The 53,972-nt window shown below is 67.1% G+C and carries 68 protein-coding genes and 1 tRNA gene (2 of these 69 running past the window's edge); 20 read left to right on the top strand and 49 right to left on the bottom strand.

All coding sequences use genetic code 11. From position 1 onward, the window contains the following. A protein-coding gene (locus AACZ75_RS07960; RefSeq protein WP_339872283.1) for a hypothetical protein crosses the window boundary here: on the top strand, positions 1–86 show its end. It extends 292 nt beyond the left edge of the window; the window shows 86 of its 378 coding nt (coding positions 293–378); its start codon lies beyond the left edge, outside the window; it ends in the stop codon at positions 84–86. Here the strand turns inward: AACZ75_RS07960 and msrB are convergent. The 4 genes from msrB to rplM all read right to left on the bottom strand — a co-directional run bounded on the left by msrB (position 74) and on the right by rplM (position 2,906). Further along, complete coding sequence (msrB, locus tag AACZ75_RS07955; RefSeq protein ID WP_339872282.1) at positions 74–574, bottom strand: peptide-methionine (R)-S-oxide reductase MsrB; 501 nt, start codon at positions 572–574, stop codon at positions 74–76. The genes AACZ75_RS07960 and msrB overlap by 13 nt on opposite strands. A 210-nt stretch (positions 575–784) precedes the next feature. Then, on the bottom strand, positions 785–1,717 hold the full coding sequence (gene argC, locus AACZ75_RS07950; RefSeq protein WP_339872281.1) for an N-acetyl-gamma-glutamyl-phosphate reductase: 933 nt from the start codon (positions 1,715–1,717) through the stop codon (positions 785–787). Between the two features lie 209 nt (positions 1,718–1,926). Then, on the bottom strand, positions 1,927–2,427 hold the full coding sequence (gene rpsI / locus AACZ75_RS07945) for a 30S ribosomal protein S9 (protein WP_339872280.1): 501 nt from the start codon (positions 2,425–2,427) through the stop codon (positions 1,927–1,929). Between the two features lie 2 nt (positions 2,428–2,429). Continuing rightward, positions 2,430–2,906, bottom strand: coding sequence for a 50S ribosomal protein L13 (gene rplM / locus AACZ75_RS07940; protein WP_300445423.1), 477 nt, complete (start codon positions 2,904–2,906; stop codon positions 2,430–2,432). Between the two features lie 279 nt (positions 2,907–3,185). Here rplM and AACZ75_RS07935 point away from each other — a divergent pair, with 279 nt between their 5' ends. Then, on the top strand, positions 3,186–4,598 hold the full coding sequence (locus tag AACZ75_RS07935; protein ID WP_339872278.1) for an alkaline phosphatase PhoX: 1,413 nt from the start codon (positions 3,186–3,188) through the stop codon (positions 4,596–4,598). Here AACZ75_RS07935 and AACZ75_RS07930 read toward each other — a convergent pair. Continuing rightward, on the bottom strand, positions 4,567–5,631 hold the full coding sequence (locus tag AACZ75_RS07930; protein WP_339872277.1) for a COX15/CtaA family protein: 1,065 nt from the start codon (positions 5,629–5,631) through the stop codon (positions 4,567–4,569). The two genes, AACZ75_RS07935 and AACZ75_RS07930, sit on opposite strands and share 32 nt — an antisense overlap. Positions 5,632–5,768: 137 nt before the next feature. Between AACZ75_RS07930 and AACZ75_RS07925 the strand changes: the two genes are divergently transcribed. Both AACZ75_RS07925 and AACZ75_RS07920 read left to right on the top strand, forming a co-directional pair. After that, positions 5,769–6,020, top strand: coding sequence for a transglycosylase (locus AACZ75_RS07925; RefSeq protein ID WP_339872276.1), 252 nt, complete (start codon positions 5,769–5,771; stop codon positions 6,018–6,020). Next, complete coding sequence (locus tag AACZ75_RS07920) at positions 6,020–6,226, top strand: DUF2842 domain-containing protein (RefSeq protein WP_339872275.1); 207 nt, start codon at positions 6,020–6,022, stop codon at positions 6,224–6,226. The genes AACZ75_RS07925 and AACZ75_RS07920 overlap by 1 nt, the downstream gene beginning before the upstream one ends. An 86-nt stretch (positions 6,227–6,312) precedes the next feature. Here the strand turns inward: AACZ75_RS07920 and AACZ75_RS07915 are convergent. The 7 genes from AACZ75_RS07915 to AACZ75_RS07885 all read right to left on the bottom strand — a co-directional run bounded on the left by AACZ75_RS07915 (position 6,313) and on the right by AACZ75_RS07885 (position 10,482). Next, a tRNA-Pro gene (locus AACZ75_RS07915) sits at positions 6,313–6,389 on the bottom strand. A 60-nt stretch (positions 6,390–6,449) separates the two neighbouring features. Further along, a complete protein-coding gene (locus tag AACZ75_RS07910) occupies positions 6,450–6,884 on the bottom strand; it encodes a MerR family transcriptional regulator (RefSeq protein ID WP_339872274.1) in 435 nt (144 codons plus the stop codon). Between the two features lie 4 nt (positions 6,885–6,888). Then, positions 6,889–7,197: an integration host factor subunit alpha gene (locus tag AACZ75_RS07905; RefSeq protein ID WP_339872273.1), complete on the bottom strand. Its 309-nt coding sequence runs from the start codon at positions 7,195–7,197 to the stop codon at positions 6,889–6,891. Between the two features lie 77 nt (positions 7,198–7,274). Continuing rightward, positions 7,275–8,252 carry a beta-ketoacyl-ACP synthase III gene (locus AACZ75_RS07900; RefSeq protein ID WP_339872271.1) on the bottom strand — a complete coding sequence of 326 codons (978 nt, stop codon included), beginning with the start codon at positions 8,250–8,252 and terminating at the stop codon, positions 7,275–7,277. Next, on the bottom strand, positions 8,252–9,334 hold the full coding sequence (plsX, locus tag AACZ75_RS07895; protein ID WP_339872270.1) for a phosphate acyltransferase PlsX: 1,083 nt from the start codon (positions 9,332–9,334) through the stop codon (positions 8,252–8,254). The genes AACZ75_RS07900 and plsX overlap by 1 nt, the downstream gene beginning before the upstream one ends. A 96-nt stretch (positions 9,335–9,430) precedes the next feature. Then, positions 9,431–9,955, bottom strand: a complete 525-nt coding sequence (locus AACZ75_RS07890) for a DUF177 domain-containing protein (RefSeq protein WP_339872269.1) — start codon at positions 9,953–9,955, stop codon at positions 9,431–9,433. Further along, a complete protein-coding gene (locus AACZ75_RS07885) occupies positions 9,952–10,482 on the bottom strand; it encodes a ubiquinol-cytochrome C chaperone family protein (RefSeq protein ID WP_339872267.1) in 531 nt (176 codons plus the stop codon). Before AACZ75_RS07885 ends, AACZ75_RS07890 begins: the two co-directional genes overlap by 4 nt. An 89-nt stretch (positions 10,483–10,571) precedes the next feature. On the opposite strand from AACZ75_RS07885, the gene bamE reads away from it, so the two are divergent. Next, positions 10,572–11,063, top strand: coding sequence for an outer membrane protein assembly factor BamE (gene bamE / locus AACZ75_RS07880; protein ID WP_339872265.1), 492 nt, complete (start codon positions 10,572–10,574; stop codon positions 11,061–11,063). A 114-nt stretch (positions 11,064–11,177) separates the two neighbouring features. Here the strand turns inward: bamE and AACZ75_RS07875 are convergent, their stop codons facing one another. The 19 genes from AACZ75_RS07875 to AACZ75_RS07785 form a co-directional block, all read right to left on the bottom strand. Further along, a complete protein-coding gene (locus AACZ75_RS07875; RefSeq protein ID WP_339872263.1) occupies positions 11,178–13,331 on the bottom strand; it encodes a sodium-translocating pyrophosphatase in 2,154 nt (717 codons plus the stop codon). A gap of 177 nt (positions 13,332–13,508) precedes the next feature. Further along, entirely contained in the window at positions 13,509–13,934 is a 426-nt protein-coding gene (locus AACZ75_RS07870) for a hypothetical protein (RefSeq protein ID WP_339872262.1), read from the bottom strand. Positions 13,935–13,974: 40 nt separating this feature from the next. Next, positions 13,975–14,964, bottom strand: coding sequence for a thiamine-phosphate kinase (gene thiL / locus AACZ75_RS07865; protein WP_339872261.1), 990 nt, complete (start codon positions 14,962–14,964; stop codon positions 13,975–13,977). Further along, complete coding sequence (gene nusB / locus AACZ75_RS07860; RefSeq protein ID WP_339872260.1) at positions 14,951–15,475, bottom strand: transcription antitermination factor NusB; 525 nt, start codon at positions 15,473–15,475, stop codon at positions 14,951–14,953. The genes thiL and nusB overlap by 14 nt, the downstream gene beginning before the upstream one ends. After that, the gene (gene ribH, locus AACZ75_RS07855; RefSeq protein ID WP_339872332.1) at positions 15,472–15,933 is read right to left on the bottom strand and encodes a 6,7-dimethyl-8-ribityllumazine synthase; all 462 of its coding nucleotides are present in this window, start codon (positions 15,931–15,933) and stop codon (positions 15,472–15,474) included. The genes nusB and ribH overlap by 4 nt, the downstream gene beginning before the upstream one ends. Continuing rightward, positions 15,930–17,063: a 3,4-dihydroxy-2-butanone-4-phosphate synthase gene (gene ribB / locus AACZ75_RS07850; protein ID WP_339872259.1), complete on the bottom strand. Its 1,134-nt coding sequence runs from the start codon at positions 17,061–17,063 to the stop codon at positions 15,930–15,932. Before ribB ends, ribH begins: the two co-directional genes overlap by 4 nt. Beyond that, on the bottom strand, positions 17,063–17,653 hold the full coding sequence (locus AACZ75_RS07845) for a riboflavin synthase (protein ID WP_339872258.1): 591 nt from the start codon (positions 17,651–17,653) through the stop codon (positions 17,063–17,065). The genes ribB and AACZ75_RS07845 overlap by 1 nt, the downstream gene beginning before the upstream one ends. Beyond that, positions 17,654–18,280, bottom strand: coding sequence for a RibD family protein (locus tag AACZ75_RS07840; RefSeq protein WP_339872257.1), 627 nt, complete (start codon positions 18,278–18,280; stop codon positions 17,654–17,656). It lies immediately after the preceding gene. Continuing rightward, positions 18,280–18,747, bottom strand: coding sequence for a transcriptional regulator NrdR (gene nrdR / locus AACZ75_RS07835; protein ID WP_339872256.1), 468 nt, complete (start codon positions 18,745–18,747; stop codon positions 18,280–18,282). The genes AACZ75_RS07840 and nrdR overlap by 1 nt, the downstream gene beginning before the upstream one ends. 6 nt (positions 18,748–18,753) lie before the next feature. Beyond that, positions 18,754–20,040: a serine hydroxymethyltransferase gene (gene glyA, locus AACZ75_RS07830; RefSeq protein ID WP_339872255.1), complete on the bottom strand. Its 1,287-nt coding sequence runs from the start codon at positions 20,038–20,040 to the stop codon at positions 18,754–18,756. Positions 20,041–20,111: 71 nt separating this feature from the next. After that, complete coding sequence (locus tag AACZ75_RS07825) at positions 20,112–20,294, bottom strand: hypothetical protein (RefSeq protein ID WP_339872254.1); 183 nt, start codon at positions 20,292–20,294, stop codon at positions 20,112–20,114. After that, positions 20,294–21,520: a 5-aminolevulinate synthase gene (hemA, locus tag AACZ75_RS07820; protein ID WP_339872253.1), complete on the bottom strand. Its 1,227-nt coding sequence runs from the start codon at positions 21,518–21,520 to the stop codon at positions 20,294–20,296. The genes AACZ75_RS07825 and hemA overlap by 1 nt, the downstream gene beginning before the upstream one ends. Before the next feature lie 205 nt (positions 21,521–21,725). Then, a complete protein-coding gene (mmsB, locus tag AACZ75_RS07815) occupies positions 21,726–22,775 on the bottom strand; it encodes a 3-hydroxyisobutyrate dehydrogenase (RefSeq protein ID WP_339872252.1) in 1,050 nt (349 codons plus the stop codon). Next, positions 22,708–23,469, bottom strand: coding sequence for a methyltransferase (locus AACZ75_RS07810; protein ID WP_339872251.1), 762 nt, complete (start codon positions 23,467–23,469; stop codon positions 22,708–22,710). Before AACZ75_RS07810 ends, mmsB begins: the two co-directional genes overlap by 68 nt. A gap of 60 nt (positions 23,470–23,529) precedes the next feature. Continuing rightward, positions 23,530–24,324, bottom strand: coding sequence for a hypothetical protein (locus tag AACZ75_RS07805; RefSeq protein ID WP_339872250.1), 795 nt, complete (start codon positions 24,322–24,324; stop codon positions 23,530–23,532). 63 nt (positions 24,325–24,387) lie between these two features. Beyond that, complete coding sequence (locus tag AACZ75_RS07800; RefSeq protein WP_339872248.1) at positions 24,388–25,437, bottom strand: enoyl-CoA hydratase/isomerase family protein; 1,050 nt, start codon at positions 25,435–25,437, stop codon at positions 24,388–24,390. 10 nt (positions 25,438–25,447) lie between these two features. Further along, entirely contained in the window at positions 25,448–25,855 is a 408-nt protein-coding gene (locus tag AACZ75_RS07795) for a type II toxin-antitoxin system VapC family toxin (RefSeq protein ID WP_339872247.1), read from the bottom strand. Beyond that, positions 25,839–26,102, bottom strand: a complete 264-nt coding sequence (locus tag AACZ75_RS07790) for a type II toxin-antitoxin system Phd/YefM family antitoxin (protein WP_339872246.1) — start codon at positions 26,100–26,102, stop codon at positions 25,839–25,841. The genes AACZ75_RS07795 and AACZ75_RS07790 overlap by 17 nt, the downstream gene beginning before the upstream one ends. Before the next feature lie 54 nt (positions 26,103–26,156). Continuing rightward, complete coding sequence (locus AACZ75_RS07785; protein WP_339872245.1) at positions 26,157–27,296, bottom strand: isobutyryl-CoA dehydrogenase; 1,140 nt, start codon at positions 27,294–27,296, stop codon at positions 26,157–26,159. 324 nt (positions 27,297–27,620) lie between these two features. Here AACZ75_RS07785 and AACZ75_RS07780 point away from each other — a divergent pair, with 324 nt between their 5' ends. The 8 genes from AACZ75_RS07780 to AACZ75_RS07745 all read left to right on the top strand — a co-directional run bounded on the left by AACZ75_RS07780 (position 27,621) and on the right by AACZ75_RS07745 (position 32,831). Beyond that, complete coding sequence (locus tag AACZ75_RS07780; RefSeq protein WP_339872244.1) at positions 27,621–28,055, top strand: hypothetical protein; 435 nt, start codon at positions 27,621–27,623, stop codon at positions 28,053–28,055. A gap of 80 nt (positions 28,056–28,135) precedes the next feature. After that, complete coding sequence (locus AACZ75_RS07775; RefSeq protein ID WP_339872243.1) at positions 28,136–28,702, top strand: hypothetical protein; 567 nt, start codon at positions 28,136–28,138, stop codon at positions 28,700–28,702. 335 nt (positions 28,703–29,037) lie between these two features. Continuing rightward, positions 29,038–29,580, top strand: a complete 543-nt coding sequence (locus AACZ75_RS07770; RefSeq protein ID WP_339872241.1) for a hypothetical protein — start codon at positions 29,038–29,040, stop codon at positions 29,578–29,580. A 126-nt stretch (positions 29,581–29,706) separates the two neighbouring features. Next, positions 29,707–30,711 carry a porphobilinogen synthase gene (gene hemB / locus AACZ75_RS07765; RefSeq protein WP_339872240.1) on the top strand — a complete coding sequence of 335 codons (1,005 nt, stop codon included), beginning with the start codon at positions 29,707–29,709 and terminating at the stop codon, positions 30,709–30,711. Positions 30,712–30,758: 47 nt separating this feature from the next. Further along, complete coding sequence (locus tag AACZ75_RS07760; protein WP_339872239.1) at positions 30,759–30,971, top strand: type II toxin-antitoxin system VapB family antitoxin; 213 nt, start codon at positions 30,759–30,761, stop codon at positions 30,969–30,971. Continuing rightward, positions 30,968–31,366 carry a PIN domain nuclease gene (locus tag AACZ75_RS07755; RefSeq protein ID WP_339872238.1) on the top strand — a complete coding sequence of 133 codons (399 nt, stop codon included), beginning with the start codon at positions 30,968–30,970 and terminating at the stop codon, positions 31,364–31,366. Before AACZ75_RS07760 ends, AACZ75_RS07755 begins: the two co-directional genes overlap by 4 nt. Before the next feature lie 52 nt (positions 31,367–31,418). Beyond that, positions 31,419–32,042, top strand: a complete 624-nt coding sequence (locus tag AACZ75_RS07750; protein WP_339872237.1) for a peptidylprolyl isomerase — start codon at positions 31,419–31,421, stop codon at positions 32,040–32,042. A gap of 96 nt (positions 32,043–32,138) precedes the next feature. Further along, entirely contained in the window at positions 32,139–32,831 is a 693-nt protein-coding gene (locus tag AACZ75_RS07745; RefSeq protein ID WP_339872236.1) for a carbonic anhydrase, read from the top strand. Between the two features lie 35 nt (positions 32,832–32,866). Here the strand turns inward: AACZ75_RS07745 and AACZ75_RS07740 are convergent, their stop codons facing one another. Both AACZ75_RS07740 and AACZ75_RS07735 read right to left on the bottom strand, forming a co-directional pair. Beyond that, positions 32,867–33,721 (bottom strand): NAD(P)-dependent oxidoreductase, encoded by an 855-nt coding sequence (locus AACZ75_RS07740; protein WP_339872235.1) that lies wholly within the window; start codon positions 33,719–33,721, stop codon positions 32,867–32,869. Further along, on the bottom strand, positions 33,718–34,218 hold the full coding sequence (locus AACZ75_RS07735; RefSeq protein ID WP_339872234.1) for a flavin reductase family protein: 501 nt from the start codon (positions 34,216–34,218) through the stop codon (positions 33,718–33,720). Before AACZ75_RS07735 ends, AACZ75_RS07740 begins: the two co-directional genes overlap by 4 nt. A gap of 147 nt (positions 34,219–34,365) precedes the next feature. On the opposite strand from AACZ75_RS07735, the gene AACZ75_RS07730 reads away from it, so the two are divergent. Both AACZ75_RS07730 and AACZ75_RS07725 read left to right on the top strand, forming a co-directional pair. Continuing rightward, a complete protein-coding gene (locus AACZ75_RS07730; protein ID WP_339872232.1) occupies positions 34,366–35,268 on the top strand; it encodes a flagellar motor protein MotB in 903 nt (300 codons plus the stop codon). A gap of 126 nt (positions 35,269–35,394) precedes the next feature. Then, entirely contained in the window at positions 35,395–36,168 is a 774-nt protein-coding gene (locus AACZ75_RS07725) for an arginyltransferase (RefSeq protein WP_339872230.1), read from the top strand. Between the two features lie 17 nt (positions 36,169–36,185). Here the strand turns inward: AACZ75_RS07725 and AACZ75_RS07720 are convergent, their stop codons facing one another. From AACZ75_RS07720 to AACZ75_RS07700, 5 genes are all read right to left on the bottom strand, one after another. After that, positions 36,186–37,262: a M48 family metallopeptidase gene (locus AACZ75_RS07720; RefSeq protein ID WP_339872228.1), complete on the bottom strand. Its 1,077-nt coding sequence runs from the start codon at positions 37,260–37,262 to the stop codon at positions 36,186–36,188. A gap of 12 nt (positions 37,263–37,274) precedes the next feature. Next, positions 37,275–37,844 carry a LemA family protein gene (locus AACZ75_RS07715; RefSeq protein ID WP_339872226.1) on the bottom strand — a complete coding sequence of 190 codons (570 nt, stop codon included), beginning with the start codon at positions 37,842–37,844 and terminating at the stop codon, positions 37,275–37,277. 84 nt (positions 37,845–37,928) lie between these two features. Beyond that, on the bottom strand, positions 37,929–40,130 hold the full coding sequence (gene parC / locus AACZ75_RS07710; protein WP_339872225.1) for a DNA topoisomerase IV subunit A: 2,202 nt from the start codon (positions 40,128–40,130) through the stop codon (positions 37,929–37,931). A gap of 46 nt (positions 40,131–40,176) precedes the next feature. After that, a complete protein-coding gene (recO, locus tag AACZ75_RS07705; protein WP_339872224.1) occupies positions 40,177–40,908 on the bottom strand; it encodes a DNA repair protein RecO in 732 nt (243 codons plus the stop codon). Further along, positions 40,908–41,390, bottom strand: a complete 483-nt coding sequence (locus tag AACZ75_RS07700) for a nuclear transport factor 2 family protein (RefSeq protein ID WP_339872223.1) — start codon at positions 41,388–41,390, stop codon at positions 40,908–40,910. Before AACZ75_RS07700 ends, recO begins: the two co-directional genes overlap by 1 nt. A gap of 220 nt (positions 41,391–41,610) precedes the next feature. On the opposite strand from AACZ75_RS07700, the gene AACZ75_RS07695 reads away from it, so the two are divergent. Genes AACZ75_RS07695 through AACZ75_RS07680 form a run of 4 tightly spaced genes read left to right on the top strand, consistent with a single transcriptional unit; the run spans position 41,611 to position 43,408 of the window. Further along, a complete protein-coding gene (locus AACZ75_RS07695; protein ID WP_339872222.1) occupies positions 41,611–41,958 on the top strand; it encodes a metalloregulator ArsR/SmtB family transcription factor in 348 nt (115 codons plus the stop codon). Next, complete coding sequence (locus AACZ75_RS07690) at positions 41,942–42,445, top strand: SRPBCC family protein (RefSeq protein WP_339872220.1); 504 nt, start codon at positions 41,942–41,944, stop codon at positions 42,443–42,445. Before AACZ75_RS07695 ends, AACZ75_RS07690 begins: the two co-directional genes overlap by 17 nt. 24 nt (positions 42,446–42,469) lie before the next feature. Beyond that, the gene (locus AACZ75_RS07685; protein ID WP_339872218.1) at positions 42,470–42,937 is read left to right on the top strand and encodes an SRPBCC domain-containing protein; all 468 of its coding nucleotides are present in this window, start codon (positions 42,470–42,472) and stop codon (positions 42,935–42,937) included. A 30-nt stretch (positions 42,938–42,967) separates the two neighbouring features. Next, positions 42,968–43,408: a VOC family protein gene (locus AACZ75_RS07680; protein ID WP_339872216.1), complete on the top strand. Its 441-nt coding sequence runs from the start codon at positions 42,968–42,970 to the stop codon at positions 43,406–43,408. A gap of 63 nt (positions 43,409–43,471) precedes the next feature. Here AACZ75_RS07680 and AACZ75_RS07675 read toward each other — a convergent pair whose 3' ends face one another. The 11 genes from AACZ75_RS07675 to folK form a co-directional block, all read right to left on the bottom strand. Next, positions 43,472–44,713: a serine hydrolase domain-containing protein gene (locus AACZ75_RS07675; protein ID WP_339872214.1), complete on the bottom strand. Its 1,242-nt coding sequence runs from the start codon at positions 44,711–44,713 to the stop codon at positions 43,472–43,474. Positions 44,714–44,761: 48 nt separating this feature from the next. Then, positions 44,762–45,430, bottom strand: a complete 669-nt coding sequence (locus tag AACZ75_RS07670) for a DsbA family protein (RefSeq protein WP_339872212.1) — start codon at positions 45,428–45,430, stop codon at positions 44,762–44,764. Next, positions 45,430–46,383: a GTPase Era gene (gene era, locus AACZ75_RS07665; RefSeq protein WP_339872210.1), complete on the bottom strand. Its 954-nt coding sequence runs from the start codon at positions 46,381–46,383 to the stop codon at positions 45,430–45,432. The genes AACZ75_RS07670 and era overlap by 1 nt, the downstream gene beginning before the upstream one ends. Continuing rightward, on the bottom strand, positions 46,380–47,096 hold the full coding sequence (gene rnc, locus AACZ75_RS07660) for a ribonuclease III (RefSeq protein ID WP_339872209.1): 717 nt from the start codon (positions 47,094–47,096) through the stop codon (positions 46,380–46,382). Before rnc ends, era begins: the two co-directional genes overlap by 4 nt. Continuing rightward, a complete protein-coding gene (lepB, locus tag AACZ75_RS07655; RefSeq protein WP_339872331.1) occupies positions 47,096–47,986 on the bottom strand; it encodes a signal peptidase I in 891 nt (296 codons plus the stop codon). The genes rnc and lepB overlap by 1 nt, the downstream gene beginning before the upstream one ends. A gap of 502 nt (positions 47,987–48,488) precedes the next feature. After that, positions 48,489–48,890 carry a holo-ACP synthase gene (acpS, locus tag AACZ75_RS07650; protein ID WP_339872208.1) on the bottom strand — a complete coding sequence of 134 codons (402 nt, stop codon included), beginning with the start codon at positions 48,888–48,890 and terminating at the stop codon, positions 48,489–48,491. Then, positions 48,887–49,627, bottom strand: coding sequence for a pyridoxine 5'-phosphate synthase (locus tag AACZ75_RS07645; RefSeq protein WP_339872207.1), 741 nt, complete (start codon positions 49,625–49,627; stop codon positions 48,887–48,889). Before AACZ75_RS07645 ends, acpS begins: the two co-directional genes overlap by 4 nt. A 4-nt stretch (positions 49,628–49,631) precedes the next feature. Then, the gene (gene pyrE / locus AACZ75_RS07640) at positions 49,632–50,222 is read right to left on the bottom strand and encodes an orotate phosphoribosyltransferase (protein WP_339872206.1); all 591 of its coding nucleotides are present in this window, start codon (positions 50,220–50,222) and stop codon (positions 49,632–49,634) included. Positions 50,223–50,260: 38 nt separating this feature from the next. Further along, entirely contained in the window at positions 50,261–52,417 is a 2,157-nt protein-coding gene (locus AACZ75_RS07635) for a bifunctional (p)ppGpp synthetase/guanosine-3',5'-bis(diphosphate) 3'-pyrophosphohydrolase (protein WP_339872330.1), read from the bottom strand. Positions 52,418–52,545: 128 nt separating this feature from the next. Then, positions 52,546–52,905, bottom strand: coding sequence for a DNA-directed RNA polymerase subunit omega (rpoZ, locus tag AACZ75_RS07630; RefSeq protein ID WP_339872204.1), 360 nt, complete (start codon positions 52,903–52,905; stop codon positions 52,546–52,548). 103 nt (positions 52,906–53,008) lie between these two features. Next, positions 53,009–53,590: a 2-amino-4-hydroxy-6-hydroxymethyldihydropteridine diphosphokinase gene (folK, locus tag AACZ75_RS07625; RefSeq protein WP_339872202.1), complete on the bottom strand. Its 582-nt coding sequence runs from the start codon at positions 53,588–53,590 to the stop codon at positions 53,009–53,011. Here folK and AACZ75_RS07620 point away from each other — a divergent pair. Further along, on the top strand, positions 53,589–53,972 hold the 5' portion of the coding sequence (locus AACZ75_RS07620) for an NYN domain-containing protein (RefSeq protein ID WP_339872200.1). 198 nt of this gene lie beyond the right edge of the window; the window shows 384 of its 582 coding nt (coding positions 1–384); the start codon lies at positions 53,589–53,591; its stop codon lies off the right edge, out of view. The genes folK and AACZ75_RS07620 overlap by 2 nt on opposite strands.

The raw sequence follows: 53,972 nt of genomic DNA, 5'->3' as shown, positions 1-53,972 counted from the left end.
ATGACTACGGCCTGCTGGTGATCATCGCCGCCGTCTGGCTGGGCGTGACCGTGGAATCGGCGCTGAAGGCCCGTCAGGCGGGCTGAAAACGCAGCGCCGCACCGTTGTTGCAATAGCGTTTTCCGGTGGGGCGTGGCCCGTCATTGAAGATGTGGCCCTGATGCCCGAGGCAGCGGGCGCAATGATACTCCGTGCGCGGGATTCCGATGAGGAAGTCGCGCTTGGTGCCGATATTGGCAGCGATCACGTCGTAGAAGCTGGGCCAGCCCGTGCCCGAGTCGTATTTCCAGCGCGAGCGGAACAGCGGCAGGTCACAGCCGCGGCAGACGAAGGTGCCGCGCCGGCGCTCGTCGTTGAGAGGGCTGCTGAAGGGGCGTTCGGTCGCCTCGCGGCGCAGCACATTGAAACTGGCCGGCGGCAGGCGTTCGCGCCACTGGGCCTCGGTCAGACGCCGGAACGGCGAGTCGGCGTATTGCCGCTCGGACGCGTCAGCCACGCCCGGCGAGCAGGCCGACAGGGCCAGCGCGCCGACGCTGGACAGAAGGGTGCGACGGTGAAGCGTGATCTGGGTCATGCCCTCATATACGACGGAAAGCGCCGGGAGGTTTCAAGTCCACCCCTGCTTTCGTCATCCTCCGGCAAGGCGCTTCAGCGCCGCGACCGGGGGACCCAGTGGCGCGCGCGAGCACGAAGCTGTCGCGGACACCCTGGATGGGCAGATCGCCTTCGGCACCGCTGGGTCCCCCGGTCTCGCTGCGCTCGCCGGAGGATGACGAAAGCGAAATCAGTTGAGGCCGACGCCCTCATCCAGGCCCAGCATCAGATTGAGGTTCTGAACGGCTGCGCCCGAGGCCCCCTTGCCCAGATTGTCGAGCAGGGCCACCAGCCGCGCCTGGCCGCCGTCGCGGTCGCCGAACACGTGCAGCCGCATGTCATTGCGGCCATTCAGCCCCTCCGGGTCGATGCCGGTCATGGCCTCGGTCTCGTCCAGGTCGACGACCTCGACGAACCGGCTCCGGGCATAGGCCTCGACCAGGGCCCCGTGCAGCCGCTCGATCGACGGCGTCTCGGGCAGGGCCGACAGGTGCAGCGGCACCTCGACCAGCATGCCCTGGCGATAGTTGCCGACCGCCGGGGCGAACAGCACCGGCCGCTTCAGTCCGGCGTGCCTGGTCATCTCCGGCACATGCTTGTGTTTCAGCGACAGGCCATAGGCGCGAAAGGCGTCGGCCTCGCCAGTTTCGAACGCGGCGATCATCGCCTTGCCGCCACCGGAATAGCCCGACACCGCATTGACCGTGACCGGCCAGTCGGCGGGCACCAGTCCGGCCTGCACCAGCGGCCGCATCAGGCCGATGAAGCCGGTCGGATAGCAGCCGGGGTTGGAGACCCGGGTCGCCGTGGCGATCTTCCCCGCCTGCCCGGCCGTCATCTCGGGAAAGCCATAGGTCCAGGTCGGATCGACCCGGTACGCCGTCGAGGCGTCGATGACCCGCACGGCCGGATTGTCGATCATGGCCACGGCCGCGATCGCCGCCTCGTCCGGCAGGCACAGGATCACCGCATCGGCGCTGTTCAGCGCCTCGCGCCGGGCGTTCACGTCGCGCCGCCGGTCGCCCAGCAGGATCAGCTCCAGATCCGTGCGCGCCTCCAGCCGCCGCAGCACATCCAGCCCCGTCGTGCCCGCTTCCCCGTCAACAAAAACCGTATGGGTCATTTCATCTCCACCCCTCTCCCGTTGGGAGAGGGCTTGAGCGCACGGCGGCGAAGACGCCATCCCTGCGCGAAAGGGTGAGGGGCTGCCGTGCGAAATGTCCACACAGTAACCCCTCACCCCAACCCCTCTCCCGCCGGGAGAGGGGCCTGAACAGAAAAAGGGCGCTCCGGTTTCCCGGAACGCCCCCAATCCATAACCGATGAAACGGTTTAGCGCTTCGAGAACTGGAAGGATTTGCGAGCCTTGGCCCGGCCGTACTTCTTGCGCTCGACGACGCGGCTGTCGCGGGTCAGGAAGCCGTGCGGCTTCAGGACCTTGCGCAGTTCCGGTTCGAAATGCGTCAGGGCGTGCGACAGGCCGTGGCGGATGGCGCCGGCCTGGCCGGACAGGCCCGAACCCTCGACGGTGCAGACCACGTCATACTGGGTCTCGCGGTCGGCGACGGTCAGCGGCTGGGCGATCATCATGCGCAGGATTTCGCGGGCGAAATACTGCATCTGGTCCTTGCCGTTGATGGTGATCTTGCCGGTGCCGCGCTGCACCCAGACGCGGGCGATGGCGTTCTTGCGCTTGCCGGTCGAATAGGCGCGACCCTGGGCGTCCAGCTTCTGGACATAGACGGGGGCGTCGTTCGAGCCGTCCGAGGTGCCGAGGCCCTGCAGGGCGTCGAAACCGGTTGCGGCCGTCGCTTCGTTGGTGACGTCGGTCATTCTCAGACGCTCCGGGTGTTCTTGGAGTTCATCGACTTGAAGTCGACGGTCTCGGGCGATTGGGCTTCGTGCGTGTGGCTCGGACCGGAGAACAGACGCAGGTGGGTCATCTGGGCGCGGGCCAGGGGGCTTTCCTTGGGCAGCATGCGCTCGACGGCCTTCTCGAGCACGCGCTCGGGGAAGCGGCCGTTCAGGACCTTCTCGGGGGTGGTCGACTTGATGCCGCCCGGGTGACCGGTGTGACGATAGTAGATCTTGTCGGTCAGCTTCTTGCCGGTGAACACCACCTTGTCGGCGTTGACGACGATGACATGGTCACCGCTGTCGACGTGGGGGGTGAAGTCCGGGCGGTGCTTGCCGCGCAGACGCATGGCGATGAATGTTGCGAGACGACCGACCACGACGCCTTCGGCGTCGATGACAATCCATTTCTTCACAACGTCGGCCGGCTTCAAGGCAGCCGTAGTGCTCTTCAGCATGACGTGGGGTTCCTGGGAGACGAACGGTGTGGCCCGGACCGAAGGTGGAACGAGCGGAAGGCGCGCTGATAGAGGATGGATCGGTTCCGGTCAATGCAGTTTGCGTCCCGGCTCTGGTCGAAGTGTGTTGTTATTAAAGGGAAAACGGCAAGCGGTATTAAAATACCGCATAAATCCGGACCCTTTTGCCGGTTTGCGGCGCGGAACGGCGTCACAGAACCCTGATGACGGGACCGCAGGGTGGAGTCATAAGCCGCCTCCAGTTGTCCGGAGATCTCCATGCGTCTGCACCGTCGCGGCCTGCTCACCACCGGGGCCGCCGCCCTCGCCTTCACCGGCCTGGCGCAACAGGCGCGCGCCGCCATCCAGGCGGTCACCGAAACCTACGTCAACGAGGTCGAAGGCTACGGTCCGCTGATCGCCGACCCCAACAGGCTGCTCGATCTGCCGGAGGGCTTTGCCTACCGCGTCATCTCCCAGGGCGGTGAAACGATGGACGACGGCCTGCTTGTGCCGGGCCAGTTCGACGGCATGGGCTGTTTCGCCCTCGAGGGCAGCCGCATCGCCCTGGTGCGCAATCATGAGCTCAAGCCCACCTCGGCCCTGCATCGCAACTGGGGCCCCGGCGGCTATAACCAGGAACGGATCGGCGGGCTCGACGTCGCGCGGGCCTATGACACCTACAGGGACGGCCGTCCCCTGCCCGGCGGCACCACGACCGTCATCTATGACATGGCCACCGGTGTGACCGTCAGCCAGCATCTCAGTCTGGCCGGAACCGTCGCCAACTGCGCCGGCGGCATCACGCCCTGGGGCTCGTGGCTGACGTGCGAGGAGACCGAGATCCGGCCCGACACCGCCAATGTGATGAAGTCGCACGGCTATGTCTTCGAGGTTCCGGCCACGGCCACCGGCCTGGTCGACCCCGTGCCGCTCAAGGCCATGGGGCGTTTCGACCACGAAGCCGTCTGCGTCGATCCCCGCACCGGCATTGTCTATCAGACCGAGGACAAGGTTGACGGCCTGTTCTACCGCTTCATCCCGACCACCCGCGGCAAGCTGGCCGACGGCGGACGGCTGCAGGCCCTGGCCTTCCGCGATGCCCGCGGCGCGGACTCCTCCAACCGTGAGTCCCGACTCTGGTCGGTGGGCGACTGGCGCGAGGTGGTGTGGATCGACATGGAGGACGTCGACAGCCCCGACAACGACCTGCGCCAGCGCGGCCACGCCGCCGGGGCGACGCTGGTCTCGCGCGGCGAGGGTCTGCACTGGGGCGATGGCGAGATGTACCTGACCGCCACCTCGGGTGGCCCGATCCAGCGCGGCCAGATCCTGCGCTATGTGCCCTCGCGCTTCGAAGGGACGCTGGGCGAGCGCCTGCGTCCCGGGCGGATCCAGCTGTTCGTCGAATCCACCGACGAGAAGACGATGAATATGTGCGACAATCTGACGGTCGCGCCCTGGGGTCATCTGATTGTCTGTGAGGACAACTATTCCGAGACGCTGCGCAACCACCTGAAGGGGGTCACGCCGGAGGGCAAGCTCTATACGCTGGGACGCAACGCCTTCCTCGGCAATGCCGAATTCTGCGGGGCGGTGTTCTCGCCGGACGGCAGCACCCTGTTCGTCAACATCCAGTACCCGGGCATCACCCTGGCGATCACAGGACCCTGGGCCGCCATCCGGACGTGAAGATCCGGGCCTGCGACCGTCGCACCAGCCACAGGTTGACGGTCGCGGCGAACAGCACGACCACGGCCCCGGCCTGGTGCAGCGCCCCCAGCCACAGCGGCACCCCGTGCATCAGGGTGGCGATGCCCAGCGCCGCCTGCAGCCACAGGGTGCCGGCCACGACATAGGCGGAGGCACCCAGGCCGTCGACCAGTCGCCCGCGCCACACCAGCACCGCATAGGCGGTTCCGGCGATCAGCAGGCCATAGGCCCCGATGCGGTGATTGAACTGGGTCAGGGCCTGGTCATGCAGGAAGGCCAGGGCCCCTTTCGACCAGTCGACCGGGGCCAGGATCGCGCCGTTCATCAGCGGCCAGTCGGTATAGACGAAGCCGGCCTTGCCCCCGGCGACCAGCCCGCCCAGCAGGCACTGAACGAAGATCGCCGCCAGCAGCAGGGCCGCCGCGCGGCTCCAGCCGACCGGCGCGCGCGAGGCGTGAAAGCCGGCGTGCGCCTCCAGCCCTGTCCAGACGAGACCCACGAACAGCAGCAGGGCCAGGCCCAGATGGACGGTCAGCCGCTCCGGCGCGACATCGACCCGGTCGACCAGGCCGCTGGACACCATCCACCAGCCGATCAGGCCCTGCAGCCCGCCCAGGGCCAGCAGCACGCCGCAGCGCCAGATCAGCCGCTTCGGGATCCACCCCAGCACCAGGAAGATGGCGAAGGGCACGGCAAAGGCGACCCCGATCAGGCGTCCCAGTAATCTGTGCGACCATTCCCACCAGAAGATGCCCTGGAACTCGGCCAGGCTCATGCCGGCATTGACCTGGCTGTACTGGGGGATGGCCTTGTAGCGGGCGAAGGCCTCGGCCCAGTCGGCGGCGCTCAGCGGCGGGATCGCTCCGAGCAGCGGTTTCCACTCGGTGATCGACAGGCCGGATCCACTCAGCCGGGTCACGCCCCCGACCACGACCATGGCCAGTACCAGGGCCGCGCACGCAAGCAGCCAGATCGCCACCGCCCGGTTCCGGTCACTGTCAAAACGCTTCATTCGACGCCCGCTGTTCCGCCCGATACAATGTCCGGCGCGCCATCCAGTGCGCCGGGACACGGGCGGTATGCCCGCCTCTCGTGGCCAGATCGAGTCGCAATCGACAGACGTGTCGTCGCAAGCAGGAGTGCCCCCGGGTGGAATACGCCGATATCATCGTCGCGGTCGTCGGGGCGTTTGCCCTGGCCTGGATCGCCGACCAGCTGACCGGCCGGCGCGGCCTGTTCGCCACCCTGCTGGTGTCCGGCGTCGGGGCCCTGTGCGGCTGGTTCCTGGCGGTGCGGGTCTTCGCCGTCGCCGGCATGGACGACTGGATCTGGGTTGTCGCGGCCATGGCCGCCTCGGCCGTGTCCCTGTTCGGCTTCTTCCTGTTCCGGAACAAGCGCTGATGCCGCCGCGCCTGCGCCGCTTCGTCGCCGCCGTCGGCGTGCTGGCCTTTCTGGTCTTCTATGTCTGGGCCGCAATCGGCATCGGCGAGCGGCTGCCCGACGCCTGGTGGATCGACCTGCTGTTCTACGGCGTCGCCGGCACCGCCTGGGGCCTGCCCCTGATTCCGCTGCTGCGCTGGGCCGAACAGGGCGGCCGCCGGAAATAGGGCGTAGGACCCGGCAACAGGGCGCGCAATTGCAAAGGGGCCGCCCGAAAGCGACCCCTTCAACCAACCGTCTTCATTGAGGAAGATGGTCGGAGCGACAGGATTCGAACCTGCGACCCCTTGACCCCCAGTCAAGTGCGCTACCAGGCTGCGCCACGCTCCGGGAGGCGGCTCTATAGCCGGGGGCCGGCCGGCCCGCAAACCCAAAAGCGGGGTTTTGTGCTCAAGCGCCCAGAACGGCCTCAAGTCGCAGGCGTGCGCCCTCGATTTCGGCCAGCACCGTCTGCAGCCGCACCGGATTGGCTCCGGTCAGCGACGGGGCGGGGTTCCGGCTCGCGCCGCCGTCACCGGATTCCATCGCGGGGGGGCTGTAGCGGACGTCCGCTTCGGGATCGCCATAGGCGGCCAGTTTCTGGACCCCCTGCTCGCGATACAGTCGCTGGACCCCCTTGATGGTCAGACCCTCGTCGTGCAGCAGTCGACGCACGGCCTTCAGCAGCACAATGTCCTGGGGCCGGTAGAACCGCCGGCCGCCGGCCCGCTTCAGCGGACTGACGAAGCTGAATTTGGTTTCCCAGAAGCGCAGCACATGCTGCGGCGTGCCGATATCCTCGGCGGCTTCGGAGATGGTGCGAAAGGCGTTGGGGCCCTTGGCCATGGGATCAGGCCTTGACGACCGCGTCGTGGACCCGGCCCTTCATGATCTGCGAGGCGCGGAAGCTGATGACCCGACGCGGGTTGATCGCCGCCGGTTCGCCGGTCTTGGGATTGCGGCCCATCCGGGCCCGTTTCTCGCGCACCTGGAAGACGCCGAAGCCCGACAGCTTCACCGTTTCGCCGCGTTCCAGCGACTCGACGATCAGTTCCAGGGTGCGCTCCACCAGGGTTGAACACTCCTGACGCGACAGGCCGACCTCATCGTGCACGGCATCACAAAGATCCGCGCGGGTCAGGGTATGGTGATCGCTCATGGCTGGTTCCCCCATCCAAACAGTCCCTCGCCTCATCAAAGAGCAAGCGGGATCAAATGGAAAGGGGCAAATGCACGTTACAGGCGAAGCGCGCACGCCCCCCAGGTCAGTCCGCCGCCCATGGCCTCCATCAACACCAGGTCACCGCGCTTGATGCGGCCGTCCCGAATCGCCGCGTCGAGCGCCAGCGGGATCGAGGCGGCCGAGGTATTGGCATGGGTGGCCACGGTCGAGATGACCTTGTTCTCGTCCAGACCCAGGCGGTCACCGACGCCCTTGATGATGCGCTGGTTGGCCTGGTGCGGCACGAACCAGTCGACATCGGCGATCTCGATGTTCGCGGCCTTCGCCGCGGCGGTGATGGCCTCGGCGATATTGACCACGGCATGACGGAACACCTGGTTGCCGGACATGCGCAGATGACCGACCGCGCCGGTCGTGGCCGGGCCGCCGTCGACATACAGAAGGTCGGACTTGCTGCCGTCGCAGCGCAGGGCGAAGCCCAGCAGGCCCTGGTCGGCCTTGGTCCCCTGCCCGTCGCGCGGCTCGACCACCACGGCCCCGGCCCCGTCGCCGAACAGCACGCAGGTGGTCCGGTCGGTCCAGTCCATCAGCCGGGTCATCTCCTCGGCCCCGATGACCAGGGCGCATCTGGCCAGGCCGCGGGCGACGAAGCCGTCGGCCACGCTCAGCGCATAGACAAAGCCCGAACAGACGGCCTGGACGTCAAAGGCCGGGCAGACCCCCACCCCCAGCTTGCGCTGCACGATCGCGGCCGTGGCCGGAAAGGTCATGTCCGGGGTCGTGGTGGCGACGATGATCAGGTCGACGTCGGCCGCGCTGCGCCCGGCGTCGGCCAGGGCCCGGCGGGCGGCCTCGACCGCCAGATCGCTGGTCGGCTGATCCTCGCGCGCCTTGTGGCGCTGGCGAATGCCGGTGCGTTCGATGATCCACTCATCGGACGTGTCGACGAATTTCGACAGATCGGCATTGGTGACGATGGTTTCGGGCAGATAGGAGCCGACGCCGGTGACGGCGCTGCGGGTGACGCTCACTACAGACTCTCCCCGGCGGGAACGCTGTCCGACGCCGTTGCAGGTGGATGTTCAAGCACGGTGACCAGTCGCTGCAGGCTGGTGCCCACCTTGGTCATATAGTCGCTGCGGGCCAGGTCGACGGCGATCCGGATGGCATTGCCGTAGCCCTTGGCGTCGGCCCCGCCGTGGCTCTTCACGACAATGCCGTTCAGACCCAGCAGCGGCCCGCCGTTGATGGCGCTGGGATCGATCTTCTGCCGCATCTGCTGCAGGGCCGGGAGGGCGATCAACGCGCCCAGCTTGGCCTGCAGGCTGGAGGTCAGGGCCTCCTTCATCAGGGTCGAGATGAACCGGGCCACGCCCTCGGCCGTCTTCAGCGCGATATTGCCGGTGAAGCCGTCGGTGACGATCACGTCGACCGTGCCCCTGGCGATGTCCGTGCCCTCGACGAAGCCGCGATAGTCGAGGTCCAGACCGCCGTCGCGCAGGATGGCGTGGGCCTCGCGCACGTCGTCGTGGCCCTTCATGTCCTCTGACCCGACATTGAGCAGACCGATGGTCGGCCGGGCGACGCCGTGCACGGCGGCATGGAAGGCTTCGCCCATGATCGCGAACTCGACCAGCTGTTCGGCGTCGCACTGGATGTTGGCCCCGACGTCCAGCACGGCGGTCACACCCCGCAGGGTCGGCCAGCTGGCGACGATGGCCGGTCGTTCCAGTCCCGGTGCCGCCATGCGCAGCAGCAGTTTGGCAATGGCCATCAGGGCCCCGGTATTGCCGGCCGAGACCACCGCCCCGGCCTCGCCCGTCTTGACCGCCTCGATGGCGTTCCACAGGCTCGAGCCCTTGCCGCGCCGCATGGCCTGGGCCGGCTTCTCGTCCATCGCCACCACCTTGTCGGTATGGCGGATCTCGCAGACCTCGGCCGTCAGGTGACAGCGCTTCATCTCCGCCGCGATCAGCGCCGAGTCGCCATGCACCAGAAAGCGCACGCCCTCACCGCCATGGCGCTGGCGGTAGTCACGGATGCCGGCGACCACGACGACGGGACCGAAGTCCCCGCCCATGGCGTCGAGCGAGATCAGAACAGGAGATGCCAAGGGGATTTCGACTCCGTCGCGCCGAGTGGGGTGGCACCGGCAAGGGCGGCTGACGATAGCGCCGCTCCGGGGGGATGCAACCGGCTCGCCGTCGCGTCAACCTTGCTCGGGCGGAGCCTTGGGGTGAAGGGCCTTCAGCACGGCGAACGGCGACACCTCGGCGGGCTCTTCCGGCTGGACGAACTCGGCCCCCGGCTTGCGCGGAAACGGGTCCAGGCACAGGGCCAGCTGCTCGACCGCATACTGGCCGAGGTCGATGCGGCCGTCCTCGATCAGGTCGGGAGAATCATCCTCGACGGTGATGACGATCTCGTCGGTCTCGGGCTCAACGGCCTCGCTCAGCCTGATCGAGAAGGGCGAGTCGACCTCGACCGGCAGGGGCTCCAGCGTCAGTCCGCAGGTCTGGACCGCGCTGGCCCTGACCCGGCCGGACAGGTGCCAGCCCTCAGCAACCGGCTTCAGGGTCATCTCGGCCACGAACGTGTCCAGCGCAGCCAGATCGAGGGCCCTGGCGATGCGCTTGCGGGCGGCGGCATCCGGCTCCAGGGTGCGGGTTACCCCGCCCGGGATCTGGTTCAGCCGCACCGGATCGCTGAACGGCAGGTCGGGCAGTCCACTCATGCTGAAATCTCCGCCCATTCAGGCTGCCGGACGAGCGTATCGAAATCCTGACCGGCCAGGATCGCGCGGCTGGCGATGACATAGCGGGCCAGGGCCCCGGCCGGGCCGGTGGCGGTGTCGTCGCCATAGACATTCCGGGCCAGTCCGACGGTCAGCGCAGCCTCGTCGCCGGCCCGCAGCGGGGGCTCATAGACCGTCATTCGCCCGTAGAGCGACTCACCCAGCTTGCGCATCTTCTTGCCGACGGACACGTCGCCGACGCCCAGTTCGCGCAGGGCGTTGTCGAGGGCCGAGACATAGGTGTCGAACAGGATCTGGGCCGCCTCCCCGCCCCGGTCGCCGTCATCGCGCAGGCGCAGCACCAGAAGCAGCACGTGCAGGGTGTAGAGCTCAAACCGCGCGTCGATCCGGTCGTCCACGCCCAGTCGGGTGTAGAAGTCCGGACGGCGGGCCTGGGTCACCGCCCGGGCATACAGGGCATCGCCGTCGAGGGCGGCCGGTCGGGATCGGAGCAATTTCTTGAGCATGATAATACGGCCCCTTTTCTGCCGCGCCGTTGAACTAGGACGCGGGTCCGGTTAGGTCAAAGACCTTGTTCTGTCACAGGCCCCTGCACATGCCCCGTTTGACGCCGCTTTCCACCGCTCGCCTTCTGGCCATCGTCTCGATGGCGGCCCTGGCCACGGCCTGCGCCCCGACCGTCGGAGTCAACGGATTCCAGCACGTCGACGCCAAGCCCACCGATATCGTCGCGGGCACGGACACCAAGGAAACCGTGATCGCCCGTCTGGGCAGCCCGTCAACGACCTCGACCTTCGAAGGCGACAGCATCTGGTACTACATCAGCCAGACCACCGAAAAATACACCTATAACCTGCCGCAGGTCACCCAGCGCAGCGTCACCGAAATCACCTTCAACGACGCCGAGCGCGTCGCTTCGGTCCGGACCCTGGGTCTGGAGGACGGCCAGGACCTGGACATGCAGCGGCGCGAGACCCCGACCCGCGGTCGTGAGCTGACGATCATGGAACAGCTGCTCGGCAACGTCGGTCGTGGCCAGCTGCCCCGCACCGAGGATGAGGGTCCGGGCCAGCGCCGCCCCGACTAGGCCTTCCGCCCTCCACACAGACAGACGCCCCGGAGATCGCTCTCCGGGGCGTCTTTCGTTTCCCGACCGGACGGTCCGGGTCTGCGTCCCGGGCCAGGCCCGGGACGCAGACGATCAGACGATCTTGCCGCTCGCCAGCACCGCCAGCAGCAGCAGGGCGACGATGTTGGTGATCTTGATCATCGGGTTCACCGCCGGGCCGGAGGTGTCCTTGTAGGGATCCCCGACCGTATCGCCGGTGACCGCGGCCTTGTGGGCTTCGGAGCCCTTGCCGTGGACGACGCCGTTCTTGTCGGTGAAGCCCTCTTCGATGACCTTCTTGGCATTGTCCCAGGCGCCGCCGCCCGAGGTCATGGAGACCGCGACGAAGAAGCCGGTGACGATGACGCCCATCAGCATGGCCCCGAGCGCGGCGAAGGCGGTGGCCTTGTCCGAGATCGACAGCACGGCGACGAACAGCACGATCGGCGACAGCACCGGCAGCAGGCTGGGCACGATCATCTCCTTGATCGCGGCCCTGGTCAGGATGTCGACGGCCCGTCCGTACTCCGGCTTGACCTCATAGGTCATGATGCCGGGGTTCTCGCGGAACTGACGCCGCACCTCGGCCACGACAGCCTCGGCGGCGCGACCCACGGCCATCATCGACATGCCGCCGAACAGGAAGGGCAGCAGCCCCCCGAACAGTAGACCGACGACGACATAGGGGTTGGTCAGGGCGAAATCGATCTCGCCCATGTTGGCGAAGAACGGATAGTCCGCCGCATTGGCCGCGAAATACTGCAGGTCGGACGTATAGGCGGCAAACAGCACCAGCGCGCCGAGGCCCGCCGAACCGATCGCATAGCCCTTGGTCACGGCCTTGGTGGTGTTGCCGACCGCGTCGAGCGCATCGGTGACATGACGGACGTCGGCCGGCAGGCCTGCCATTTCAGCAATACCGCCGGCGTTGTCGGTGACCGGACCGAAGGCGTCCAGGGCGACGATCATCCCCGCCACACCCAGCATGGTGGTGGTGGCGATGGCGATGCCGAACAGACCCGCCAGCTGGAAGCTGACGATGATGCCGACGATGATGGTCAGGGCCGGCAGGGCGGTCGACTCGAGCGAGACGGCCAGGCCCTGGATCACATTGGTGCCGTGACCGGAGACCGAGGCGTTGGCCACCGACCGCACCGGGCGAAAATTCGACCCGGTATAGTATTCGGTGATGACCACGATGGCCGCGGTCACGCCCAGACCGACCATGCCGGACCAGAACAGGCTCATCGCCGTGATGTCCAAGCCGCTGGAGGTGGTGACGACCGCATTTTCGGGCAGGAGCTGGTTGATCACCAGCCAGACGGCGCCGACCGACAGCACGCCGGTGACGATCAGGCCCTGGTACAGGGCCCCCATGATGTTCTGGCTCTTGCCCAGACGGACGAAGAAGCTGCCGACGATCGAGGTCAGGATGCAGATGCCGCAGATGGCCAGCGGCAACAGCATCATCACGTCGACATAGGGCTGGTCGCGGAAGAAGATCGCCGCCAGCACCATGGTGGCGACCGTGGTCACCGCATAGGTCTCGAACAGGTCGGCGGCCATGCCGGCGCAGTCGCCGACATTGTCGCCGACGTTGTCGGCGATGGTCGCGGCGTTGCGGGGATCGTCCTCGGGAATACCGGCCTCGACCTTGCCGACCATGTCACCGCCGACGTCCGCACCCTTGGTGAAGATGCCGCCGCCGAGACGGGCGAAGATCGAGATCAGCGAGGCACCGAAGCCCAGGGCGACGAGGCCGTCGATAACCTCACGGCTGGTGCTCTCGAAGCCCGCGCCGATGGTCAGGTAGGCGTAGTAGCCGGCCACGCCGACCAGGGCACCGCCCGCGACGAACATGCCGGTGATGGCCCCCGAGCGGAAGGCCAGGTCCAGACCCTTTGACAGACTCTCGGACGCGGCCTGGGCCGTGCGCACATTGGCCCGGACCGAGATCAGCATGCCCGCGAAGCCGGCCAGGCCGGACAGGACGGCCCCGATCACGAAGCCGACGGCGGCATAGATGCCGATCAGGAGATAGGCGGCGACCAGGATCACCACCCCGACCATGGCGATGGTCGTATATTGCCGCCGGAGGTAGGCGGAGGCCCCCTCCTGGATGGCGGCGGCGATCTCCTGCATTTTCGCGTTGCCGGCGCTGGCCTTCATCAGCGAGGCGGTCTGGACCGCACCGAAGAGCACGCCGAGCGCTCCCGCTGCGATGACCAGCCATAGGTATGACGTCATGGCGTTTCGTTTCCCTGTGCAAACATGGCGCCCGGACCCTTGGCGCGGTGGGGCGTTTTCGCCTCTCTCCGCCTTCCGGTCCCCCCGTGCGCAACGGACGCGAAGATGCGTCCATGGGGAATTGCGGCGGAAAGTTGCCAAATGCGCCGGTCCGACGCAACAACGGTTTTTACGGGATCAGCCGGGCAGGACCTGGGTGCGGCGCCGGGGGACCTGGCTGAACACCTCGACGCGGGAAACGGCACCGCGTCCGACCAGGGTTGTCGCCGACCGCATCAGGCTCGCGGACAGGGCGGCGGCATCGACCACATTCCAGTCGTCCGCGACCGTGAAGGGAGTCCGGTAGGCCGCCCGGGTCAGGGCATCCCGGATGTAGGGCTCCTTTACCCGCATCCGCTCCGCCGTCTGTCCGCGCCCGAGATGCAGCCGCAGCGACACGAAGATATAGTTGCGAATGCGTCCGCCGGCGATGACCGGCAGGCCCACGCCGGCAATGGCCAGCGGCGCGGCGTCCAGTGGTGATTCGCTGGACGAGGCCAGGGCGGCGGTCGGCGCGGTGGCGGCCACGGCAACGGTTCCGGCAATGAGATCACGACGACGCATGGGCGAACCATGACGGTCATCCCTTAGGATTCCGTTGCGCTCAGCCGTGGGTCCAGCCCGGCCGGCCAATCGCGACGATGTCGCCGGCGCTGCGCACGGTCACCCCGGTCCCCGCGACCACCCGGCCGATGGTCGTCAGGCGCAGGTGCTGGCGCTCGGCGGCGCGACGCAGTTCGGCCTCGTCGCCGGCGCGGGCCGTGAAGGCAATCTCGTAGTCGTCGCCGCCGGTGGCCAGCCGGACCCGGGCGTCCTGGGGGTCGACCCGCCCGTCCAGCCAGGCCTGGGCGGGTCCCGAGACCGGCAGGGCCGCGAGGTCGATGTCCAGGGCCACCCCGCTGGCGGCGGCCAGATGACCGAGGTCGGCGATCAGTCCGTCGGAGACGTCGATGGCGGCGGTCGCCAGGTCGCGGATCTGCTCGGCAAAGGCCAGCCGCGGCATCGGTGTGCGATAGTGATCGACCAGGGCCATGACCCGCTCGGGCTCCAGCGAAAGCCTTTCCTGTGCGGCCTGCAGCCCCAGATAGCCGTCGCCGATCACCCCCGTGACCAGAACGACATCGTCGGGGCGGGCTCCGTCGCGGCCGACGGCGCGGCCCTTCGGCACCCAGCCCAGCATCGTCAGGGAGAAGCTCGCCGGGCCCGGCGTGGTGACGGTGTCGCCACCGAGCAGGGCCACGCCGAATTCGGTCTGGTCCCGCTTCAGTCCGGCCGCGAAGGCCTCGCGCTCGGGCCAGCCGCAGCGGTCGGACCAGAAACAGCCCAGCATATAGCCAAACGGCTCGGCCCCCTTGGCCGCCAGATCAGACAGGTTCACCCGCAGCAGCTTCCGCGCCACCGTGTCCATCGGGTCTTCCGGCAGGAAATGAACGCCCTCGACGATCGAGTCCTTGGTCAGGACCAGATCATACCCCGTGCGTGACGGGACGACGGCGACATCGTCCAGCAGGCCCCGGCCCCATTCGGGATGGGCCAGCGGCGCGAGCAGCCGCCGGATGGTCTCGAACTCTCCGGCGACATCAACCGAGGGCATCACGCGCCACGCCGTCGAGCGCCGCGTTCACGAATTTCGCCTCGGCGTCATCGAAGAAGGCCTTGGCCAGCTCGACGTACTCGTCGATGACGATTTCACGCGGTATGTCGCGTTGTTCCCGCAACTCCCAGGCCCCGGCCCGCAGCAGGGCCCGCAGGGTCGAATCGAGCCGTTCCATGCGCCAGTTGGACGCCAGCCGGGCCTTGATCGCCGCGTCGATGTCGCGCTGACCGCCGATCACCCCGCGCACGATCTGCTGGAAATAGTCCTCGTCGGCCTCGGCCAGGACCTCGCCCTCGATGTCGGCGTCGAAGCGATGGGACAGGAATTCGGTGATCACCGTATCCACCCCCTCCCCGGCCAGTTCCATCTGGTACAGGGCCTGGACGGCGGCGAGCCGGGAGACCGTGCGGGCGCGACGCTGGCGCGAGGTCAGATGGGGCTCGGCGCGCTGCTTCTGCGCTTCGGCGAGCTGGGCGATAACGGCCTGGATGCTGTTGGGTTCGGTCACGTTCCCAGTCCTACCCGCAGCCGCTTCTTCAACGCAATGAGATCCAGACAGGCGCGGGCCGCGCCGCCGCCCTTGTCGCCCTCGCTGAGCCGGGCCCGGGCCCAGGCCTGGGCCTCGTCCTCGACGGTCAGGATGCCGTTGCCGATCAGCAGTCCCTTGACGCCCAGCTGGCGCAGCCCCGCCGCCGACTGGTCGGAAACGATCTCGAAATGATAGGTCTCGCCGCGGATCACGCAGCCGAGGGCGACATAGCCGTCATAGCGCGGGGCGGTCGGGAAGCGACCGGCCTCTTCGGCCATCGCGATGGCCGTCGGGATCTCCAGGGCACCGGGAACGGTGACGACATCGCACCGGGCCCCTCGCGCGGCGATGGCGTCCCTGGCCCCTTCGAGCAGGGCGTCGGCCAGATCATCATAATAGCGCGCCTCGACGATCAGCACGCGGTCAGGTTCGTTCAGGATTGGTCTTCTCCGTCCATGTCACGCCAGCCGACGATCCGCAGGCCATAGCCTTCCAGCGCTGTCGGTGACGGTCGGGTCGAGCTCATCACGATCATGTCGCGCACGCCGAGGTCCAGCAGGATCTGCGCGCCGACGCCATAGTTGCGGAGCGCGCGGTCGACGGCCCTGGGCTTCTCGACCCCGGACAGCCGCTCGGCGAGGCCGTGGAGCTCAGGGTCCCGCAGGAAGACGGTGACCCCGGCCCCGTCGTGGCCGCTGATCGCCTTGAGGGCCAGCGGCACATAGTCCTGCCGCGCCTCGACATGGCCGAGCAGGTCGGCGGCGAAATCGACCTGGTGCATGCGCACCAGCGTGGGCTTGCCGGGCTCGATCTTGCCGTGGACCAGGGCGACGTGCTCGATCCCCTCGATGGCGTTGCGATACAGCATCAGGCGGAAGGGGCCGCCATGGACGCTCTCGAAAGGCGTGTCCATGACCCGCTCGACCAGCCGCTCGGTGCGGCGGCGATAGGCGATCAGGTCGGCGATGGTGCCGATCTTCAGTCCGTGCAGCTGGGCGAAGGCCACCAGATCGGGCATCCGCGCCATGGTGCCGTCCTCGTTCATGATCTCGCAGATCACGCCGGCCGGGGTCAGGCCGGCCATGCGCGAGATGTCGACGGCGGCCTCGGTGTGGCCGGTGCGGACCAGAACCCCGCCGTCGCGCGCGACCAGCGGGAAGACGTGACCGGGCGAGACGATGTCATCGGCCCCCTTGGCCGGATCGGCGGCGACCTGCACCGTGCGGGCGCGGTCGGCGGCCGAGATGCCGGTTGTCACCCCGTCCCTGGCCTCGATCGAGACGGTGAAGGCCGTGCCCATGCTCTCGCGGTTGTCGGCGGCCATCGGCGGCAGCCGCAGCTGGCGGGCGCGTTCGCCGGTGATGGCCAGGCAGATCAGGCCGCGCGCATGACGGGCCATGAAATTGATCTGGTCCGGGGTGGCGAACTGGGCCGGGATGATGACGTCGCCCTCGTTCTCCCGGTCCTCGGCGTCGACCAGGATATAGGGTTTGCCGTTGCGGGCATCCTCGAGGATGTCCTCGATGGGGCTGATCGGGCTGTCGTTCATATTGGCCGCCAATTGCATCAGGCCGTCTCCTGCCATCGCGCGAGGTATCGCGCCAGCATGTCGATTTCGAGATTGACCGGATCACCGGCCTTCAAGGCTCCCAGGGTCGTCGCTTCCCAGGTGTGCGGGATGATGTTCAGGCCGAATTCCCGGTCCTCGACCGTGTTGACCGTCAGCGACACGCCGTCGACGGTGATCGAGCCCTTGGCGGCGATATAGCGATGCAGCGGAGCCGGAGCCTCAACCGTCAGCCGGTGCGATCCGCCCTCGGGCGTCACCGCCGTCACCGTGCCCAGGCCGTCGACATGGCCCGAGACGATATGCCCGCCCAGCTCGTCGCCCAGTTTGGCGGCCCGTTCCAGATTGACCCGCGTTCCGGCCACCCAGTCGCCCAGGGTCGTCTTCGACAGGGTTTCGCCCGAGACCTCGACCGCGAACCAGCCGGGGCCGGTCTCGACCACGGTCAGGCAGCAGCCGGCGTGGCTGACCGAGGCCCCCAGATCCAGCGTCGCCGTGTCCCAGGCGGTCTCGATCTCATAGCGCCGGTCGCGCGCCGTCTGGCTGACCGCGCGTACCCTGCCGATGTCGGTGACGATGCCGGTGAACATTCAGAGCCTCTCGTAACGTTCCCACAGGTCGTCACCGCAGGGCTCGACCGCAAGGCGCCGGAAGCGTGGGGCGTCGGAAAGCCGGGCCAGGGCCAGGCCGGCGACACAGGCGCGACCGTCCCCGCCGAGCAGGATCGGGGCCCGGAACCACTCCAGCGTATCGACCAGTCCGGCGGCGATGAAGGATGCCGCCACCCGGCCCCCGCCCTCGATCATCAGGGTCCGGACCCCGCGCCGCTTCAGGGTCGCCAGCACGGCGGCCGGGCTCGGGCGACCGTCGGCGGCCTCGACCTGTTCGATTTCGGCCGCCCCGATCGGGGACGGCGCGGCGGCGGTCAGGATCAGGGTATTGGCCCCGGCGATCCGGGCCGTGGCCGGGGTGCGCAACCGGCTGTCCAGCACCACGCGCAGCGGCTGGTCGACCGGACGTCCCGGCAGGCGCACGGTCAGTTCGGGATCATCGGCCAGCACGGTTTCGATCCCGACCAGCACCGCGTCGTGCGAGGCCCGCAGCCGGTGTCCGGCGGTTCGCGCGGCCTCGCCGGTGATCCATCTGGACTCGCCCGACGCCGTGGCGATGCGACCGTCCAGTGACGTCGCCAATTTCAGGGTAACGCGCGGCCGCATCAGCTGCGACCGGGCTCGTCCAGCCCTTCGTCGCCGAGGAATTTGGCGAAATCGCCGGTGTGGCGGAAGTCCTTGTAGACCGAGGCGTAGCGGACATAGGCCACCTCATCGACGCCCTTCAGCGCCTTCATGATGAAGTCGCCGACGGTGCTGGACGGGATCTCGGTCTCGCCCAGGCTCTCCAGCTGGCGCACGATGCGGCTGACCAGCTGTTCGATCTGTTCCGGCTGCACCGGCCGCTTGCGCAGGGCGATACCCAGCGACCGCTCCAGCTTGTCGCGGTCGAACGGCGTGCGACGGCCGTTGCGCTTCAGGATCATCAGTTCGCGCAGCTGGACCCGCTCGAAGGTGGTGAAACGCCCGTTGCAGCTGGGGCAGGACCGACGCCGCCGGATGGCCGCGCCGTCGTCCGACGGGCGGCTGTCCTTCACCTGGGTGTCCTGATGGCCGCAGAAGGGGCATTTCATCGCGGTCTATCCATAGATCGGGAAGCGACGGGTCAGGGCGCGGACCTCGTCGGCGACGCGGGCCTGGACCGTGGCGTCCGCCTCGTCCGTGCCCTGCATCGAGTCGATCACATCGGCGATCCAGTGGCCGACCTGCTGGAACTCGGCGACGCCGAAGCCGCGCGTGGTCCCGGCCGGCGTCCCCAGGCGCACGCCCGAGGTCACGGTGAAGGGGGCGGTGTCGAACGGCACGCCGTTCTTGTTGCAGGTCATCAGGGCCTGCTCCAGCGCCGCCTCGGTGGCCTTGCCGGTCACGCCCTTGGGCCGCAGGTCGACCAGCATCAGATGGCTGTCGGTGCCGCCGGACACGATGGCCAGGCCGCGCGACTCCAGCACCGCGGCCAGGGCCCGGGCATTGTCGACGACCTGCTGCGCATAGAGTTTGAACTCGGGCTTCAGCGCCTCGCCGAAGGCCACGGCCTTGGCGGCGATCACATGTTCCAGAGGTCCGCCCTGCAGGCCCGGGAAGACGGCCGAATTGATCTTCTTGGCGATGTCGCCGTCATTGGTCAGCACCATGCCGCCGCGCGGGCCACGCAGGGTCTTGTGGGTGGTGGTGGTGGTGACGTGGGCATGGGCGACGGGGTCGGGGTAGGCCCCGCCGGCGATCAGCCCGGCATAGTGGGCCATGTCGACCATCAGCCAGGCCCCGACGCTGTCGGCGATCTCGCGGAAGCGTTTGAAATCGATGTGGCGGCTGTAGGCCGAGGCCCCGGCCACGATCAGCTTGGGCTTCTCGGCCTCGGCCATGGCCTGGACGTGATCGTAATCAATCAGATGGTCGTCTTCATTGACCTTGTAGGTGACCGGCCGGAACCATTTACCGGACTGGTTGGCGGGGCTGCCGTGGGTCAGGTGGCCGCCGCAGGCCAGGTCCATGCCCAGGAAGGTATCGCCGGGCTGCAGCAGGGCCATGAACACCGCCTGGTTGGCCTGGGCCCCGGAGTGCGGCTGGACGTTGGCGAAGCCGGCCCCGAACAGTTCCTTGGCCCGCGACCGCGCCAGGTCCTCGGTCACATCGACATATTCGCAGCCGCCGTAGTAGCGGCGGCCCGGATAGCCCTCGGCATATTTGTTGGTCAGGACCGAACCCTGCGCCTCGAGCACCGCCTTCGAGACGATGTTTTCCGAGGCGATCAGCTCGATCTGCTCCTGCTGACGACCCAGTTCCCCGGCGATACCGCGGGCGATTTCGGGGTCGGCCTCGGCCAGGCCGCGCGAGAAATAGGCGTCATGGACGAAGGGTACGGTCACGGCAGGGCTCACGGCTGGATCAGGAAGCGACATATCTAGGCCGTGGCGCGTCCGGCCACAACATCTGGTGGTCAGCCGGTCTCCAGGGCCCGCTTGAGCTTGGCGATGGCGAGGCGTTCGACGGCCTTGGGTTCGGCCGCCGGACCGACGGCGCAGACCTCGCGTCCGGTCGCCACATGGATGGCCGAGACCTTCAGATACAGGCCGTTGCGGACCTTCTCGAGGATGATCCCGCCAACCCCGGGGTCACGCATCAGGCGACGGCAGGGAGGCGCGCCACATTGCAGTGGGTCCACAGCTGGTCCATCGCCCGGACCAGATCATCCATCATCGCATCGGTGTGATTGGGCGACGGGGTGAAGCGCAGCCGCTCGGTCCCCTTGGGCACGGTCGGATAGTTGATCGGCTGGACATAGACGCCGTGCTCTTCCAGCAGCATGTCCGAGATCAGCTTGCAGTGTACCGGATCGCCGACATGCACCGGCACGATATGGCTCTCTGACGGCAGCACAGGGATGCCGGCGGCGGCGAAGCGCGACTTCAGCGTGGCGGCGCGTTCCTGGTGGGCGACCCGCAGCTCGGGGCTGGCCTTCAGGTGGCGCACCGAGGCCAGGGCTCCGGCGGTCAGGGCCGGCGGCAGGCTGGTGGTGAAGATGAAACCGGCGGCCCAGCTGCGCACGGCGTCGATGATCATGGCGTCCGCGGCGATATAGCCGCCCATCACGCCGATGGCCTTGCCCAGGGTGCATTCGACGATGTCGATTCCGTCCAGCAGGCCGTCGCGTTCGGCCACGCCGGCCCCGGTCGGGCCGTACAGGCCGACCGCATGGACCTCGTCCAGATAGGTCATGGCCCCGTACTTCCGGGCCAGGGCGATGGTCCCGGCCAGGTCGGCGATGTCGCCGTCCATCGAATAGACACTCTCGAACGCAATCAGCTTGGGCGCATCGGCGGGGGCGTCGCGCAGCAGGCGTTCGAGGTGGACGAGGTCGTTATGGGCATAGATGTGCCGCTCGCAGCCGCCATTGCGAATGCCGGCGATCATCGAGGCGTGGTTCAGTGAGTCGGAGAAGATGATCAGGCCCGGCAGGATGCGCTGCAGGGTCGTCAGGGTCGCCTCATTGGCCACATAGCCCGAGGTGAACAGCAGGGCCGCGTCCTTCTGGTGCCAGGCGGCCAGCTCGGCCTCCAGGTCGACGGCCGAGCGGGTGGTGCCCGAGATGTTGCGGGTGCCCCCGGCCCCGGCCCCGACCGCATTGATCTCGGCCTGCATCGCCTCCAGCACCGCCGGATGCTGGCCCATGCCCAGATAGTCGTTGGAGCACCAGATGACGACGTCCTGCTCGGAGCCGTCCTCACGCCGGCGCGTCGCCCGCGGGAACTGGCCCCGCACGCGCTTCAGGTCGGCGAAGACGCGGTAGCGTCCCTCGCTCTTGACCTGTTCCACGGCGGTTTCGAATGCAGCCCTGTAGTCGTACAAAGTAACAGCTCTTCTCAGCTCCGGGCGGTGCGCGACCGTCCTGAAAGACGGGCGCGTATTGCGCCGATTGGCTTCGTCTGTCCACGCAAACGCAAGGACAAATCGCCGCAAACCGTTAATTGATAACGGTTCTCAACTCTGGATCCGCAGCGATTCCGCAGACGGGTTTGTTGCGCGCGCGGCGATCAAACCGCCTTGATCTGGATCATTTCGGCAGATCATCCAGCTGACCACGCAGCATCTGCAGGATGGCCGAAAAGTCCCGGCCGCCGTAGCCCAGACCGTCGAACAGCTGGAACAGGGCCTCGGACTGGGCCCCCAACGGCGTCGACGCCCCGGACCGGGCCGCCGCGTCCTGGGCCAGCTTCAGGTCCTTCAGCATCATGGCGGTTGCGAAGCCGCCGTCATAGTTGCGGTTGGACGGCGCGGTCGGCACCGGACCGGGCCACGGATAATAGCTGCTGACGCTCCACGACTGGCCCGAGGATTTCGAGGCGATGTCGAAGAATTTGACCGGGTCCAGACCCAGTTTCTCGGCCAGGGCCACGGCCTCGCAGGTGCCGATCATGGTGATGCCCAGGATCATGTTGTTGCAGATCTTGGCCGCCTGCCCCGCCCCGTGGTCGCCGGCGCGCATCGTCACCCGGCTCATCGGTTCCAGCGCCGGCTCGACCCGGGCGAAATCAGCCTCGTCACAGCCGACCATGAAGGCCAGGGTCCCGGCGTCGGCGGCGACCGTCCCGCCCGACACCGGGGCGTCGGCGAAGGCATAGCCGGCGGCCTTGGCCAGACCGGCGACCTTGCGCGCCGTATCGACGTCGATGGTCGAACAGTCCAGCAGCAGGGCCGTCTTCGGGGCCGTACCGATGATCTGTTCCGAATAGACCGACAGCACATGCGGTCCGGCCGGCAGCATGGTGATGACGATGTCGGCCCCGGCCACGGCCGCAGCGACCGAGTCGACGGCGACACAGCCCGCGGCCACGGCCCGTTCCAGCGCGGCCGGCGAGAGATCAAAGGCCTGGACGGTGTGTCCCGCCTTCGCCTGGTTGGCGGCCATGCCGCCGCCCATGTTGCCGAGTCCGATGAAGGCGATCTTGCGGGTCATGGCGAGGGTCTCCCTGTGCGATTTCGCGGCAGGGTTAGCGCCTCCTGACCCGCTTCGCCAGCGGAGCCGACGGTTTCGTTCAGCCCGGCTTGCGGAAGCGCAGCATGAACTGGCTGGTGCGTCCCCGGATCCCGGGCTGGAACACATTGGCGGTCAGCGGATCGTCGGGATTGATCAGGGCGTCATCCTCGCCGTCCAGCACGAACCCGGCCGCCTCGACCTCGGCCCGGACTGTGGCCGGGTCGATGCGGTGCAGCCGGTCGGCCACGCCGAGGTCCGACCCGGCGGCGGCCACATGGTCGATGACGACGTAGAGGCCGCCCGGCTTCAGGGCTGCGAAGGCAGCCGCATTGACCCTGGCCGCGGAGCCGGCCGGCACCGCGTTCAGGTGCAGGTCGTGGTAGTTCTGGGCGGTGAAGATCAGGTCCAGCCCCTCGGGCCAGGCGGGGGTGGCCAGGGGCGAGTCGATGGCCGTGACATTGGGCAGTTCCGCGATGTCGACCAGGGCCTGGCCATAGACGGCGGCGAAGGCCACGAACTCGGCCGGCTGCCAGCCGGTGACGTGGCCCTCCGGACCGACCGCGGCCGAGAAGGTCCGGGTGAAATAGCCGCCGCCGATAATCATGTCGCCGATCGACTGGCCGGGGGCGACCTTGGCGAAGGCCAGGGTTTCAGCCGTGTGGCGCGCGGCGTCCCGGGCCCGGTCGGCGTCGGTCCGGACGGGATCGGCCAGCGCCGCGGCATAGACGGCGTCGGCTGGGGACTGGGCGGCGACCGGCGCAACGACCGCCGCGCTCAGGGTCAGGGCCGCCGCGGCGGCGAGGAACAGGGAACGGCGCATCGCAAACCTCCATCACGCCCGCATGACGCGGTGACAGATTAACGCGAACGGCGTTCGGAGTCAGTCCGGTTTGCGGAAGCGATAGACGAACTGGTCGGTGCGGCCGCGGATCGCCTCGTCGAAGACGTTCAGGCTGTGGTCGTCGGCCGGATTGGCGACCGCCCGGCTCTCGCCCTCGAAGACGAAGCCGGCGGCCTCGATTTCACGCCGCAGGAAATCGCCCTCGATCCGGTGCAGGGTCGAGACCTGGCTGTTGCCGGTGCCGGGCGCGCCCTGGTGGTCGATGACCACGAACTGGCCGCCGGGCTTGAGCGCCGCATAGACGGCCCGGTTCATCCGGGCCACGTCGACGCCGAAGCCGGGGATGTGGAAGTCGTGATATTCCTGGCTCATGAACACCACGTCCAGCGGCTGGTCGAAGGCCAGGGTGTCGAGGTCGCCGTTGACGCGGCTGACATTGCCGTAGCCGGCCACCAGGGCGTCGGCCGCCCCGTTCTCGCGCACGGCGGTGCGGTTGGGCACGAAGGCATAGACGTGACCGCTCGGCCCGACGACGCTGGAGAACAGCCGGGTGAAATAGCCGGCCCCGGGGCGGATGTCGGCGATGCGGTCGCCGCGCGCCAGATCGATGAAGGCCAGCATCTCCGCCGGCCGTCGCAGGGCGTCGCGCGCCACTTCATCGGCGGGGCGGCGCGGATCGGCGATCGCGGTCCGGTACCAGACCGTGGTCGGGGCCGGGACGGCGCTGGCGGCCGGGGGGTTGACCACGGTGCGCTCACCGCCGTCGGTGGCGATGATCAGACAGCCGGACAGGGCGACCGAGGCCGCGGCGGCGAGAAGCAGGGTCTTGAACATGGCGATTTCCCGAATAGCGACAGGCGCAGCTACGCCCCGATTGTGTGACGGACGCAAGAGGCCTTACAGCGGCGTCCATTCCTCGCCCGCCGGCAGGGGCGCGAACAGGGCGTCGAGCACATCGTCCGTGACCCCCGCCAGATCGGCCGGAGACCAGTGCGGGGCGTTGTCCTTGTCGACGATGACAGCCCGAACCCCCTCCTGGAAGTCGTGGGTGCGCACGACCCGGCCGCCCAGCCGGTATTCCATCGCCATATTGTCGGCGAATGTCGTCAGGTTCGCCCCGGTACGCAGCTGGCGCAGGGTGACCTTCAACGACTGCGGCGATTTGGTTTTCAGAACGGCCAGCTGGGTCCGGGCCCAGTCGGAACCCTCGGCTTCCAGCGCCGCAAAGATGGCCTCGATCGTGTCGTGGGCAAACAGGCGGTCGATCGCCTCGATATGGGCGGCCAGCGGCGGATCGCCCGCATCGACGGCCAGTTCATCGGCGATGTCGACCGGAAAGCCCGGATCGGCGGCCAGGATGGTGCGAAAGGCGTCGACCTCGTCCGACGGCAGAAAATGGGTATGGATGCCCAGGGGCACCGTGTCCGCCGCCTTCAGGCGCGCCCCGGTCAGGGCCAGCCAGGTTCCGGCGTAGCCCGGCAGGCGCGGCAGGAACCAGCCGCCGCCGACGTCGGGGAACAGGCCGATGCCGGTCTCGGGCATGGCATAGGTGGTGCGTTCGGTGGCGATGCGGACCACGGCCGGTTCGGAAATGCCGACACCGCCGCCCATGACGATGCCGTCGACGATCGCCGTGACCGGTTTGGGGTAGTCGAACAGCAGGGCGTTCAGCCGGTATTCGGCATGGAAGAAAGCCCTGGCCGCCACCGCGTCCCCGGCCCCGCTCTCGGCGATCATGCGGATATCGCCCCCGGCGCAGAAGCCGCGCTCGCCGGCATGGTCGATCAGCACCGACAGCACCGATTCGTCGTCCTGCCAGTCCCGCAGGGCAGCGATCATCAGGTCGCACATCGGATGGTTCAGCGCATGCAGCGCCCTGGGCCGGTTCAGGGTGATACGGCCGACGCCGGATTCGACACGGGTCAGGACTTCGGGTTCTTCGGTCATACTAGGTCGTTTATCCTCGAAGATCGAAAACTTCGATGCCTTCAATGCGAGCAGCGTTGATCAATTGTGCGTCGCGACTGGCCAGGCCGGCATCGAGCTCGAGCGCCAGGGCGAGGTAGGCCGTATCGAAAAGACTGAGAAAATGCGCGTCCGCGGCCAACACCAGCTGCGAGAGTTCATCCTCGCCCAAAGCTGGCGCGATCTCGATTCCATACAGAGCCAAGGCAGCCAAAGAACCCTTCAGATCCAGTCCGCGCCGACTCCGGCGCACAAGCAGGTTCCTCATTTCCCAGGCAAAGATATACGGCGCATGCAATTCGCGGAGGTCGATCTCGCCAAGAAATTGGTCCGCCGACGGGGTCGCCTGCGACTCTATCAGCCATCCTGCGACGGCCGACGCATCAATAACGATCTTCATTGCGGGCGATCACTTTCAGTTCCGCCCAGCTAAGCAGCTCGCCGGCCTCTTGCTGTTCGCGCAGCGCCCGCGACATCTGGAGAAGTTCCGCGCCACTGTGCTTCCGGACACGTTCACCCGCCGCAGCTGTAAGGCGGGCTATAGGGCGGCCGTGCCGGGTGATGATGACAGGCCCCCCGCCCTGCTCGATCTCCTCAAGCAAGGCCGACAGGTTTGTTTTTGCGTCAAGCACGCCAACTGTGCGCATAAATCTATCCCTGACCATTATTGTGGTCAGTTTAGCGCAAAACTAGCCGGAACGCTACTGCCGCAGCATCTCCCGCGCGGTGATCACCCGCATGATCTCATTGGTGCCTTCGAGGATGCGGTGCACCCGCAGGTCGCGCACGATCCGCTCCAGAGGATAGTCCTTTAGATAGCCATAGCCGCCGTGCAGTTGCAGGGCCTCGTCAGCGATCTGGAAACAGGCGTCGGTGGCGAAGCGTTTGGCCATGGCGCACCATTTGGTGGCCTCGGGATGTTTGGTGTCCAGCGCCCAGGCCCCGCGCAGCACCAGCAGCCGCGCCGCCTCCAGCTGGGTCGCCATATCGGCCAGTTTGAACTGGGTATTCTGGAACTCGGCCAACGGCTTGCCGAACTGTTTTCGCGTGGTGACGTAATCCTGGGCCGTCTCCAGCGCCAGCCGGGCCCCGCCGATCGAACAGGCGGCAATGTTCAGCCGGCCGCCGTCCAGCCCCATCATCGCATAGCGGAAGCCGTCACCCTCCTTGCCCAGCAGATTGGCCGCCGGGATGCGGCAGTCGTCGAACTGGACGATCGCGGTGGGCTGGCTGTTCCAGCCCATCTTCTTCTCCTGGGCCCCGAAGCTGAGGCCGGGCGCGTCCTTGTCGACCACGAAGGTCGAGATACCCTTGGGCCCGTCCACCCCGGTGCGGGCCATCACCACATAGACGTCGCTGGTCCCGGCCCCGGAGATGAAAGCCTTGGAACCGTTCAGCACATAGTGGTCGCCATCCCGTTTGGCCGTGGTCCGCAGCGCCGCCGCGTCCGAGCCCGAGCCCGGCTCGGTCAGGCAATAGGAAGCCATAAGATCCATCGTCACCAGTTGCGGCACATAGCGGGCGCGCAACTCGTCCGACCCGATCCGGTCGATCATCCAGGTCGCCATATTGTGGATCGAGATGAAGGCCGCGGTCGACACGTCGCCGCGCGACAGCTCCTCGAAGATCACGGCCGCCTCGACGCGGCCCAGGGCCATGCCGCCGTGCTCCTCGCCGGTATAGATGCCGCAGAAGCCCATCTCGGCCGCCAGCTTCATCACATCGACCGGGAAATGCTTGCGCTCGTCCCAGTCGGCCGAATGCGGAGCCAGCTCGGCCTCGGCGAACTGCCGGGCGGCGTCCTGGATGGCGCGCTGGTCGTCGGTAAGGGCGAAGTCCATGGGGGAATCCTTGTCGTTTGGGCCGCTTTACCCGCTTACCGCGCCGGACGGGAGGGGGCGGAGGCTCGCGGTGCCGCAAATGATATTGACTCTAAAATATTCGCGCGTAAGGATTTCCCGCATGAGGCGAGGCATGCTTCGCGCTAGGCGGGATTTGGTGTGATGCTTAGGTCGCGATCCCGACGGTGTCTTTTAACCGTGAGTATCGGTTGCCTCGTCGCCATGACGGGGTGCGCCAGGCCGTTCCCGGAACGCCTGAACTGGTATGGCCACCACCCTGCCCTCTATTCGTTGGCTCTCGGTGCGGCGGCCCAAGAGGCTCTGGTGCGTTCAATGAGCGGGCTCGGCTATTACGAATATATGGGCGACGCGGCCTATACATTGTCGACCACCGGCACCTGTAACCGGGAGACGCTGGATACATATCTGGTGAAGAAGGAGCGCGGCTGCTTCCTGCTGGGTGGGCCCCCACTGCCCGATTGTCTGAATGTCGATGCCTGCGCCAGCTTTCGTTACGACGTCGACCTGTTTTCCGATCCGGCCCTCAGGGACGTCGTGACGGCGGCCCTGCAACGTCCGTGCGACTATCTGACCCCGCCGGCTCAGGTGAAGCATTGGGACGCGACCGCCAATTTCGGCATGGCCGCGATCTCGAACTGGCGGATTCTTCAATGCGACGGCAAGCAGGTCTTCTCGACGTCTATTGAATTCAACGACGCTGACGCTGTTGTACGGGTCAGATTTGCAAGGGGGGCGTGATGCCGGACGAACAGGCGAAGCGGGCTTCGCGTCAGACGGGATAGGGCCTCATGCCAAGATCGCGATCCCGACGGTGTTTTTTGGCCCTGAGTATCGGTTGCCTCGCCGCCATGACGGGGTGCGCCAAGCCTTTCCCGGAACGCCTGAACTGGTATGGCCACCACCCTGCCCTCTACACGATGGCGTTTCGGGCCGCGGCTGAAGAAGCCCTGGTCCGGTCGATGACAGGGAGGGGCTACTACGACCACATGGGTGACGCCGCCTATACGCTGTCGACGACCGGGATCTGCAACCGGGCGACGCTGGACACCTATCTCGTTCGCAAGGAACGCGGATGTCACCTTATGGGTGGTAGCCCAGCACCTGATTGTCTGAATTCCCGAGCCTGTGCCAGTTTTCGCTATGACGTTGACCTGTTTTCCAATCCAGAGTTCAGACAGATTGTGACTGCTGCACTGCAACGTCCATGCGATTACTTAACACCGCCAAACCAGGTGACGTACCGGGACGCAACGGCCCGCTTCGGTATGAGTGCCAGTGCCAACTGGCGCATTCTTCAGTGTGACGGGAAGCAGGTCTCCGCCAAGTCCATCCAGTTTGACGACTCTGAAGCCGTTCTTCGAATCAATTTTGAAAGGGGTGCGTGATGCCGGACGAATACGTGGTCACTGTAAATACCTTCAACGGGTCATTCACGGGACATGTCAATGTAACTATATCTGGGCCTAATGGGTATTCTTATACATTCGGAAACAATATTAATGGCGGCGAATGGGGTGTTCGGGTGGAGACTAATCTAGGTCGAACGGATATTCATAGTACACACTACTCTATTACCTATGGGCAGGCCGTAGCAATGCATGGTTGGGCTGCCAGTCTGATATCAGATCCTAACAATTCTTATGGCTTGCTAGGAAGAAATTGTGTCGATTTCGTGCGGGACATGTTCAGTGCGGGTGGCTTGGGGAACCAGATTTCATCCATGATCCAGTGGCTGGACACGCCCGTAAATCACTATGCCGCCATATCTGATTGGCTCGTAGCTAATGGATTCGGTCCTATGTGGGATGGTGTGGGGAGCTTTGTCGGTGCATTCGGCGAACTCGGTTCACATGTCATCAACGCAGCTACTGCGGCGTGGAATGGCTTTGGGGATATGGTCGGTTCCGCCTACAATTTCATTTCCGACCTGGGCGCTAGCGCCGGCGGGTTCATCGGAGACCTGGCTACCTCTATCTGGGATTTCTTTCGTCTGTTCGGAAAAGACAACAGCGAAGGCGATGGAGATATGGAAACCGAGGGCGCTTCCGCAGTTCTGTACGACGATTTCCTGTTGGATAGTTATAACGTTGAAGGGGGTAGCGCCGTATTCGATGCAATCGAGGTCTCTAATACTTATGGGGATGCGATCTTCCCGACGCCTGACTGGGCCCAGACGGAACCGTCCTGGCTTCCCGCGAACGATGATGTCGTGTTTAGGTTTGTCGACGACACCCATCATCATGCCGATTACATGTTTGGGTGAGTTCATTGGAAGTGGGCTGATCGGTTGGGAACCGGCACAGGTTTCAAAGTCAGAAGCCGTTTTCTTCGAGACTCCCCACACCCTCGGCATCTTCTCTGACACCCGGAAGGGCGCTATGGGGCAGGCATGACCCTGCCCTTTCCCCCTGCCCCCTTCCCGCTGGCCCGGCCGCGCCGTCTGCGCGCGTCTCCGTGGGTGCGGCGGCTGGTGGCCGAGACCGTCCTGACCCCGGCCGATCTGATCTGGCCGCTGATCGTGCATGACGGGACCGAGGACCGGGTGCCGGTCGCCTCCATGCCCGGCGTCTTCCGCCTGTCGCCGAAAGCCGCCGCCGCCGCCGCGGTCGAGGCGCGCGATCTGGGCATTCCGGTTGTGGCCCTGTTTCCCCATGTCGACGCCGCGATCAAGGACGCCGTCGGCACCGGGGCCACCGATCCCGACGGTCTGATCCCCGACTGTATCAAGGCCATCAAGGACGCCGCGCCCGAGATCGGCGTCATGTGTGATGTGGCCCTGGACTGCTACACCGACCACGGCCATGACGGCCTTGTCGCCGACGGCCGCATCCTCAATGACGACACCCTGGAACGTCTGGCCGAACAGGCCTTCCTCCAGGCCCATGCCGGGGCCGATATCGTCGCCCCGTCCGACATGATGGACGGCCGCGTCCAGGCGGTGCGCGAGGCGCTGGAGGCCAACGGTTTCCACGACACCCTGATCCTGGCCTATGCCGCCAAATACGCCTCGGCCTTCTACGGCCCGTATCGCGACGCCGTCGGCTCGGCCAGGGCGCTGACCGGCGACAAGAAGACCTATCAGATGGACTACGCCAACAGCGACGAGGCCCTGCGCGAGGTGGCCATGGACATCGCCGAAGGCGCCGACGCCGTCATGGTCAAGCCCGGCATGCCCTATCTCGATATCGTCCGCCGCGTCAGCGACACCTTCCAGGTCCCGACCTTCGCCTACCAGGTGTCCGGCGAGTACGCGATGATGCAGGCCGCCATCGCCAACGGCTGGCTGGACGAGGACCGCGCCATCCTCGAGACCCTGCACGCCTTCAAACGCGCCGGCTGCGCCGGGGTGCTCAGCTATTTCGCCCCGCAGGCGGCGAGGTTGCTGGGGGCCTAGCCAATCTTGAGCCGTCGCCCGCCGCGTGATATGTGTATGATCGTCGTTTGGAATACACACTCATGCGCACCAATATCGTCATCGACGACCAACTCATGGCCGAGGCCCAGGCGGCGACCGGGCTGAAGACCAAGCGCGAAGCGGTCGAGATGGGCCTTCGCACCCTCATCCGGCTGAAGCGCCAGGCCGAGATCCGCGACTTTCGCGGCAAGCTGCCGTGGGAAGGCGACCTTGAGGCCCTGCGCACCGACGCGGCATGACGCTCGTCGATTCCAGCGTCTGGATCGACTATTTCAACGGCGTCGTGACGCCCGAGACCGACCATCTCGACGCCATTCTGGGAATTGAGCCCGTCGCCACCGGCGATCTGATCGTGACCGAGGTCCTCCAGGGCTTCCGCAGCGACCGGCATTTCAGTCAGGCGCTCGACCTGATGCAATCGCTCGAGCCGCTCGACATCGGCGGCTTTAATGTGCGCGTCCAGGCGGCGCGCAATTTCCGCACCCTGCGCGGGCTTGGGGTGACGGTGCGCAAGACGACCGACTGCCTGATCGCCACCCGCTGCATCCAGTCTGGCCATGCCCTGCTCTACAGCGATCGCGACTTCGACCCCTTCGTCCGCCATCTGGGCCTTCGCCCTGCCCTGCGGCTCTAGCCGTTGGCGGCATCCCTTGTCGGCCCTGACCCTCAGCCATAGACTCACCCCCATGATCAGACGCACCCTTGCCGTCCTCGCCCTGCTCCTGCTGTGGCCCACGCTCGCCGTAGCCCAGGACACTGCTACGCCACCGCCACCCCTGCCCCGGGTGGTGATGGAAACCTCGGCGGGCCGGATCGTCATCGAGGTCAACGACCGTCAGGCCCCGATCACCGGCACCAACTTCCTCAAATACGTCGATGAACACCGGTTCGACGGTACGACCTTCTATCGCGCCGTGCGTTCGGCCCCGGACCTGGGGCTGGTCCAGGGCGGCACCAACAATGACCCGGCACGGACCCTGCCGCCCATCGCCCATGAGCCGACCACGGTGACCGGCCTCAGCCATGTCGACGGGGCGGTGTCGATGGCCCGCTATGACGCCGGCACGGCCACCGGCGACTTCTTCGTCTCTGTCGGACCCTCTCCCTCCTATGACGCGGGCCACCCGTATTCGATCGATGAGCATGGCTTCGCAGTCTTCGGCCGGGTGGTCGAGGGCATGGACGTCGTGCGCGGCATCCTGGTCGCCCCGACCTCGCCGACCGAGGGCGACGGCTTCATGCGCGGCCAGATGCTGGAGCCGCGCATCACCATAGTCTCGGCCCGGCGTGCCCCCTCTCCGGCGGCGTGAGCCGGAGCCGGATTCGTCGCACGCCCGCTTCAAGTCCCGCTTGACTGTCGGCGAACCCTGTTGGACAGACGCCGTTCGATAAACGGGGGGCTTTCGATGAAACTGTTCGGATGGGGCGGCAAGGCTTCGAAACGGGCGATCGCCGCGGCCCCCGCACCGGCGTCGCCCGCAGCCGCGGCAGACGCACCCTCGCCCCCGACACCGGATCAGGCGCTGGCCCTGCTCCGCGAAGGCAACCAGGCCTTCCTGCGCGGCGAGGGCAACCTGGGCCACGTTCGGGTCGAGGATCTGAATCCGCTGCAGGGCGGTCAGCATCCCATCGCCACCGTCGTGGCCTGTGCGGACAGCCGGACGCCGCCGACGATTCTGTTCAACCAGGGCTTTGGTCGCCTGTTTTCGATCCGGGTTGCGGGCAATACCGTCGATCGGCGTGGTCTGTCGTCGATCGTCTATGCGGTCAAACACCTGGCCTGCCCGCTGGTGGTCGTCATGGGCCACACCGGCTGTGGTGCCGTGGCCGCGGCTGAAGCGATTGTGGACGGCACCTCGCCCCTGGACCCCTCCCTGGAGGAGATGATCGTGCCGATCATTCCGGCGGTTCTGGATGCCCGGCGTTCCGGTGCCGCCGATGTCGCGGTCAGGGCCGTTGAGGAGAATGCCCGCCGCGTGGCCGAGAAACTCAAGACAGCGGACGTCGCGATGGCCGGGGCCATCGCCGAGGGACGGCTGAAGGTCGTCGCGGCCGTCAAGCAGATGCAGACCGGCGAGGTCATCTTCCTCGACCTGTGAGCCCGGCCCGCCACCCGGGATGCGGCATTCCGAATTCAGGGTTTCAGGCGGGCCTTCAGGCTGGAGGTGTCCCAGCGGCTGCCCCCCATGGCCTGGACCTCGGCATAGTAGCCGTCGACCAGGGCCGTCAGCTCCAGCGTCGCGCCATTGGACCGCGCCTCGTCCAGCACCAGGCCGAGATCCTTGCGCATCCAGTCGACGGCGAAACCGAACTCGAATTCGCCGAGCGCCGCCGTCTTCCAGCGGTTGTCCATCTGCCAGCTCTGGGCCGCGCCCTTGGAAATGGCGTCATAGACCGCGTCGGTATCCAGTCCGGCGCACCTGGCGAAATGCACCGCCTCGGCCAGACCCTGGACGACGCCGGCGATGGCGATCTGGTTGACCATCTTGGTCAGCTGACCCGCCCCGGACGGCCCCATATGCCTGATCGCCCTGGCATAGGTCCTCAGCGCCGGCTCGACCCGGGCCAGGGCCTCGGCGTCGCCGCCGGCCATCACGCTGAGCTGGCCGTTCTCGGCCCCGGCCTGGCCGCCCGACACCGGGGCGTCGATGAAGAAGCGGCCCACCTCTCCGACCAGTGTCGCCATCTCCCGCGCCACCCTGGCCGAGGTGGTGGTGTGGTCGACGATCACCGCCCCGATGGCCAGATATGGCAGGGCGTCGGTGACCACGTCACGCACGTCGTCGTCGTTGCCGACGCACAGGATGAACAGTTCGGCCCCGTCCGCTGCCGCGGCGACGGTCGGTGCCCATGTGCCGCCGGTCGCGGCGGCCCACGCCTCGGCCTTGGCCGGCGAGCGATTGAAGCCGGTGACCGCATGGCCGGCGGCCAGCAGGTGACGGGCCATCGGGGCCCCCATGACTCCCAGTCCGGCGAAGGCGATCTTCATGCGAGGGGCTCCGACGCGACTCCATAGCGGCCGCGGAAATAGGTCAGGGCGTCGCCGTCCCGGCTCTCGACGGCCCGCACCGCGCCGACGATGACCAGATGATCCCCCATGCGGATCCGGTCGTGGGCGGAGCAGTCCAGCCGCACCAGGGCGTTGCGCAGGCGCGGCGGCTCGGGATTGCTGATGTCGAATTCGTCCGGACTCAGCCGGCAGGTGCCCCAGGCGAAGCGGTCCGACATCTCGCGATCCTCGACCGGCAGGACATGGACGGCGAATCGCTCGGCGGCGGCGAAGACGTCGTGCCGGTCCGAGCTGTCGTCGAGGCACCACAGCACCAGCGGCGGATCCAGCGACACCGAGGTGAAGGAGTTGACGGTGATACCGATCCCGCCGTCATCCGACTGGGTCGTGACGACGCAGACACCGGTGGCGAAACCGCCCAGGGCCTTGCGATATTCGGTCAGGTCAAACGGCGGGGCGTTGGGGGGCTGGGTCACCCCCCACGACTAGGCGAGCCCCCCGCCGCGGGCAAGAGCAGAGCGGTGTTCCGCTCCGGTTCGGTGAAAGGGCGCGAAATGAAAACCGCTTCTTAACGTCGAGGGCCGATTTTACGGCTAACGAACAGCGTTAAGAGCAGCCCGACCATGTCCATGAACGACCGTCCCATCCTGATCAAGAAGGTCAAGAAGGTCGTCGGCGGTGGCCACCACGGCGGGGCCTGGAAGGTCGCCTACGCCGACTTCGTGACGGCGATGATGGCCTTCTTTCTGCTGATGTGGCTGATCAACATGACCGATCCGGAGCAGAAGCGCGGCATCGCCGAATATTTCGCTCCGGCCAGCGTGTCCCAGACCACCTCCGGCTCGGGCGGTATCCTCGGCGGGACCTCTCTCGGCGACGACGGGGCCAAGGGGTCCGGGGCCATGTCGGTCGTGACCCAGCTGGCCCCCGAGGCCCCGCAGGACGCGCCGTCCGAAGCCGGCCAGAGCAGCAACCTCGCCGCCGCCAGTGAAGCCGAGCTGCGCGATGAGATCGCCCGGCGTGAGGCCGCCGATTTCGCCAGCGCCGCCGCCTCGCTGCGCCAGGCCATGCAGTCGATGCCGGAACTGGCCGAGCTGTCGAAACAGCTGATCGTCGATCAGACCCCCGAAGGCCTGCGCATCCAGCTGGTCGACCAGGAAGGGCGCTCGATGTTCGAGCAGAACTCCGCCCGCCCCAATGCCCGGGCCCAGATCCTGCTCCGGGCCATTTCCCGGGTCATCAACCAGCTGCCCAACCGGATTTCGGTGACCGGCCACACCAGCGCCGCGCCCGGCTCCAGCCGGGCCACCCGGCCGGCTGACTGGGCCCTGTCCTCCGAGCGGGCCAATGCCTCGCGCCTGATCCTGCAGACCGCCGGCGTCGATCCCGATCGCGTCTACCAGGTCTCGGGCAAGGCCGGCTCCGACCCGCTTTATCCGGATGACCCCACCCTGGCCGGCAACCGCCGCATCGCCATTGTCCTGCTGCGCGAGGCTCCGGTCCTGCCCTCGGACACCAGTCTGTGACCCGGGCGCGCCCGGGCTTCGGCTGGCGCGAGAACCCGCTTGCGTCCGGCACCGGGCTGTCGCCTGATCGGGCCATGGACGGACAGCGGTCAAAATCTCGTCGGATTCCGGTGCGGACCTAGGACCGTGACCCAGCATATTCCCCAGCGCCAGCTTCGCTTCTTCATGACGGCGACCGCGCCCTGCCCCTATCTGCCGGGCCAGACCGAGCGCAAGGTGTTCGCCAACCTGCCGTTCAGCGACGGGGCCTGGGTCAATGACGAGCTGACCCAGGCGGGGTTCCGCCGCAGCCAGAATATCGCCTACCGTCCGGCCTGCGAAGCCTGTGACGCCTGTGTGTCGGTGCGCCTGCCGGTCGGTGAATTTCGTTTCTCAAGATCCTACCGCAAGATTCTGGCCCGCAACGCTGATTTGTCCCGGGACCTGGTCGAGGCCGAGGCCACGACCGAACAGTTCGACCTGCTGCGTCGCTACCTGCATCGCCGCCATCCGGCGGGGGGCATGACCGACATGGGCTGGCTCGACTATGTCGCGATGATCGAGGACACGGCGGTCCGCACCCACCTGATCGAATATCGCCTGCCCTCGCCGGACGGCGGTCCCGGTGACCTGGTCGGGGTCAGCCTGACCGATCTGCTCGGGGACGGTCTGTCGATGGTCTACAGCTTCTTCGATCCGGACCTGGAGCGGCGCAGCCTCGGCGTCTTCGCCATCCTCGATCATCTGCGCCAGGCGGCCATTGTGCGCCTGCCCTTTGTCTATCTGGGCTACTGGGTGCGCGGCTCGCAGAAGATGGACTACAAGGCCCGTTTCCGGCCGATGGACGCCCTGACCCGTTTCGGCTGGCAGCGGCTGCCCGCCCTGCCCGATCCTCCGGCGGTGGCGGGTGACCCCGCCTGAGGGCGCGCGCGACCGCCTCAGCGGGTCGACGGCACCGACGTTCCGAAGGGAGACGGGGGCGCTGCCCCCGCCGAGCCACCCCACGGCCCCGGCGCGGCCGCCTGCTCCGCCTTCTGATCGGGGGCCTGCCACGGACCGGGATCGCGGCCACCGGTGAATTTCACCAGGGCGGCGACGCGACTGTCGATCGACGGATGGGTGGCGAACAGCCCCTCCAGCCCGCGCCCGTCCGGCTGGTTGTCGAGGAACATCAGCTGCACCTCGTCCGGCGCGCGGACATTGGAGCGCCCCTCGATCTTGCGCAGGGCCCCGATCATGGCGTCGGGATTCTTGGTCAGTTCCACCGACCCGGCGTCGGCCACATATTCCCGGGTCCGCGACAGCATCATGCGGATCACCAGGGCCAGGCCGAAGCCGATCGCGGCGATGGCAATGCCGATCAGCATCAACGGTCCGGCGTTCTTGTTCTCGCGATTGCCCCGCGAAAAGAACAGGCTGCGCACCACCAGTTCGGCGATGACACTGATGATGCCGGCAAAGATCGAGGCGATCACCATGGTGCGCACGTCCTTGTTGATGACATGGGTCATCTCGTGCGCCAGCACCGCCTCCAGCTCGTCGCGGTCCATCGCCTGCATCAGGCCGCGCGTCACGGTGACGCTGTAGCGCCCTTCATGCAGGCCCGAGGCATAGGCGTTCATGCCGTCGGTCTCGATGATCCTGAGCGTCGGCGTCCGCATGCCGCGCGAGATCGCCAGGTTCTCGAGCAAATTATAGAGTTCGGGCTCGTCCCGGCGTTCGACCTTGCGGGCCCCGGTGATCACGTCGATCATCGTCTGGCTGCCGAAATAGGCGATGGCGAACCAGATGGCGGCGACGACGAAGGCCGTCGGCACGGTCCAGCCCAGCATCGCCCCGGCCAGGGCCATGTCGTCGCCCAGGCTGCCGCCCGTGCCCTGGATGATGCCCATCCCCATCAGGATCAGCTGCACCCCGTACAGGATGCCGATCAGCAACAGGGGAAACCCGGCCAGCAGCAGGGCTGACCGGGTGTTATTGGCCCAGATATGGGTCTTGAGTCCGACGGCGGCCAAGGCTCAGGTCTCCTAGAAGGCGACCTTGGGCGGGGCGGCCGACATCGTGGCCCGCTCGCCTTCCCCGACGTCGAAGAACGGCTTGTCCGAACCGAAGCCGACCAGGCCGGCGAACAGGACTGTGGGGAATTGGCGGCGCACCGCGTTGAACTCGCTGACGGCATTGTTGAAGAAGCGCCGCGCCGCGGCGAGCTTGTTCTCGATGTCCGACAGGTCGGCCTGCAGCTGCAGGAAATTGGTGTTGGCCTTGAGGTCCGGATAGGCCTCGGACAGGGCGAACAGCTTGCCCAGCGCCCCGCTCAGCATGTTCTCGGCCTGGACCTTGTCGTCGACCGAATTGGCCGAGGTCGCCGCGTTGCGGGCCTGGATCACGGCGTCGAGTGTGCTCTTCTCGTGGGCGGCAAAGCCTTTGACCGTATCCACCAGATTGGGGATCAGGTCCTGGCGCTGCTTCAGCTGCACATCGATGTCTGCGAACGACTGATTGGCCGACTGGTCCAGCGCCACCAGCCGGTTGTAGGCTCCGACGATGACGAACAGCAGAACGACGACGATGACGCCGACGACGATCAGGGTGGTCATGTAAATGGTCCTCCAGACTTCAACCGGCAGTATCGCGCGTCCGGCGTCGCGCCTCTAATGAAATCCGCGTCACCTTTGCCGTGATCAGCGGAATTTGCGCAGCCCCCGGGGGCCCATCCGGCCGGCCCCGGCGCGCTTGCCCAGCCAGTCCTTCCAGTCGGGCCAGTTGCGGCGTCGTCCGCCGCCGTCGGCCCATTCCGGCCCGGCCTCGGCGCTGAACACGGTCAGGTCCTGCAGGCCGCCCTGTTTGTAGGACTGCAATTTGACGCCCTTGCCGCGGCCCATCTCGGGCAGCTCCGCCAGCGGGAAGATCAGGGCCTTCAGGTTTTCGCCCAGGGTCGCCACATGGTCGCCGGTGACGCGCAGGGCGGCCAGCAGTTCGCCGTTCAGCACCTGTTTGCCGCCGCGCTTCTGGGCCAGCAGGTCGTCCTCGGGGGCGATGAATCCATAGCCGGCCCTGGACGCGACCAGCAGTTTCGCACCCGGCTGGTGTGCCAGGACGGCGATGATCCCGGCGCTCTCGTCGAGGTCGATCATCAGCCGCAGCGGCTCACCGTGCCCGCGCCCCGAGGCCAGCTTGTCGGCCCCGATGGTGAAGATGCGCCCGTCCGAGGCCGCCACCAGCAGCTTGTCCGTGGTGAAGGCCGGTTCGAGGAAGGCCAGGGCGTCGCCCTCCTTGAACTTCAGCTCCGACGGGTCCTCGACCTTGCCCTTGGCCGCCCGGATCCAGCCGCGTTCGGACAGGATGACGGTGATGGCCTCGCGCGGGATGAAGGCCTCGACCGGCGCATAGGCCGAGGCGTCGACGGCCTCGGCGATCGTGGTCCGGCGTGGCGAGACCAGCGCCTTGCGCACCAGCTCCAGCTCCTTGCCGATCGTCTTCCACTGTTTGGCCGCCGACAGTGACAGGGCCTGCAGCGCCGCCAGTTCGTCGGCCAGGGCCTTGTACTCGTTCTCGATCGTCATCTCCTCGATCCGCGCCAGCTGGCGCAGTCGGGTGTCGAGAATGAAATCCGCCTGCAGTTCCGACAGGCCGAAGCGGGCGATCAGCACCGCCTTGGGCTGTTCCTCCTCGCGGACGATGCGGATGACCTCATCGAGGTTGAGAAAGACGATCCGCAGGCCTTCCAGCAGGTGCAGCCGCTTCTCGACCCGGTCGATGCGCCAGTGTGAGCGCCGGATCAGCACGTCCCGTCGGTGATCGAGGAAGGCCTGCAGGCAGGCCTTCAACCCCATGACCCGCGGTGTGCCCGTGGCATCCAGCACATTCATGTTGACCGGGAAGCGGACCTCCAGATCCGAGAGCCTGAACAGGCTCTCCATCAGCACCTCGGGTTCGACCGTTCGGCTCTTGGGCTCCAGCACCAGCCGGATGTCCTCGGCCGACTCGTCGCGCACATCGCCGAGCAGCGGGGCCTTCTTGTTCTCGATCAGATCGGCCAGGGCCTCGATCAGCCGGCTCTTCTGCACCTGATAGGGCATCTCGGTGACGATGATCCGCCACACGCCCCGGCCCAGGTCCTCGGTCTCCCAGCGCGCCCGCAGCCGCACGCCACCGCGCCCGGTCTCATAGGCGTCGAGGATCGAGGCATGGCCTTCGACGGCCACACCGCCGGTCGGGAAGTCCGGCCCCGGCACGATGGTGGCCAGTTCCCCGGTCGTCGCCTCGGGCCGTTCCAGCAGCACCATACAGGCGTCGATCAGTTCGCCGACGTTGTGCGGCGGGATCGAGGTGGCCATGCCGACGGCGATGCCCGACGAGCCATTGGCCAGCAGATTGGGGAAGCCCGCGGGCAGGACGACCGGCTCCTCGTCCTGATCGTCATAGGTGGCCCGGAAATCGACCGCGTCCTGGTCGATGCCGTCCAGCAGCAGGGTCGCCGCCGAGGTCAGCTTGCACTCGGTGTAGCGCATGGCCGCGGCGCTATCCCCGTCGATATTGCCGAAATTGCCCTGGCCGTCGACGAGCGGATAGCGCTGGGCGAAATCCTGGGCCAGGCGCACCAGCGCCTCATAGATCGAGGCGTCGCCGTGCGGGTGATAGCCGCCCATGACCTCACCGACGACCTTGGCGCATTTGCGCGCCGCCGCCTGCGGGTTGAGCCGCATCTGGTGCATGGCGTAGAGGATGCGCCGGTGCACCGGCTTGAAGCCGTCGCGCACGTCCGGCAGGGCGCGGTTAGTGATGGTCGACAGGGCGTAGGCCAGATAGCGCTGCGACAGCGCCTCGCTCATCGGCTCGTCGATAATGCGGCCGCCCTCGGGCGTCGGGGTATGAACGGTCATGGGCCTTCGAATCAGGGATGCGGAGCCGGAAGTCTAGCCCGTTCGCTCACAACCGCCCCAACTCTCCCAGCTTGTCGATCATCCAGACCCGGGCCGACGGGATCGGCCGGTTCTGCGGGTGGAAGACGAACTGCTCGAGAAAATGCCCGGTCAGGGCCAGACCGGCCCCGACATCGCCCTGTCCAAGCCCGGCCTGGGCTCCCAGCATGAAGGGCGGCAGCACCAGCAGCTTGTCGGCATAGGGCGCGCCCGCGTCGCGGCTGACCGCCCGCCCGGTGCGCGGACTGACCCAGACGAGGTCGTCCATCGAGCCGCTGACGGCGCAGCTGGACAGGTCGAGGCCGAAGCCCAGGTCCTCCAGCAGTCCGGCCTCGAAGCGGACGAAGATGGCCGGCCAGACCTCGGGGATGGCGAAGGCCGCCATCAGGGCTTCGAAGGCCAGAAAGGCGCCCGGATGCGGCTCGCGCTCGGGCAGGGCCCCCTGGGCCACGGCGGCGGCGGCGGCCAGGCCGGTCAGGGCCATGGAATCCTCGAAAAGGGCACTGGGCCCCTCACCGACCGGCTCCAGCCGGGCTGACCCCAGATGGTCCGAGGTCCGGGCCCGGTAGTCGGCGATGACCCGGGCCCCGGGCTGCAGGAAGGGCTTCATCTTGCGCGAGGCCCCGCCGGCGACATAGGCGGCGCGACGGCCGTGGGTCTCGGTCAGCAGCTCGGCGACCACCCCGGTGTCCCCGTGGGCCCGGGCCGACAGGACGAAGGCTTCCTCGTTGAAATCCATCAGTCGGGCACGACCGCTTGTCGGCGGATCAGGGCGACTACATCCCGGGCCGCATCGTTCGGCACGACGAAGCTCAGCACATATTGCTCGATCTTCCAGCCGTCGTCGGTCAGGCGAAGCACGCCGGAACCGCGTGTCTCGCCATAGCTGGCATTCTCCAGCCGCTCGTCGAACCAGGCCACACAGCGGCAGGCGATCGGGGCGATGGTCACCACCCGCTCGTTCGGCACATAGGTCCAGCCCTGCCCCCGGGCGAAAAAGGGTTCGGCATAGGCCTGGAAGGCATCCAGCGGCCAGCGCTCGCCGGAGTCGGTGCCGATGAAGCGGGCGTCAGGCGTGAACTGGGCGAAATAATCGGCACCGTCGGCGCGCGACGCGGCCGTGTGCATCCGGTCGATCACGGCGGCCACGGCGGCCTCTTCGGCCGCAGTGGCCGTCTGCGGCGCGGCGGCCAGAATCAGGGTGGCGATCAGGACGAACATGGGTGTGGCTCCCTCGGTTGGCGCGATTTCCGGGCGGTTCGGTCGGTCGAATACAGGATGTGTCTGATGTCGCGCCTTTTGTCCTGCCTGTTGCGGAAATTTGTCCGCGTTGCCGGGGCTGGGTCGTGAGCGATTGTGCAAGGTTCCCTATTTAACCGCACGGTTGACAAGTCTTTTCCAGCGGTTCATTTAACCGATCAGTTTTATGTAAAGCCGTCCCATGCAAACCGATCCGCTCTCGGCAAAATTCGCCGCCCTGGCCGACCCGACCCGCCGGGCGATCCTGGCCCGGCTGTGCGAGGGCGAGGCCAGTGTCAACGATCTGGCGGCACCGTTCGACATGAGCCTGCCGGCGGTATCGAAACACCTGAAGGTGCTGGAGAAGGCCGGGCTGATCAGCCGGGGCCGGGAAGCCCAATGGCGCCCGGCCCGGCTCGAACCGATGGCCCTGAAGGGCGTCGCGGAATGGCTGGAGCACTATCGCCGCTACTGGGACGCCAGCTTCGATCGCCTCGACGCCTATCTCGCGAAAATCCAGAAAGGAGACCCCCGTGGCCCACGAAACTGACAGCAATCCCTGCCACACCGACGGCGTCGCCCATCCGCACGCCCTCGTGCTGCACCGCGTGCTGGACGCAACGCCGGAGCAGATCTGGAAGGCCTGGATGACGCCGGAACTGCTGCAGCAGTGGTTCGTGCCCAGGCCGTGGACCCTGTCCGACATCAAGGTCGACCCCCGTCCCGGCGGCGTGTTCAACTTCGTCATGCACGGCCCGGACGGTGAGCATATTCCCAACAGCGGCATCTTCCTCGAGGTCGTGCCGAACCGCCGCTGGATCACCACCGACGCCCTCACGCCTGACTGGCGGCCGGCCGGCCAGCCGTTCATGGTCGCCACCGTGGAACTGACGCCGATGGACGACGGCCAGACCGAATACGTCGCCACCGCGCGCCACTGGAACGCCGAAACGATGAAGCAGCACGAGGCCATGGGCTTCCACGACGGCTGGGGCACCTGCGCCGACCAGCTGGCCGCGCTGCTGAAGACCGTCTGATCCGACCGTACCGGGAGCCTGAGCATGACCCTCGCAGAAACGACCGGGACCCGACCGACCCTGAGGATGCAGCGGGTGTTCGATGCCCCGCGCGCCCTGGTCTGGGAGGCCTGGACCTCGCCCGAAGCCATGGTTCTGTGGCTGGGGCCGGTCGAGTGGCCCGCCGTCCACGTCACGCAGGACCTCAGGGTCGGCGGGGCCTGGCGCGCCTGCCTGCGCTCGCCCGACAGCGGTCAGGACCTGTGGCAGGGCGGAGTCTACCGCGAGATCGTGCCGCCCGAGCGGCTCGCCTTCACCTTCAAATGGGACGAATCCCATGAGGACGGCCCGCCCGTCGACACCCTGGTCACCGTCGTTTTCAGCGAGACTGACGACGGCCGGACGCAGATGGCCTTCACCCACGAGGGGCTGAAGTCCGAACAGAGCCTGACGGGGCACAAACATGGCTGGACCGGCACGATGGACCGGCTCGAGGCCTTCCTGGCCCGCTAATCCACGACAGAAACCAGAGGAGAGACGACCATGAAGATCGTGACCAGCCTGAGCTTCCGCGGCCAGTGCCGCGAGGCCTTCGAGTTCTACGCCAGGGTCCTGGGTGGAGAGATCACCGCCGCCCTGCCCTATGGCGACGGCCCGCCCGACATGCCGGTGGGGCCGCAGTACAAGGACTGGCTGATGCATTGCTGGCTGCAGATCGGCGATCAGGCGATCATGGGGGCGGACATGGATGTCGACTGGGCCGCCAACATCGACAAGCCCAGGAACGGCTTCGACGTCGCCGTGCATGCCGAAAACATCACCGATGGCCGCCGCTGGTTCGAATCCCTGTCCGAAGGCGGCAAGGTCGGCATGGCCTTCGCCGAGACGTTCTGGTCGCCCGGCTTCGGCAGTTTGACGGACAAGTTCGGCGTGCCGTGGATGGTCAACACTGTGCCCGGAGCTGACTGGAAACCGGCCCAATAAGGGTCTCACCCCTTGTCTGGACGGGCTCTGCGTCCACGTCCGCGCCGTTACAGCCGCTGGGATTCAGCGCGCCAATGTGGTCGGGAACGGGCGGCCCAGGGCCTCGGCCACGGCCTGCTGGCTGATCAGGAACACCTGGTCGCGTTGGTGGTAGTTGTTGGACAGGACGATCACGGTCACATCGGCGTCGGGCTGATAGGTCACCAGGTTGCGGAACCCGGACCAGCTGCCGGTGTGGTAGATCTGGCGGTCCTCGAAAGCGGGCCGCACCTGTCGGCCCAGGCTGTTGGTAAACAGGCCGAAGCCCCAGTCGCGCCGGTCCCTGCCGCGCTCCTTCGGCGTGCTGTCCGGAGCGTGATCGGCGGTCATCTGTGCATAGGACCGGGGGCTGATGACCCGCCCGTGATGCAGCGCCCGCTCCCAGACCAGCATGTCGTCCAGCGTTGAATACAGCGCCCCGGCCGCGAAGACGATGCTGACATTGGCGTTGTTCTGAGCGGTCAGACCGCCGGGAAAATGGGCGTAGCCGGTTACCAGATTCCGCGCCTTGCCGTCGGCGTCCGACCCGGTGTCGTCCATGCCCAGCGGCGTGAAGAAGGTGCGCTGCAGATAGGTTTCCAGCGACACCCCCGACGCTTTCTCGACCACGGTGCCCAGCAGGTTATAGCCGGCGTTGTCGTAGCGGACCTTGGAACCGGGTGGAAACTGCAGCCGATATTGCTTTGAGTCTTCGGTCAATTCCTCGACGGTGGCGGGCGTGACGCGCTGCAGACCCCAGGCCGGGCGGGCCATCAGGTCGGGCACACCCGAGGTGTGGGCCAGCAGGTGGTGCAGGCGGATTGGCTCCCACGCGGCCGGACACGGCTGGATCCATTTGCACAGCGGATCATAAACCGACAGCACCCGCTCGTCCTGCAGCTTCAGGATGGCGGCAGCCGTGAATTGTTTGCTGACCGAGGCGAGACGGAACCGGGACTCCAGGGCCAGCGGCTTGTCGCGCGCGTGGTCGGCCATGCCATAGACCTGACGAAACAGAACCTGATCACCGCGGGCGACCAGCACGGCCCCGCTGAATCCGCGTCCGCCGCGCGAGACCCGGTCAAGGGCCTCCGTCAATTCGGGCAGGGTCTGGACTACCTCGATCGGGGGGCGTGGTGCCGGTCCCCGGGTCTGGTCAACGGCTTCAGGAACGAGGGGCCGGCTTGAGGCAACGCCGGACACGACGGCCGCGCCGAGCACGGCCAAGGTGATCAGGGCCAGGGTCAGTCGGGGATGGCCACCGGCGTGGCGGGGAACATGAAACACGAAACGTCTACTCTCGTACGATCCGGCGTACCCAGCGGTCCGCCTTGCTCAAACCGCTTCAGTCCGGCGATTCTGCGCGATGCGCCACAGCAGGTCTGGCAGACGATCCTGACCGAAGAAGGGCTCGTCCCGATAGACGAACAGGGGCACGCCCCAGTGCCCCGCTGCCGCCTGGGCCGCCTCGTTGGTGTGCAGCACCGCGTCCAGCCGGTCGGTCCCGGCCACGGCCTGCGCCTCGAGCGTCACGGGATCCAGTCCGGCCGCGACGGCGGCATGGGCCAGATGATCACCTTCATCCCAGCCGTCGACCGCGCCCGACCAGATCAGGTTCGAGACCGACTCGACATAGGCCAGGCCCGCGCCCTGTTCGGCGGCCAGCACGCCCAGCCGGCTCAGCCGGCCGATGTGGGGCTGGTCGGCGGCGATGGTGCCGCTGGCCAGATCCTGCACCACCGGATCCGGCCGGGGCCAGCGGAAGGTCAGGCCCAGGCGTTCGGCGATCCGGGACACGTCCCGGTACAGATAGGGCGGCCACATCGGATTGACCGACTTGAAGAAGTCGGGGTCGCGCACCGCCAGGGGGCGCACCACGCGCAGGCGGACGTCCAGCGCGTGGTCGATCGCCATGGCCCGGACCTGACGGACTGCCAGCCAGGAATAGGGACTGCGAAACGAGAAATAGAAGTCGACCGGGGCCGGCATCACCCCGGCCGGCATCAGGCGTTGAAGTCCAGACCGAACTGGGCGTACAGCGCCTTGCTGTCCTGCCATTTCGGATCGACCTTGACCGTCACGAACAGGTGGACCTGCCGGTCCAGCAACTGGGTCAGCTCCTCACGCGACTTCTGGCCGATCCATTTCAGGGTCTGGCCGCCCTTGCCGATGATGATCGGGCGCTGGCTTTCGCGCTCGACATAGACGGTCTGTTCGATGCGCACCGAACCGTCCGGCTTCTCGTCGAAGGCCGTGGTCTCGACCGCCGCCGAATAGGGCAGTTCCTCATGGACCCGCAGATACAGCTTCTCGCGCGTGATTTCGGCCGCCAGTACCCGGATCGGCACATCGGCGCTCTGGTCCTCGGGATACAGCCAGTGGCCCTTTGGCATGCCCCGGGCCAGCCGCTGCTTCAGGTCATCGACCCCGTCACCGCTCAGGGCCGAGATCATATAGACCTCGGAATAGACGCCGGTCTCGAACAGCTGCTGCGACAGGGCCAGCAGGGTGTCGCGGCGCATGCCGTCGATCTTGTTCAGGGCCAGGATCACCTGTTGGCCGGTCGCCTTCAGGTTGGCGATGATGGTCTCGGTGTCCTCGGCCGAGCGTCGGTCGGCCGGGGTGCCGTCCTTGCCTTCCGAGGCGATGTGCGAGGCCGCGTCGATCAGGTGCACGACGACATCGGCGTCCTGGGCCCCGCCCCAGGCCGAGGCGACCATGGCCCGGTCCAGCCGGCGGCGCGGTGTGAAGATGCCGGGCGTGTCGACCAGCACGATCTGGGCGTCGCCCTCGATGGCGATGCCGCGCACGGGAAAGCGCGTGGTCTGCACCTTCTGCGTCACGATCGAGACCTTCGACCCCGTCAGGCGATTGACCAGCGTCGACTTGCCGGCGTTCGGCGCGCCGATGATGGCGGCAAAGCCGGCATGCTGGTTGGGGTTTTCGGTATCGGTCAAATCAAGCCTTCACGCTGCAAAAGGGCCGTTGCGGCCGCCTTCTCCGCCTCCTGACGTGATCGTCCGGTCGCGGTCAAGGCTTCGACGCCTTCTACCACGGCTTCGACCGTAAAGGTTGGGGCATGATCGGAGCCGCTGCGGTTCACCACGCGATAGGTCGGCAGGGGGCGACCCAGCTTCAGGGCCCACTCCTGCAGCACCGATTTGGGATTGGTCACGGCCCGGGCCGGGCTGGCCTCGAATTCCGCGGCCCAGGTCGCGTCGAACACCCGGCGGGCGGCGTCGAGGCCACCGTCGAAATAGACGGCGGCCAGGATGGCCTCCATCGCGTCCCCCAGCACGCTCTCGCGGCGGCGACCGCCCTGTTTGGATTCGCCGGCCGACAGCCGCATGGCAGGTCCGACCCCCAGGGCCTCGGCCACGCGGGCGCAGGCGACCTTGTCGACCAGGCTGTGCAGCCGCGAGGACATGGCCCCCTCATCGGCCTCGGGAAAGTCGCGCATCAGCTTTTCGGCCACCAGCAGGCCCAGCACCCGGTCGCCCAGGAATTCGAATCGCTGGTTGTCACGAATCGGACGGCCGGCCGCATCGCGGACCGCCCCCTCCCCGACGCTGGCGTGGGTCAGGGCCCGCTCCAGCAGGGCCGGGTCGCGGAAGACGTGGCCGAGACGGCGCGTAAGTTCAGCGACCGCCTCGGCCCGCAGATTGGCCATCACTCCAGGACGGTAAAGAACCGGCTCGGGCGCAGCTTGGTGAACCAGCTGACGGGATCCCACAGCGAGGCCCCCGGCGACCAGGAGAACAGGATGACCTGGGCCTTGCCGATCAGGTTTTCCGCCGGCACCAGGCCGACGCCGCCGCGCTCGGGATGTTCACGACTGTCGACCGAGTTGTCGCGATTGTCGCCCATCATGAAGTAGTGACCGGCCGGGACGGTGAAGACCTCGGTATTGTCCAGCGGGAAGCCGGGACCGAAATCATTGATGGTGAACGTCCGGCCACCGGGCAGGGTCTCGGACAGGCGGCTGACCGGGCGCGGGCCGTAGACGTCGGTTTCCTCGGTCTGGCCCAGCACCACGTCCGGCACGATCGTGCCGTTCAGGTACAGCCGGTTGTTGATCATCTGGATCCGGTCGCCCGGCAGGCCGATGACGCGCTTGATATAGTCGGTCTTGTTGTCGGTCGGCAGCTTGAACACGGCGATGTCGCCACGCTGCGGTCCCTGTTCCAGGATCCGCCCGTTGAACAGGCCCGGGCTGCCCGGAATGGAGTGTTTCGAATAGCCGTAGCTCCATTTGGTCACGACGATGTAGTCGCCCTCATAGAGGTTGGGCTCCATCGAGGCCGACGGAATGGTGAAGGGCTGGAACAGGAAGACCCGCAACACCAGGGCGATCAGCAGGGCGAAGACGATGGTCTTCATGATCTCGACGAATTCATTGCCGCCGCCGGAGGTTTTCCGGGCCTTCTTCGGGGCGGTCGCCGCCGGTGCGGGCTCGGACTCCTCGAACGGCGCGTCGCCGTGGTCGCTCCAGACGGGCGGCTTGGCCGATGCGGCGGCCGCGCCGGCGGCGGCGGCGGCCAGAGGGGCTGCGTCGGTCAGGCTGTGTGCCGGGGTCTCGTCATGGTGGGCGACGGGCTCACTGTGGACGGGCTCATGGTGGACGGGTTCGGCCGGAGCCGCGGGAACCGCCTCTGCCGCATGGTCGTCGTGGGCCGCGGGCGCGTCATGGCCATGCTGCGCGGCGTCCGCGGGCGCGTGCTCCCGGGGCGCGGCGTGGTCGTCGTGACCGTGATCGGCCGGCGCGGCCGCTTCCTGGCCATGATCATCGTGGCCGGCGGCGTCGGCATGGCTGTGATCTGCGGCCTCGACCGGCGCATGGCCATGGTCATCGTGGCCGTGATCGCCATGATCGTCCGCCACCGCGGCGACCGGATGGGCGTCGTCGGCGACCGTGCGGGCCGTGTCATGATGGCCGTCGTCATGCGGCGCGTGAGCCGCATCTGTGCCGTGCCCGTCGTCGGTCTTGTGTTCGTCGCTCATGTGACCCCTGTCCCCCCAGCCGTTGTGCACGGTCTCTGACCGCGAAACGGGTATAACGTGATTAAGCCAGCGGCAAGGCTTCGATCACCACGAAGGCGAGTGCATACGGATGCTCGTCGCTGAGCGTCAGGTGTATCCGCGCCTCATGGCCGGTCGGCATCAACTGCTGCAAATGGCGGGCGGCATTGCCGCTCAGGGCCATGGTGGGCTGACCACCGGGGCGGTTCACCACCCCCATGTCCCGCCAGTAGACGTTCGCGCGCATGCCGGTCCCGAGGGCCTTGGCGCAGGCCTCCTTGGCCGCGAACCGTTTGGCATAGCTCCAGGCGGGGTCGGGCTTGCGATCCGAGCGGCTGCGCTCCAGTTCGGTGAAGCAGCGCTGCCTGAACCGGTCGCCGAACCGGTCCAGCGAGGTCTGGATCCGGCGGATGTCGCACAGGTCGGTACCGATCCCGATGATCACGCCGCGACGCCGTCCATCACCGCCCGCATACGCGCGACGGCGGCGTCCAGGCCGATGAAGACAGCCTCGCCGATCAGGAAATGGCCGATGTTGAGCTCGCGGATCTCCGGAATGGCCAGGACCTCGGCGGCGGTTCCGTAGTCGAGTCCATGGCCGGCGTGCACCTCGAGGCCGAGGCTGTGTCCCAGGCGCGCCGCCTCGGCCAGGCGGCGATACTCGACCCGGTGGGCCTCGCCGCTCGCATGACAGAATCGCCCCGTGTGCAGTTCGATCACCTGGGCCCCGGCCAGGGCCGACGCCTCGACCTGTTCCGGCACCGGGTCGATGAACAGCGACACCCGGATCCCCGCCGCGGACAGGGTTCGGGCGGCCCGGGCCATGTCGTCGGCCTGGGCGACGACGTTCAGGCCGCCCTCGGTCGTCACCTCCTCGCGGCGCTCCGGCACCAGACAGGCGGCATGCGGCCGGTGCCGGAGGGCGATGGCCAGCATCTCCTCGGTCAGCGCCATTTCCAGATTGAGCGGACGACCGGCTTCGGCACACAGTCGGCTCAGCGCCTCGATATCGCTGTCGGTGATGTGCCGGCGATCCTCGCGCAGATGGGCGGTGATGCCGTCCCCCCCGGCGGCCAGGGCCATCCGCGCCGCCCGCACCGGATCGGGATGGCGGCCACCCCGCGCGTTCCGGACGGTCGCCACATGATCGATATTGACGCCGAGGCGGACCCGTTCGCTCATCGCTTCACGCCTGTTTGGCCAGGCGGCGGCTGCCGGGGTCCTCGACCGGCAGGGCCGCCAGCCCGGGTGGCAGGGCGTCGGCGGCATAGGCCGGGACGTCCAGGGTCGCCAGGGCGATCAGGGGCACGCCGACGTCGGCCCGCCCGCCCGAGCGGTCGACGATACAGGCGGCGGCCACGACCTCGCCGCCGGCCGCCTGGATCGCCGCGATACATTCGCGCGAACTCAGTCCGGTCGTGACGATGTCCTCGACCATCACCACCTTCTGGCCCGGCTCGATCTGGAACCCGCGCCGCAGCTTGAAGGTGCTGTCCTCGCGCTCGACATACATCGACGGCACGCCCAGATGGCGGGCGGTCTCATAACCGGGAATGATCCCGCCGACGGCCGGCGAGATGGCCACATCCACGGGGCCGACGGCGGCGATGATCTTCTGCGCCAGGGCCTTGCACAGCCGTTCGCAGCGCGCGGTGTCCATGAACACCAGGTTCTTCTGCAGGAAGACCGGGCTGTGCAGGCCGGACGACAGCATGAAATGCCCCTCGCGCAGGGCACCCACGGCGCGGAACTCGTTCAATACGTCTTCTGAGGTCATGGGGGTCGTCATAGCGGGCCTGCTCCGTGCCGCAAGGCCTATCCCCGCGCGCGTTCGACCGTATCCACCGAGGGGTTGGCCCTCAGGGCGGCCATGATGCTGGTGGCGTGCTTGGCGTCCTCGACCTCGACATCGATGATGACGTCGAAGAAATCCTGCTGCCGGTGGCTCATCACCAGGTTGAGGATATTGCCGCCGGCCTCGCCGATCAGGGTCGCGACCTCGCCCAGAACACCCGGGGCGTTCTTGATCGTGGCGTGCAGCCGGGCCGCGGCCACCGCCCCCTGTTCCGCATGAGCCGTCCACTGCAGGTCCTGCCAGACCGAATCGTCGTCGGCGAAGTCGGCCAGCCTCTGGCAGTCGATCGTATGGACGGTCAGGCCGACATCCTCGCCCAGGATACCGACGATGCGGTCGCCCGGCACCGGCGAGCAACACTGGCCGAAATGCACGCTGACGCCGGGCGTGAGCCCCCCGCCGCGCACGAACAACCGGGCCTGGTCGTCGACAATCCGCCGCCGGTCCGGTCCGGCCTTCATCCGGCCCTTCAGCGCCGGGAACAGGGTCTCGGCGACCTTGCCGGCTGACAGCTGTCCACGGCCGATGGCCTCGAACAGGTCCTCGTCACTGGCGATGGCCAGTGTCTCCAGCACCGGGGTCAGCGTCACCTCGGCCAGCAGCTTTTCGCCGCGCGCCAGGGTCTGCTCCAGCGTCGCCTTGCCCAGTTTCTGGAACTCCTCGCGTTCACTGGTGCGGATATGACGACGGATGGCCGAACGGGCCCGGCCGGTCACGGTCAGGGACCGCCAGTCGGCCGGGATTTCCCGCTTGGTGCCGCGGATGATCTCGACCACATCGCCGTTCTGCAGCTGGGTCCGCATCGGTTTCAGCTCGCCGTTGACCTTGACCCCCACGGCCGTGTCGCCGACCTCGGTGTGAACCGCATAGGCGAAGTCCAGGGCCATGCCGCCCCGCGGCAGGGTGATCAGTGCCCCCTTGGGGGTGAACACGAACACCTGGTCCAGATACATCTCGAGCTTGGCGTGCTCGACCCAGTCCTCGCCGCCCTCGCCGTGCTCGATCACCTGCACCAGATGGCGCAGGTTCTGCAGCGGATCGCGCCCGCCGTCGCGCTCCATCGCCTCCTGGTCGAAGCCGTAGCTCTTGTTCTTGTAGGCCCAGTGCGCGGCGACCCCGTCCTCGGCGACCCGGTCCATCGCCTCGGTGCGGATCTGCATCTCGATGCGCAGCCCCGACGGGCCGACCACCGTCGTGTGCAGCGAGCGGTAGTTGTTCGACTTGGGAGTCGAGATGAAGTCCTTGAACCGTTCGGGCACCACGGGCCAGGCCCTGTGAATGACGCCCAGCGCCCGGTAGCAGTCGTCCTCGCTCAGGACGACCACGCGAAAGCCGTAGATGTCCGACAGGGACGAGAAACCGACCGACTTGCGCTGCAGCTTGCGCCAGATCGAATAGGGCGTCTTCTGCCGGCCGAAGACATGGGCCTTGACCCCGGCCTCGGCCAGCACCTTCTCGACCTCGCGGGAAACCCCGTCGATGGCCCGGCCATGTTCCAGCTTCAGCGCCTCGAGCCGTCGTTCGATCGCGGTCCGGGCCGTCGGATTCAGGTGTTCGAACGCCAGTTCTTCCAGTTCCGACGCGATCGAATGAATCCCGATCGACCGGCCGAGCGGCGCATAGACCTCCAGGGTCTCGCGACTGATCCGCTCACGCTTCTCCGGCTTGACGTATTTCAGCGTCCGCATGTTGTGCAGGCGGTCGGCCAGCTTCACCAGCAGGACGCGGACATCCTTGGAGATGGCGAGGATGAATTTGCGCAGGTTCTCGGCCTGCCGCGTGTGCTCGGCCTGGAGCTCCAGCCGGCTCAGCTTGGTCACCCCCTCGACCAGGGAGGCCACCTCCTCGCCGAACATGTCCGCGATGTCGTCGCGGGTCGCCGATGTGTCCTCGACCACGTCGTGCAGCAGGGCGGTGACGATGCTGGCGGTGTCCAGCTTGTAGTCCGTCAGGATGCCGGCGACCTGGATCGGATGGGCGAAATAGGGGTCACCGGACGCGCGCAGCTGCGAGCCGTGCATCTTCATCGCATAGACATAGGCGCGATTGAGCAGCGCCTCGTCAGCCGTCGGGTCATAGGCCTTGACGGCCTCGATCAGTTCGAACTGGCGAAGGATCGGCGCGCGACGCGGCGAGGCGTCGTCGCCCGCGGGTGCAGGGTCGTTTCGAGTAGCAGCTTCGGGAGACGGCGCGGCCCTGGAAGGCCGTGCCGGCAGGATCGTTATACCGTTGGCGGGGTCCGCCGTCAGTATCGCTCCTCCTGGCCGCCGTCGCGGTCGCTTTGCAGCGCACGAATCAGCTCGGCTTCGGCCATGTTCATGTGCTGCGGCTCGGCCAGCAGGGCCACGACCTCGGCTTCATCCTCGGCCTCGGTGCGCTCGTCGACGCGCTGCAACGCGACGATGATGGTCTCGCGCAGCTCGTCCGGCTTGACCGTGTCCTCGGCCAGTTCACGCAGGGCCACGACCGGATTCTTGTCATTGTCCCGATCGAGGGTCAGCGGCGCGCCATTGGCGATCGCGCGGGCGCGATTACCCGCCAGCAGAACCAGTCCGAAACGGTTCGGCACCTTCTCGATGCAGTCTTCGACAGTGACGCGGGCCATGAAAATCCTCTGGCGACGGGGAGAACCGCACAAAATAGAGCGTTACGCGCGATTGTGCAACGCCGCATGGGCGGGAATGAGGCATTGTTTCCGCTCGGGTCCCCTACCCCCGGGGCGTGATGTCATCTTGGATCGACCGGGCATCGCGCCCGACCGGCGCTGTCGTGGCCAGGTCTGCCGCCCGGCCCCGGCCTTCGGGATGGATCCAGTCGGGGGCGATCTCGGCCAGCGGCCCCATGACGAACAACCGCTCGGCGGCCCGGGGGTGAGGCAGGATCAACCCGTCCAGGTCGCCCCGGATGCGACCGTAGGCGATCAGGTCGAGGTCCAGGGTCCGGGGACCGTTGCGCGGCCCCCGCCGGCGCCCGAAGATCTCCTCGATCCGGCCCAGCGTGGCCATCACGGCGTGGGGGTCCAGGGCGGTGCGAACGATCACGACGCCGTTGAGGAAGGGCGGATCCGACGGGTCCGGCCAGGCCTGCGAGTGCCACCATGCCGACCGGGCCACGACATCCAGCCCTTCGGCGCGGAATCGGGCCAGGGCCGCCTCGAGTCCGTCGCGGCAGCTCGGCCAGACCCCCTTGTCATTGCTGCCCAGCGCAACGATGACTGCGGCATCGAGATCCAGCCCGACGTCGATATTGACGGGAACCGGGCCCTTCGTTTTCGGGACGTCCGTATTCATGACCCTGTATCCGACCGATCGCGTGGCCCTCTTCATCGACGGGGCCAACCTCTATGCTTCAGTCAAGGCGCTGAATGCCGACCTCGACTTCAGGAAGATGGTCGAGTCGTTCCGTGCCCGGGCCCTGCTGACAAGGGCCTATTATTACACGGCCATGGTGGAGGGCGAAGAGTTCTCGCCGATCCGGCCGCTGATCGATTTCCTCGACTACAACGGCTTTCACGTCGTGACCAAGCCGGTCAAGCGCTTCACCGACGGTCAGGGCCAGACGCGGACCAAGGGCAATATGGACATCGAGATCGCGGTCGACATGCTGGAGCTGGCACCGCACATCGATCATGCCGTCCTGTTTTCCGGCGACGGCGATTTCCGCCGCGCGGTC

It is taken from the genome of uncultured Brevundimonas sp. (assembly GCF_963975535.1).
GTDB lineage: Bacteria > Pseudomonadota > Alphaproteobacteria > Caulobacterales > Caulobacteraceae > Brevundimonas.
This window is presented reverse-complemented; position numbering and strand designations above follow the sequence as displayed.

Bases quoted from the DNA above. Each gene is read 5' to 3' on its own strand.
- AACZ75_RS07890 (WP_339872269.1), bottom strand. From the start codon at position 9,955: ATGAGTGGACTGCCCGACCTGCCGTTCAGCGATCCGGTGCGGCTGAAC.
- AACZ75_RS07795 (WP_339872247.1), bottom strand. From the start codon at position 25,855: ATGAAGATCGTTATTGATGCGTCGGCCGTCGCAGGATGGCTGATAGAG.
- bamE (WP_339872265.1), top strand. From the start codon at position 10,572: ATGCCCCGTTTGACGCCGCTTTCCACCGCTCGCCTTCTGGCCATCGTC.
- AACZ75_RS07810 (WP_339872251.1), bottom strand. From the start codon at position 23,469: ATGCGCCGTTCCCTGTTCCTCGCCGCCGCGGCGGCCCTGACCCTGAGC.
- argC (WP_339872281.1), bottom strand. From the start codon at position 1,717: ATGACCCATACGGTTTTTGTTGACGGGGAAGCGGGCACGACGGGGCTG.
- recO (WP_339872224.1), bottom strand. From the start codon at position 40,908: ATGGATTTCAACGAGGAAGCCTTCGTCCTGTCGGCCCGGGCCCACGGG.
- folK (WP_339872202.1), bottom strand. From the start codon at position 53,590: ATGAATACGGACGTCCCGAAAACGAAGGGCCCGGTTCCCGTCAATATC.
- AACZ75_RS07875 (WP_339872263.1), bottom strand. From the start codon at position 13,331: ATGACGTCATACCTATGGCTGGTCATCGCAGCGGGAGCGCTCGGCGTG.
- AACZ75_RS07745 (WP_339872236.1), top strand. From the start codon at position 32,139: ATGAAACTGTTCGGATGGGGCGGCAAGGCTTCGAAACGGGCGATCGCC.
- AACZ75_RS07840 (WP_339872257.1), bottom strand. From the start codon at position 18,280: ATGCGGCCGCGCGTTACCCTGAAATTGGCGACGTCACTGGACGGTCGC.
- AACZ75_RS07680 (WP_339872216.1), top strand. From the start codon at position 42,968: ATGAAGATCGTGACCAGCCTGAGCTTCCGCGGCCAGTGCCGCGAGGCC.
- AACZ75_RS07805 (WP_339872250.1), bottom strand. From the start codon at position 24,324: ATGTTCAAGACCCTGCTTCTCGCCGCCGCGGCCTCGGTCGCCCTGTCC.
- AACZ75_RS07750 (WP_339872237.1), top strand. From the start codon at position 31,419: ATGATCAGACGCACCCTTGCCGTCCTCGCCCTGCTCCTGCTGTGGCCC.
- AACZ75_RS07715 (WP_339872226.1), bottom strand. From the start codon at position 37,844: ATGACCACCCTGATCGTCGTCGGCGTCATCGTCGTCGTTCTGCTGTTC.
- AACZ75_RS07790 (WP_339872246.1), bottom strand. From the start codon at position 26,102: ATGCGCACAGTTGGCGTGCTTGACGCAAAAACAAACCTGTCGGCCTTG.
- ribB (WP_339872259.1), bottom strand. From the start codon at position 17,063: ATGCAATTGGCGGCCAATATGAACGACAGCCCGATCAGCCCCATCGAG.
- AACZ75_RS07695 (WP_339872222.1), top strand. From the start codon at position 41,611: ATGCAAACCGATCCGCTCTCGGCAAAATTCGCCGCCCTGGCCGACCCG.
- AACZ75_RS07700 (WP_339872223.1), bottom strand. From the start codon at position 41,390: ATGTTCGTCCTGATCGCCACCCTGATTCTGGCCGCCGCGCCGCAGACG.
- parC (WP_339872225.1), bottom strand. From the start codon at position 40,130: ATGACCGTTCATACCCCGACGCCCGAGGGCGGCCGCATTATCGACGAG.
- AACZ75_RS07935 (WP_339872278.1), top strand. From the start codon at position 3,186: ATGCGTCTGCACCGTCGCGGCCTGCTCACCACCGGGGCCGCCGCCCTC.
- AACZ75_RS07920 (WP_339872275.1), top strand. From the start codon at position 6,020: ATGCCGCCGCGCCTGCGCCGCTTCGTCGCCGCCGTCGGCGTGCTGGCC.
- AACZ75_RS07685 (WP_339872218.1), top strand. From the start codon at position 42,470: ATGACCCTCGCAGAAACGACCGGGACCCGACCGACCCTGAGGATGCAG.
- AACZ75_RS07785 (WP_339872245.1), bottom strand. From the start codon at position 27,296: ATGGACTTCGCCCTTACCGACGACCAGCGCGCCATCCAGGACGCCGCC.
- AACZ75_RS07910 (WP_339872274.1), bottom strand. From the start codon at position 6,884: ATGGCCAAGGGCCCCAACGCCTTTCGCACCATCTCCGAAGCCGCCGAG.
- rpsI (WP_339872280.1), bottom strand. From the start codon at position 2,427: ATGACCGACGTCACCAACGAAGCGACGGCCGCAACCGGTTTCGACGCC.
- AACZ75_RS07930 (WP_339872277.1), bottom strand. From the start codon at position 5,631: ATGAAGCGTTTTGACAGTGACCGGAACCGGGCGGTGGCGATCTGGCTG.
- AACZ75_RS07885 (WP_339872267.1), bottom strand. From the start codon at position 10,482: ATGCTCAAGAAATTGCTCCGATCCCGACCGGCCGCCCTCGACGGCGAT.
- AACZ75_RS07740 (WP_339872235.1), bottom strand. From the start codon at position 33,721: ATGAAGATCGCCTTCGCCGGACTGGGAGTCATGGGGGCCCCGATGGCC.
- nrdR (WP_339872256.1), bottom strand. From the start codon at position 18,747: ATGAAATGCCCCTTCTGCGGCCATCAGGACACCCAGGTGAAGGACAGC.
- mmsB (WP_339872252.1), bottom strand. From the start codon at position 22,775: ATGTGTTCCAGCCCGGGATCCGGGGACGCACCAGCCAGTTCATGCTGC.
- AACZ75_RS07730 (WP_339872232.1), top strand. From the start codon at position 34,366: ATGTCCATGAACGACCGTCCCATCCTGATCAAGAAGGTCAAGAAGGTC.
- AACZ75_RS07670 (WP_339872212.1), bottom strand. From the start codon at position 45,430: ATGCCGGCCGGGGTGATGCCGGCCCCGGTCGACTTCTATTTCTCGTTT.
- AACZ75_RS07825 (WP_339872254.1), bottom strand. From the start codon at position 20,294: ATGCGTGACCCCGGGGTTGGCGGGATCATCCTCGAGAAGGTCCGCAAC.
- AACZ75_RS07800 (WP_339872248.1), bottom strand. From the start codon at position 25,437: ATGACCGAAGAACCCGAAGTCCTGACCCGTGTCGAATCCGGCGTCGGC.
- AACZ75_RS07645 (WP_339872207.1), bottom strand. From the start codon at position 49,627: ATGAGCGAACGGGTCCGCCTCGGCGTCAATATCGATCATGTGGCGACC.
- AACZ75_RS07905 (WP_339872273.1), bottom strand. From the start codon at position 7,197: ATGAGCGATCACCATACCCTGACCCGCGCGGATCTTTGTGATGCCGTG.
- rnc (WP_339872209.1), bottom strand. From the start codon at position 47,096: ATGGCCAATCTGCGGGCCGAGGCGGTCGCTGAACTTACGCGCCGTCTC.
- rpoZ (WP_339872204.1), bottom strand. From the start codon at position 52,905: ATGGCCCGCGTCACTGTCGAAGACTGCATCGAGAAGGTGCCGAACCGT.
- AACZ75_RS07755 (WP_339872238.1), top strand. From the start codon at position 30,968: ATGACGCTCGTCGATTCCAGCGTCTGGATCGACTATTTCAACGGCGTC.
- AACZ75_RS07845 (WP_339872258.1), bottom strand. From the start codon at position 17,653: ATGTTCACCGGCATCGTCACCGACATCGGCAGGGTACGCGCGGTCAGC.
- AACZ75_RS07770 (WP_339872241.1), top strand. From the start codon at position 29,038: ATGATCCAGTGGCTGGACACGCCCGTAAATCACTATGCCGCCATATCT.
- pyrE (WP_339872206.1), bottom strand. From the start codon at position 50,222: ATGACCTCAGAAGACGTATTGAACGAGTTCCGCGCCGTGGGTGCCCTG.
- rplM (WP_300445423.1), bottom strand. From the start codon at position 2,906: ATGCTGAAGAGCACTACGGCTGCCTTGAAGCCGGCCGACGTTGTGAAG.
- thiL (WP_339872261.1), bottom strand. From the start codon at position 14,964: ATGCCCTCGGTTGATGTCGCCGGAGAGTTCGAGACCATCCGGCGGCTG.
- msrB (WP_339872282.1), bottom strand. From the start codon at position 574: ATGACCCAGATCACGCTTCACCGTCGCACCCTTCTGTCCAGCGTCGGC.
- AACZ75_RS07870 (WP_339872262.1), bottom strand. From the start codon at position 13,934: ATGCGTCGTCGTGATCTCATTGCCGGAACCGTTGCCGTGGCCGCCACC.
- hemB (WP_339872240.1), top strand. From the start codon at position 29,707: ATGACCCTGCCCTTTCCCCCTGCCCCCTTCCCGCTGGCCCGGCCGCGC.